Origin of the sequence: Kineococcus rhizosphaerae, assembly GCF_003002055.1 — a bacterium.
GTDB lineage: Bacteria > Actinomycetota > Actinomycetes > Actinomycetales > Kineococcaceae > Kineococcus > Kineococcus rhizosphaerae.
On the sequence record NZ_PVZF01000004.1, the window covers coordinates 283,280 to 340,950 of the forward strand.

Sequence of the window (57,671 nt, forward strand, 5' to 3'; positions counted from 1 at the left end):
CCGTCGTCGCCCCGGGCGGCACGACGAGCCTGTCCGGGACGATCATGCGCTACGAGGAGTCCACCGACGGCGACGACTCCGGTGCCCACGAGAACCTCGCCACGCTGCTGTTCAGCCCCGAGCACGGCCTGGTGCGGCTCGAAGGCGCCCAGGCCGAAGCCCTGCCGACCGACGCGCAGGTCACGGTGCAGGTCAAGAGCGCCGACCGCACCGACGCCGTCGAGGTCGTCGGTGTCCAGCTCGCGCAGGGCGCGTCCGTGGCGGCCGCCTCAGGCGCCGCGTCGGTGCAGCACGTCACGATGGCGTTCATCGCCCCCAAGGGCGCCGCGCAGAGCAGCGAGTACGGGCCCGCCGACGCCGCAGCCCTCGTCGACAAGGTCAGCACCTACTGGTCCACCCAGACCGGGAACCGCGTCAGCGTCACCCTCGACAGGACCGTCGACTGGTCGACCAGCACCGCCACCTGCGCCGCGCCGCAGGACCTGTGGAACGCCGCGGTCGCCTCGACCGGCTTCACGGCCGGCCCCGACCAGCACCTCGTCGTCGTCCTGCCGCGCGGGATCAGCGGCTGCTCCTACGGACTGGGCACCATCGGCAACGGCGTCGGCTCCGGTGGCCTGGTCTACGTCAGCGACACCTCGCAGTCGGTCCTCGCCCACGAGCTCGGCCACAACTTCGGCCTCGGACACGCCAACGCCGTGTACCCGGCCATCGGGAAGTCGACGGACGTGCAGTACAGCAGCAGCACCAAGTGGACCGCGAACGGCAGCCAGTACCAGGAGTACGGCGACGTCATGGACGTCATGGGGTACTCCGACCCCACGGACACCATCGGCACGGGCAGCCTGTCCGGCGCGCACCGCGCGGCCATGGGCGACCTGTTCGCCGACGAGGTCACCACCGTCAGCAGCACGGGCGACGTCGTCCTGCGGCCGCTGGGCGCCACGAGCGGCGCCGAGGCCAAGGTCGCGAAGATCGTCAACGGCGGCGCGGAGTACTACCTCGAGTACCGCAAGGCCGTCGGGGCCGACGCCACGACCTTCACCGACCGCCGCAACCCGGCGGAGGGCGTGCGCATCACGCGCGTCGACCCCGCCTCCGGCGGGAAGGCGTCCGTCGTCGTGGACACCAGCCCCTCCGGCACGAAGAACGACTGGGACTGGGGCCTGAAGCAGGGCCAGACGTTCTCCACCGGCGACGGGCGACTGCACTTCACCGTGTCCTCGCTGGCCGGCGGCCTCGCCACGGTCGAGGTCACGTTCGGCAACCTGCCCGGAACCGGACCCGTCGTCACCGTCCCCGGCACGCCCAAGATCACCGGTCTGACCCGCTCGGGTGCGCAGGAGATCACCGTGAAGTTCGCGGCCTCCACCGACAAGGGCGGTGCGACGTCCCTCACCGGGTTCGAGGTCGTCCCGTACGTCGACGGCGTCGCCGACCCCGGTTCCGCGGTCACCACCGCCGGGACGGCGACGACGGCGACGTTCCCGAACCTCGTGCCGGGCAAGAAGTACAGCTTCGTCGTCCGGTCGCAGAACTCCGCCGGCTGGAGCTCGGCCTCCTCCCGGACCTCCGACGTCCTCGTCCCGCTGCCGCTGACGCGACCCGGCGCGCCCACGGGCGTGACGGTCGCCGCCACCGGGTCGGACGCGAAGGTGACCTTCACCGCCCCGACGGACACCGGCAACACGGTCCTCAAGGCCTACAGGATCGTGCCCGTCGTCGACGGCGAGCAGCGCGACGCCTCCGCCCGGACCGTGGCCGGGAACGTCACCACGGCCACCTTCACGGGGCTGGTCGGCAAGGTCACCTTCCGCGTCTCGGCCCAGAACTCGGTGGGCTGGTCCGACGCCTCCGCCGATTCCGGCGAGCACGACTTCGGCACCGGTGTCCCGGGCGCCCCGGGGGTTCCGACCGTCGTCACGGGCGGCACGTCCGCCTCCGCCGCGACGATCACCGTGAAGTGGGCGGCACCGACCCTGAAGGGCGCCGCCGCGCTCAGCGGCTACGTCGTCACCCCCTCGGTCGGCGGGGTCGCCCAGACGCCAGTGAGCGTCTCGGCCTCGACGACGTCGTGGACGCAGAAGGCTCCGCGACTCGGCGAGGACTACACGTTCACCGTCGCGGCGAAGAACTCGTACGGCGTCGGCGAGGTGGCCACCACCGCGTCCGCGGCCAACGTCGCCTTCCGGCCCGCGGCCGTCACCGCGGTCGCCGTCACGGGCGTGGACAAGGGCAACCTCAAGGGCACCACCGCCACCGTGACGTGGAAGGCCCCGGCCACCGACAACGGCCGGGCCGTCACCGGCTACACCGTCACCGCGTACGCGGCGGGCAAGGTCGTCGGCACCGTCGCGGCCGCCGCGGACGCGCTCGGCGCCGACGTCACGGGTCTCACGCTGGGCACGAGCTACACGTTCGGCGTCGTCGCGACCAACACCGAGGGCGACTCGCCCGTCGCCAGGAGCGCGGCCGTCAAGGCCGTCGACGTGCCCGCCGCCCCGACGGCCGTCACGGCCACCGTCGCCGGCTCGGCCGCCGCGGGCGCCACGGTGACGGTGACGTGGAAGGCGCCGACCGTCGTCAACGGGGCCCCGGTGTCCAAGTACGTCGTCACCCCGGTGGTGGACGGGGTGGCGCAGGCCCCGGTGGAGGCCAAGGGCACGTCCCTGGTGGTGAAGAACGTCGCGCTCGGGTCGCCGGTGACCTTCACCGTCGCCGCGGTCAACGTCGCGGGGACGGGTGCCGCCTCGAGCGCCAGCGAGGCGAGGACCCCGGCCTTCGCCCCGACGGCCGTCACCGCCGTGACCACCGCCTACACCGGCTCGGGCACCACCGCCGGGGTGAGCTGGACGGCTCCCAAGACGGGGGGGTCGGACCTGCTGCCGTACACCGTGACGGCCTACCTGGGCGGCAAGGTCGCCCGGACCACCACCGTGGCCGCCGACGCCACGTCGGCCGAGTTCACCGGGCTGACGGCCGGGTCCAGCTACGTCTTCGGCGTCAAGGCCGCGAACTCGATCGGCTCGGCCGCCGAGGTGAAGTCGAAGGCGCTCGCCGTCGTCGACGTCCCCGCGCAGGTCGCGACCGTGACCGTCGTCCGCGGCGGCACCGCGGCCCGGCCGACGGTCACCGTGAGCTGGAAGGCTCCCACCACCGGCGGGTCCGCCATCACGGGCTACGAGCTGACCCCGCTCGACGGGACGTCCGGGACCGCCACGACCGTGAAGTCGACGAGCTTCACCGTGCCGGGCGTGCAGCTCGGAGGCACCTACGGCTACCGGGTCACAGCCGTCAACGCCAAGGGGAAGGCGCCGGTGTCGGACGACAGCGCGACGGTCACCGTCGCCTACCTCCCGGGGGTGGTGCTCACCCCCGCGACCGCCCTCACCGCCACGAGCGCCACCGTGACCTGGACCGCGCCTGCGGACTCCGGCTCGGCCGTCACGGGGTACGTCGTGACGCCGTACGCGAACGGCCGGGCTCAGGCGACGCTGCAGGCCACCGGCACCACCGTCACGGTCGACGACCTGACCGCAGGTTCGTGGACCTTCGGGGTCCGTGCGGTCAACGGCGTCGGGACCGGCGCCGAGGTCACGACGAAAGCCGTGGTCGTGCGCTGACGCTCACGCGCCGCAGGTCGTCCCCTCGGCGGGTTCGGTGCCGCTGACCAGGTAGGTGTCCACGGCGTCGTCGATGCACGACGACCCCGTCGCGTACGCGGTGTGGCCGTCGCCGTCGTAGGTCAGCAACCGGCCCGAGGACAGTTCCGCCGCCAGGCTCTTGGCCCACGCGTACGGCGTCGCGGGGTCGCGCGTGGTGCCGACGACGACGATCGGGCCGGCCCCCTCGGCGTGGACCTGCCGCGCCTCGCCGACGGGGGCCACGGGCCAGTTCGTGCACGCCAGACCGCCCCAGGCCAGGAACGGCCCGAACGTCGGGGAGTCCTGCGCGAACCGCGCGACGGTGGCCGCGACCTGCGGCTCGGTCTCGGCGTCGTCGCGGTCGAGGCAGTTCACGGCGTAGATGACGGTCGTGGAGTTGTCCGCGTAGGTGCCGTTCGCCGACCGGTGGGCGTAGGCGTCGGCGAGCGCCAGCATCGCCGACCCGTCCCCGGCGAAGGCCTTCGTCAGCGCCGCCGACAGCTGCGGCCACAGCTGCGTCGCGTACAGGGGGTAGGCCACCGCGAGGTACCCCAGGCCCTGCACGAGCGGGCGGGCGGTCCCCGTGGGCAGCGGGTCCGCGTCGAGGCCGGCGAGGAACCGCCGGACCTGGGCGACCCCGTCGTCGACGGTGCCGGTGAGCGGGCAGTCCTTCCCGCCCAGGCAGTCCTGCACGTACGAACGCAGCGCGACCTCGAACCCGGCGGCCTGCCCGGCGTTGACCTGCTCGCTGGACAGGGCGGGGTCGATGGCCCCGTCGAGGACGAACCGCCCGACCCGCTGCGGGAACTGCTCGGCGTACCAGGCCCCCAGGTAGGTGCCGTAGCTCTTGCCGAGGTAGCTGAGCTTGTCGTCGCCGAGCGCGGCGCGCAGCACGTCCATGTCCTTGGCCGCGGACACGGTGTCGACGTGCGCGGCCAGGGCGCCCGAGGCGGCGCACCCCTTCCCGAGCTCGGTGGTCCGCGCGCTCAGGGCCTGCACCTCGGCCGGGTCGTCGGGGGTGGGGTCGGTCGCCAGGAACTCGTCGACCTGGGCGTCGGTCAGGCACTGCAGGGGGTCGGACTCCCCCACCCCCCGCGGGTCGAAACCGACGACGTCGAAGTGGTCGCGCACGTCCTGGGCCACGACGTCCTTCGCGGCCCGCGCGTACTCCACGCCCGAGGCGCCCGGCCCGCCGGGGTTCAGGACGAGGGACCCGAGGCGGTCGGACCCCGTCGCCGCGGTGCGCAGCCGCACGACGGCCAGCGAGGCCGTCGGCCCGGACGGGTCGGCGTAGTCGACGGGCACGGTCAGCTGGGTGCACTGGAAACCGCCCGAGCAGTCGGCCCACTGCAGCCGCTGGCCGTAGAAGGCCGCGAGCGCCGGGTCCGTCGCGTTCTCGCTCGCGACGGCCCGCGCGGTGCCGACGGGCGCCGGGTCCGGGCTCGCACCGCGCAGCGCAGAGCACCCGGTCAGCGCCAGGGTCAGCACGGCGAGGGAGCTGACGACGCGGAGGGGGGTACGCATGGTGAGGCTCACGGTACGTGACGTCACTGCCCGGACTGGGCGGGGCGCAGGCTCAGCGCGAGCGCCTCGATCGCCAGCAGCGGGGCGACGTTCTGCGCGAGCCGTTCGCGGGCGAGCTGCACGGCGTCGGCGCGCCGCAGCGTCTCCTCCGGGCTCGAGGCCTCGGCCATCGCCCGCACGTCGGCGGTCATGTCGGAGTTCACGAGCTCGACGGGCGCCCCGACCTGCACGACGAGGACGTCGCGCAGCAACCCGAGGAGGTCGACGAGGGAGCGGTCCAGGACGTCCGTCTGGTGCCGGCGGGCCCGGCGCTTCTGGTCCTCCTCCAGCTGGCGGACCTGGGCGCGGACGGCGGGCGGGACCGTCGTGGACCCCTCGGCCCCCAGCGCGCGCAGCAGGTCGGCCTTCTCCCGGGCGTCGCGCTCGGTCGTGGAGGACCCGGCCTCCTCGGCGGCGACCTCGACGAGCTCACCGGCGGCGACGACCGCGTCCCCGACGCCGCGCACGCGCCGGGGCAGCCGCAGCACCTCCCGGCGGCGGATGCGGGCCCCCTCGTCGTGGGCCAGCCGCCGGGCCAGGCCGACGTGCGACTGCGCGGCGCGGGCGGCGAAGGCGGCCATCGCGGGGTCGACGCCGTCGCGGCGCACGAGCAGCTCGGCGACGGCGTCGGCCGGGGGGACGCGCAGCGGGACGTGCCGCGAGCGCGAGCGGATGGTCGGCAGGACGTCGTCGACCGCGGGTGCGCACAGCAGCCAGACGGTCTGGGCCGGCGGCTCCTCGATGGTCTTCAGCAGCACGTTCCCCGAGGTGGGGTTGAGGCGGTCGGCGTCCTCGACGACGACGACGCGCCAGCGGGCCACGGACGGACGGCGCTGGGCGGTGGCGATGAGCGGCTCGACGTCCTCGCGGCGGATCTGCATGTGCTCGGTGCTGAAGACGGTGACGTCGGCGTGCGAGCCGGCGAGCGCCGTCCGGCAGCCGCTGCACCGGCCGCAGCCGATCTCGGCCGGGTCCTCGCAGGCCAGGGCCGCGGCGAAGGCGCGGGCGGCGGTGGAGCGGCCCGAGCCGGGCGGCCCGGTGAGCAGCCACGCGTGGGTCATGCCCGTCGTGCCGTCGCGGGCGGCGCGCGCGGCGCGGGTCAGCACCGCGACGGCGGGACCCTGCCCGACGACGTCGTCCCAGACGCTCACGCTGCCTCCTGCTCGCTCGGTCGGCCCGCCCGGGTCGGCGGCTGCGCACCGACCCGCACACGACTGCGTCGCAGCGTCCCGGCGCCCCAGCCCCCGACGCGGCCCTCCTCGCTCACGCTGCCTCCTGCTCGCTCGGTCGGCCCGCCCGGGTCGTCCACGTCACGCTCACCGGGTCGTGGCCTCCGTCTTGACGGGCGCGGGGAGCAGGGGCGCGAGGTGCTCGCGCAGCTTGGCCTGCACCACCTCGGCGGTGGTCGTGGCGTCCAGGACGAGGTAGCGCTGCGGCGCGCGGGCGGCCAGCAGGAGGAACTGCTCGCGGACGCGGGCGTGGAAGGCCTGCGACTCCGCCTCCACCCGGTCGTCGGCCGCGCGGCCGGACCGGCGCCGGGCCGCGGTGACGGGGTCGACGTCGAGGACGACCGTCAGGTCCGGCAGCAGCCCCTCGGTGGCCCACCGGGACAACCGCTCGACCTCACCGGCCGGCAGGTCGCGGCCGGCGCCCTGGTAGGCCAGGGAGGAGTCGACGTACCGGTCGGTGAGGACGACGGCGCCCCGCTGCAGGCCGGGGCGGACGACCTCGGCGACGTGCTGGGCCCGGTCGGCGGCGAACAGCAGGGCCTCGGCGCGCGGGCTGAGCGCCGCGCCGTCGCGGTGCTCCAGCAGCACGGCCCGCAGCTGACGGCCGGTGGTGGTGCCGCCGGGCTCGCGGGTCACGACGGCCTCGTGGCCCAGGCCCTCCAGCCAGGCCGCCAGCAGGGTGGCCTGGGTGGTCTTGCCGGACCCGTCCCCGCCCTCCAGGGCCACGAAGAACCCGCCGGTCCCGCGCACGGCGGGTTCCTCGGCGACCTCGCCCCGGCGCCTCCAGGCCTGGGCCAGGTCGGCGCGCAGGCTCGTCCCGCGCCGGTCGTCCATCTGCCGGAAGGCCACGACGCCGGCGACGGTGGTGACGACCCCGGCCAGGACCATCGCCAGCGCCGACCCGGCGTAGGTCACCGACCAGTGGGCGCTGGGCGCGAAGGTGCGCTCACCCAGGGCGTTCGCCACCCAGGGGGCGACGAGCATGACGAGGATGATGACGACGCGGGTGCTGGACCCGACGAACGAGAACGTCCGGCCGCGGACGTCGTCGTCGACCTCCAGACCGAGCAGCGTGTACGCCGAGACGTACGCGAGCCCGGTGAACAGCCCGAGGGCCACCACGCACAGGGCCGACACGACGATCTGGTCCACGAGCGCGACGAGCACGAGGGACACCCCGGCCAGCGACAGCGCGAGCCCGAAGGTGCGGCGGCGGCTGAAGCCGGCCAGCCAGCGCGGCCCCTGCCAGACCCCGAGGGCGACGCCGGCGAACACGGCCATCACGACGACGCCGTAGCCGGGGTCCCCCGCCCCCAGGCTGGTGACGAAGGCGCGCCCGAGCCCGAGGACGACCCCGCCCGCGGCGAAGGCCGTGAGCATGCCGAGGACGAGCCCGCGCAGCAGCGGGGAGGTCCCGACGAACCGCCAGCCCTCGACGATGTCGCGGCCCAGGGTGGGCGCGAGCCCGCCCTCGCGCGGGCGCACCTCGCGCGGGGGGATGTCCAGGCGCCAGATGACGGCCGCGGCGACCAGGAACGTCAGGGCGTTGACGTACATCGCCAGGGAGGACTGCCCGCCGGCGAGGAAGGGCAGGACGTTGTCGAGGATCCCGGTCAGCAGGGTCAGGAGGATGAAGGCGAGCCCGGCGACGGGCGCCGACCCGTAGGTGGCGACCAGGCTGATCTGGTTGGCGACCTCCAGCCGGTTGCGCGGCACGAGGTTCGGGACGGTCGCGTCCTTGGCCGGCCCCCAGAAGAGGGTGACGAGCTCGATGAGCAGCGTCGCCGCGAACAGCCAGGTGAGGTTCCCGACCAGGGGGATGGAGGCGAACAGCGCGAACCGCAGCACGTCCCCGACGACCATCGTCAGCCGCCGGTCGAGCCGGTCGGCCAGGGCGCCGGCGAGCGGCCCCAGCAGGGCCGCGGGCGCCAGCTGCAGGATGAAGACGGTCGAGACGGCGACGCTCGTCTGCGTCGCGTCCCCGACCGTCAGGCTCGCCGCCGTCCCCAGCTTGGCGAGCATCCCGAGCCAGTCGCCGAAGCTGGAGAGCATGAGCGAGAGCCACATGCGCCGGAAGTCGGGGTAGTCGCGCAGCAGCGCCCTGACGTCGTGGTCGGGTGCAGCCGACCCCGGCGAGGTGGCGGAGGCGGCTGCGGGGCGGGTCACGACGTCAGGGTAGAGGCCTCGTCGGACAGCGCCGCACGCTCGGGGGCGGCCTGGGGGCGGGGTGCCGGGACGACCGGGCGGGGCGCCGCGCGCCGTTCCGCCCACCGCGTCACGGACAGCAACGGGCGCTCCACCACGGCGTGCGCCAGCAGGCCCGCGACCTGGCACGCGAGGAAGACGGCGACCACGACGACGACCTGCAGCGCCGTCCCGGCCGCGCCGCCGGGTCGCGGCAGGACCCGGCCCAGCACGATCGCGGCGACGGTGACGAGCGGCACGTGCACGAGGTACAGGGAGTAGGAGGCGTCCCCGAGGCGGCCCAGCAGCGCGGGGACCCGCAGCCGCCCCTCCTGCTCCAGGACGGCCAGGCCGCTGACGGCGAGGGCGGCCCCCGTCCCCAGCGCGAGCGCCGAGGTCAGGCCCGTGGCGGTCAGGGGCCCGCGCAGCGCCAGGTCGACCCAGCTCACGACGAGCACGGCGAGCCCGCCGCCCAGCAGCACCGCTCCGCGCCCGCCCGCCCGGCCGCTGACGAGGAACCACCCCGCCAGGACGCCGAGCCCGAACTCGAGGTTGATCGGGTTCGCGGCGACCTGCAGCCACGGGGAAGCGCCGGCCGGGACGAGGAACCCGCCGACGAGGACGGCCGCCAGCCAGCCGGCGAGCACGGCCCGGGCCGCCCACCGCCCGGCGCGCCCGGCCAGAAGGGACAGCGCGAAGACGAGGTAGAAGCCCATCTCGTGGACCAGGGTCCAGCCCACGAGCAGCAGCGCCTCACCCCGCTGCGGCAGCAGCGCGAAGCTCGCGAGCAGGCTGGTGGGTTCGCCGTTGCCGTGCACGAGGCCGGGGGCGGCCAGGACGACGGCCAGCAGGACGAGGGAGACGGCCCAGTACAGCGGGTAGACGCGGCTGGCGCGGCGCCACGCGAAGCGGGCCACCGAGGGCCGCGGGGCGCCGGCGAAGAGCGCACCGCCGGCGGTGACGGCCATGACGAAGCCGCTGAGGACGAAGAAGAGGTCGACCCCGGACTGCGCCGGCCACCAGACGGGCTGCAGGAGGGAGGTGCCGAACACCTTGTGCTCGAAGGCCGTCGGGCCGCCGAGGTGGACGAGGACGATCAGCGAGGCGGCGACGGCGCGCACGGCCTGCAGGCTCGTCAACCGGCCGACGGGGCGCGGCTGCGGGCGGCGGGTCATCTGGGTCACGAGGAGCGACCCTGGCCGGACCCACCCGACGGCCGGGGCCGATCGCGGTCACGTCACCCGGAAGCCCAGCGAGGTTCGACGCAGCGTGCGTCGAACCTCACCGGGTGTGCTTCGTCGGGGCTCAGGCCTCGGCGGCGGCCGTCTTCTTGGCCGGGGCCCGCTTCGCCGTCGTCTTCTTGGCCGTCGTCTTCTTCGCGGCGGCCTTCTTCGCGGTCTTCTTGACCGGCCCCTTCGCGCGCTTCTCGGCGAGCAGCTCGGCGGCGCGTTCCAGCGTCACCGTCTCGGGGTCGTCGTCCTTGCGCAGCGTGGCGTTGGTGGTGCCGTCGGTCGCGTACGGCCCGAACCGGCCGTCCTTGATCACGACGGGCTGGCCGGACTCGGGGTCGGGGCCGAGCTCCTTGAGCGGGGGCTTGGCCACCGCCCCGCGCCGCGTCTTGGGCTGGGCGTAGATCGCCAGCGCCTCGGGCAGCGTGATGGAGAAGATCTGGTCCTCGGACTCCAGGGAACGCGAGTCCGTGCCCTTCTTCAGGTACGGGCCGTAGCGGCCGTTCTGCGCGGTGATCTCGTCACCGGACTCGGGGTCGGCACCGACCACGCGCGGCAGCGACAGCAGCTGCAGGGCCTGCTCCAGGGTGACGGTGTCGACCGACATGTCCTTGAACAGCGAGCCCGTGCGGGGCTTGGCCTTGGCGGCCTTCTTGGCGGCGCGCTTCTTCGGCGCCCCCTCCGCGACCGGCTCGGGCGCGGGCTCGTCCTCGACGAGCTCGGTGACGTACGGGCCGTAGCGCCCGACGCGCGCCACGACCGTGCGGCCCGTCTCCGGGTCCTGGCCGAGGACGTTGTCGCCCTCGGACTGCGTCGTGAGCAGCTCGTACGCCTTGTCGACGGTCATCTCGTCGGGGGCGATGTCCTCGGGCACGCTCGCCTTGAGCAGCTCGCCGGTCTCGCGGTCCGGGCCCTCCAGGTAGGGGCCGTAGCGCCCCACGCGCAGGACGATGCCCTCCCCGATCGGGACGGTCGAGATCTCGCGGGCGTCGATCGCCCCGAGGTCGTCGGCCAGGCCCTTGATGCCGTCGAGCTCGGCCGAACCGTCCCCCGCGGGGGCGTCCGGGCCGCCGGCGACGGCGCTGGTGGTCGGCCCGTCGGCGCCGAAGTAGAACTTCGTCAGCCAGTCGACGCGTTCGGCCTCCCCGCGGCTGATCGCGTCGAGGTCGTTCTCCATCTCGGCGGTGAAGTCGTAGTCGACGAGCTTGGGGAAGTGCTCCTCCAGCAGCCGCGTCACGGCGAACGCCAGCCAGCTCGGCACCAGGGCCGAGCCCTTGTACCAGACGTACCCGCGGTCGACGATGGTCGAGATGATCGACTGGAACGTCGAGGGGCGCCCGATCCCCTTCTCCTCCAGCGTCTTGATGAGGCTGGCCTCGGTGTAGCGCGCCGGCGGCGTCGTCTCGTGCCCGTCGGCGGCCAGGTCGCGGGCCGTGAGCGCGTCGCCCGCCACCACCTGCGGCAGGCGGCGGTCCTCGTCGCCGGAGCCCTCGTCGTCGCGGGTCGCGTCGCGGCCCTCCTCGTAGGCGGCGAGGAACCCGCGGAACGTGATGATCGTGCCCGAGGCCGAGAACTCGACGTCACGGCCGTCGGCCGTCGTCGCCCCCAGCCGGACGGTGGCGGTGGTCCCGCGGGCGTCGTGCATCTGGGAGGCGACGGTCCGCTTCCAGATGAGGTCGTAGAGGCGGAACTCGTCGCCGCGCAGCTCGCCGGAGACCTGCGCCGGGGTGCGGAAGTTCTCCCCCGCCGGGCGGATCGCCTCGTGGCCCTCCTGCGCGTTCTTCGCCTTCGACGTGTAGTTGCGCGGGGCGTCCGGCACGTACTCGGGCCCGTACAGCTCACGGGCCTGCGACCGGGCCGCGGCCAGCGCCTGCGCCGACAGCTGGATCGAGTCGGTGCGCATGTAGGTGATGTAGCCGCGCTCGTACAGGCCCTGCGCGGTCCGCATGGTCTGCCGGGCGTTCAGCCGCAGCTTGCGGGAGGCCTCCTGCTGCAGCGTGGAGGTGATGAACGGCGCCGCCGGGCGCCGCGTGTACGGCTTCTCCTCGACCCCGCGGACGGCGAAGTCGGCGTCCTGCAGCCCCGCGACGATGGCCTGCGCGGCCGCGACGTCGAGGTGGGCGACGTTCTGCGTCTTCAGCGTGCCGTCGTCGTTGAAGTCGCGGCCCGAGGCCACGCGCCTGCCCTCGACCTGCGACAGCTTCGCGGCGAACGCGCTGTCGCCCTCGGGCTGGAAGGTCCCGGTGATGTCGGCGTAGCCGGCGGCGACGAACGCCATCCGCTCGCGCTCGCGCTCGACGCACAGCCGGGTCGCCACCGACTGCACGCGGCCGGCGGACAGGCCCGCGCGGACCTTGCGCCATAGCACCGGCGACAGCTCGTAGCCGTAGAGGCGGTCCAGGATGCGGCGGGTCTCCTGGGCGTCGACGAGCCGGTCGTCGATGTCGCGCAGCTCCTGCACGGCCTGCTGGATGGCCTCGCGGGTGATCTCGCCGAAGACCATGCGGCGGTAAGGGATGCGGGGTTCGAGGGCCTGCACGAGGTGCCAGGCGATGGCCTCGCCCTCGCGGTCGCGGTCGGTGGCGAGGATGAGCTCGTCGGCGTCCTTGAGGGCGCGCTTGAGCTCGGAGACCTTCTTCTTCTTGTCGTTGTCGACGACGTAGTAGGGCTCGAAGCCGTGGTCGACGTCGACCGCGAACTTGGCGAAGGGGCCCTTCTTCATGTCCTCGGGCAGCTGCGAGGGCTGCGGCAGGTCGCGGATGTGGCCGACGGAGGCCTCCACCACGTACCCGGGACCGAGGTAGTTGGAGATGTTCTTGACCTTGTTCGGCGACTCGACGATCACCAGCCGGCGCAGTCCGTCTCCGGACGACTCGGTTGCCTGGGACTTGCCCGCCACTGGTCCTGCCTCTCACCTTCGGATCGCTGCCCCGGGCGCCGCTTCCCGACCCCCCGGTCGTCACGCCCTGTCGAGCACTCTCGCACGCCGCCCCGCCACCGTGTGCACCGGCGACCGTGCTGATCGTGCGCGAACAATGTGCCACGCCGCGCCGCCCGGGACGCAACCGGCGGGGGTCGGGGCGCCGGGTCCGGACCGTTGACGCATCGGTACGAACCTTTCGCACCGATGCGTCAACGGTCCGCCAGGGACACCTCAGGGCAGCAGCAGGAACCCGTCCTCCACCAGCGAGCGCACCCGCGGGTACAGCCGCGCCCGGACGTCGCCGACGGCCTCCTCGCCCAGCACCGCGAGCCCGGCGGTGATCTGCCCCACCGTCAGCTCCCCGTCGCAGGCCCCGACGAGCCCGGCGAGGTCGCCGTCGACCTGGGCGACGCGGCGCAGGCCGCCGCCCTGGCGCAGCAGCACAATGCGCGGGTCGGGGTCGCCGGGGGTGTGGAAGCGCTCGTCGGTGACGTCGGGGGCGACCCGCAGCGTCAGCTCGCCCGGGTCGTCCACCGCCGCGAGCCGGTCGTGGGCGGCCAGCCCCGCGGCGAAGACCTCCCCGAGCGGGTCGGACAGGGCGGCGAGGTTCTCCTCGAACCGCCGCAGCGGCGCACCGTCGCGCGCCGGCCGGCGCAGGGTGACGACGCCGAAGCCGACGCCGGTGACCCCGCGCGCGGCGAAGTCGTCGAGCCAGGCGGTGTACAGCTCGTCGAAGCGCGGCCCCGGGCGCTGCCCGCCGTCGCGGATCCACGTCTCGGCGTACAGCGCGGGGTCGGCGACCTCGCGCTGGACGACCCACGCGTCCAGCCCGGTGCCCTCCAGCCAGGACTCCACCCGCTGCGACCAGCTCTGCCCGTCGTGCAGCTCCCAGTTGCCCAGCAGCTGCGCGACGCCGCCGGGTTCCAGGACCGACCCGACCGACCCGACGAGCCGCGCGACGAGGGAGTCGCCCGGCATCCCGCCGTCGCGGTACTCGTAGGTGGGGACGGCGTCGGTGCGCGGGGTGATGACGAACGGCGGGTTGGACACGACCAGCCCGAACCGCTCCCCCTCCTCGACCGGCTCGAGCAGCGAGCCGTGCCGCAGGTCGAGGGCCACCTCGTTGAGCGCGGCGTTGACGGCCGCGAGGTCCAGGGCCCGCTCGGAGGTGTCCGTCGCGGTGACGCGGCGGGCGTGCCGCGAGGCGTGCAGCGCCTGGATCCCGCAGCCGGTGCCGACGTCGAGGACCCGGTCCACGGGCGTGCGCACGGTCGCCGAGGCCAGGGTCAGCGAGGCGCCGCCGACGCCGAGGACGTGGTCGGCGGACAGCTCGTGGCCGGTGGCGAGCTCGCCGAGGTCGCTGACGAGCCACCAGTGCGCGACCCCCCCACCGTCGGACAGGGCGTCGTCCACGGAGTACGGCCGCAGGTCCACCAGGGGCCGCACCTCGTCCCCGGGGGCCGACCCGGCGGCCGCGACCAGCCCGAGGGCCGCCGCACCCGCCGTCCCCGTGCGGGGCAGCGCCGCGTCGAGCTCGGCGCGGGTGACGGCCTGCCCGAGCGTCGCGCACCGCAGCAGCACGGCGGCGGGTTCGCGCGAACCGGCCGTCGCCCGCAGCGCGGGCAACGGCTGTTCGCGGTCCAGGGCCGCCGAGGCGACGTCGCCGACGAGCTCACCGACCCCGTCGACCGTGTAGTTCGCCGCGCGCAGGTCCTCGCGCAGACCGGCGAGGAGTTCTCTGGGATCGCTCACGCGGGGCGAGTCTGCCAGTTCAGGGCAGTCGCCCGGCTCCCTGGTCGGTGCGCAGGTCCACGTTCGTGGCCGGGTCCGCCGGGCCGGTGGGGGCGGCCATGTCGACGCGGCGCACCTTGCTGGACACGACGGCCGCGACGATCACGACGACCGCCACGAGGGCGATGCCGTAGCGCAACCAGGCGTTGGCGTCCGCCCCGACGGTCAGGGTCACGACCGCGGGGGCCACCAGCAGCGCCACGAGGTTCATCACCTTGATGAGCGGGTTGATGGCCGGCCCGGCGGTGTCCTTGAACGGGTCCCCGACGGTGTCGCCGATGACGGTCGCGGCGTGCGCGTCCGACCCCTTGCCCCCGTGCAGGCCGTCCTCGACGAGCTTCTTGGCGTTGTCCCACGCGCCGCCGGCGTTGGCCAGGAACACGGCCATGAGCACCCCGGCCCCGATCGCCCCGCCGAGGAACCCGGCCAGCGGCGCGACCCCGAGGCCGAACCCGACGGCGATGGGCGAGAACGCGGCGAGCAGGCCGGGGGTGGCCAGTTCGCGCAGCGCGTCCCGGGTGCACAGGTCGACGACGCGCCCGTGGTCGGGCTGCTCGGTGCCGTCCATGATCCCGGGGTGGTCGGCGAACTGCTTGCGGACCTCCAGGACGACGGCGCCGGCCGAGCGGCCGACCGCGTTGATCGCCAGGCCGGCGAAGAGGAACACGACGGCCGCACCCAGCAGCACCCCGACCAGGGTCGTGGGGGTGGAGATCCGGAAGTCGGCCAGCGTGCTCGTCACGTACGCCGAGGGCTGAGCGATGGCGACCGCGACCTCCGAGATCCGGTTCGTCACGGCGTCCTGGTAGGAACCGAACAACGCCGTCGCCGCCAGCACGGCCGTCGCGATGGCGATGCCCTTGGTCACGGCCTTGGTGGTGTTCCCGACCGCGTCCAGCTCGGTGAGGACCGCGGCCCCCTCGCCGTCGACGTCGCCGCTCATCTCGGCGATGCCCTGCGCGTTGTCGCTGACGGGCCCGAAGGTGTCCATCGCGACGATGACGCCGACCGTGGTCAGCAACCCGCACCCGGCGAGGGCGACGAGGAACATGGCCAGCGCGAGGACGCCGCCGGCGAGCACGAACGCGAAGAACACGGCACCGGCGATGACCAGGGTCGTGTAGACGGCCGACTCCAGCCCGAGGCCGATCCCGGACAGGACGACCGTCGCGGCCCCGGTCACCGAGGACCCCGCGACGTCCCTCGTGGGTTTCCCCTCGGTGCCCGTGTAGTGGCCGGTGAGGAAGAGGATGAGCACGGCCAGCAGGATCCCGAGGAACACCGCGGCGAAGGCGATCAGCCGCGGGTCGCCGTTGAGCGAGGCGATCGTGGTCGAGGCCCCCTGCAGCTCGGAGAAGCGGCTGGGCAGGAACGCGAAGCAGGCGATCGCGGTGCCGACGAGGGCGACGACGGCCGAGAGGTAGAAGCCGTTCTGGATCGAGGTCAGGCCGCTGACCCCGGGCCGGGCCCGGACCAGCACGACCCCCAGGGCCGCGGTGATCGCCCCGATCGCGGGGACCAGCAACGGCAGGACCAGGCCGTCCTCCCCGATGGCGGCGCTGCCGAGGATGACGGCCGCGACGATCGTCACGGCGTAGGACTCGAACAGGTCGGCCGCCATCCCGGCGCAGTCGCCCACGTTGTCGCCCACGTTGTCGGCGATCGTGGCGGGGTTGCGCGGGTCGTCCTCGGGGATGCCCTGCTCGATCTTGCCGACGAGGTCGGCCCCGACGTCGGCGGCCTTGGTGAAGATGCCGCCGCCCACGCGCATGAACATGGCCAGCAGCGCCGCGCCGAAACCGAAACCCTCCAGGACCGTGGGGGCGTCGGGGCCGAAGGCGAGGACCGCGACGGAGGCCCCGAGCAGACCGAGGCCCACGGTGGTCATGCCGACGACGCCGCCGGTGCGGAACGCGATCCGCATGCCCTCCTCGCGCCCGCCGGAGGCGTTGCGCGCGGCCGCGGCGACGCGCACGTTCGCGCGCACGGCCAGCGACATCCCCAGGTAGCCGATGGCGGAGGAGAATCCGGCCCCGACGACGAAGGCGACGCTGCGCGCCGCGCGCAGGTCCCAGCCGTCCGCGGGCAGCGCCAGCAGCAGGATCAGGACGGCGACGGCGAACCAGGCCAGGGTCCGGAACTGCCGGCGCAGGTAGGCCGAGGCGCCGCTCTGGACGGCGCCCGCGATGGCCTGCATGCGTTCGGTCCCCTCGCCCGCGGCGAGGACCTGTCGTCGGAAGACGTAGGCGGCGGCCAGGGCCAGGACGGAGATGATCGCGACGGCGACAGCGATCCCCTGGGCGGAACTCGACAGGCTCTCGGGCACGGGCACACGTCCTCCTCGACGGTGATGACCTCGTCCAGCAGCGTAGGGCAGTGCCCTCGGGACTGCTACACGCCGCGATCACCCGTCCACCGGAGGTGGTGGTCGCCGGTCCGGGTCAGAAGGCCCGGGCCCCCACGGCGTCACCCGAGGAGAGTTTCCAGCTGAGCCGGAGCCCACCCGACGTACCGGCCTGACCGCTGGAATCGGCCATGCCCGCCATCAGCGCGAGCGACAGCGGGTCCTCCGTGGCCAACGGGCCGGGCCCGGCGACCAGGGGCTCGCCGTGCACGTCGCACTGCACGACGGTCACGTCGAGGCCGTCCCGGTCGTCGCACAACCTCATGTCGACGAGCCCGACCGCCGGTCCCGCCGCCGTCTGCAGGGCACCGCCGGCGACGGCGCGGGCGCACGCCTCACCGATCGCGATGCGGATCTCGTCGAGCTGGTCCTCCCCGAAACCGGCCCGCCGGGCCACCGAGACGGCGACGAGCCGCGCGGTGCGCACGTGCTCGGCCATCGGCGAGAACCGCAGGGTGACGGTGGGCACGGTCGGGGGTACCTCGTTCCGATCAGGGGTGGAGCTCAGGACGTGGCGTTGGCCTCGTCGGACGTCGCCGAGGCCGCGATGGCGTCGGCCACGGTGTCGTGGATCGGGAAGACCTTCGTCAGGCCCGTGATGCGGAAGACCTTCAGGATCTTCTCCCGCTGGCACACCAGGTGCAACGAGCCGTCGTGCGACCGGACGCGCTTGAGGCCGCCGACCAGGACGCCGAGACCGGTGGAGTCGAGGAACTCGACGCCCTCCATGTCGACGACCAGGTGGTGGTGGCCGGCCCCGACGAGTTCGTTGAGCCGCTCGCGCAGGGTGGGCGCGGTGTAGACGTCGATCTCGCCGGACACCTCGACGACGGTCCGGCCGCTCTCCTCGCGGCTGGTCACCGACAGGTCCACTGGGACCCCTCCTCGCTGCTGGTCTGCTGCTCGCGGTCGCGCGCAGGTGCGTGCGGTGGCTTGTCCACCCCGTGCGTGTGCTGTTCTCACGAGGGTCACGCGCGGTGCCCTCCCTGGCATTCAACCATTGCGCTGCGTGAGCGGCCTGTCCAGCGTCGGCGACCGGCGCCACCACCGACCCCAGGGGCGACACTGTCCGGCGTGAGTCCGCACGAGCACGAGGTGAGCCGCGACGGGGACGCGCCCCGCTGGCAGCGCCTCCTCGACGCCGGGACCCGCGGCGACCGCGTGCGCCACGTCGAGCTGCTGCCCGCGCGCTCCGGCGTGCGGCTGCCCTGGCCCGCCTGGGCCGACCCCGCCGTCGTCGAGGCCCTGCAGCGCGGCACGGGTGGTCTGCCCTGGCGCCACCAGGTGCGGGCCGCCGAGTCCGTGCGCGCCGGCCGCTCCACCGTCCTGTCCGCCGGGACGGCCTCGGGCAAGTCCCTGGGCTTCCAGCTGCCGGTCCTCACCGCCCTGCGCGAGACCGCCCGCACCTCGCCCAACGGCAAGGGCGCCACCGCCCTCTACCTGTCCCCCACCAAGGCGCTGGCGGCCGACCAGGACGCGCGGCTGCGAGCGTTGAAGCTCGACGCACCGGTCACCAGCACCTACGACGGGGACACCCCGCCGGAGGTGCGCCGGTGGATCCGCGAGCACGCGGCGCTGGTCCTGACGAACGTCGACATGCTGCACCGCTCGGTCCTGCCCGGCCACGAGCACTGGGCGAGCTTCCTGCGCCGCCTGCGGTTCGTCGTGGTCGACGAGCTGCACACCTACCGGGGCGTGTTCGGCTCGCACGCCGCCGCCGTCCTGCGCCGGTTGCGCCGCCTCGCCGCCCGCTACGGCGCCGACCCCGTCTTCGTCCTCGCCTCGGCCACCGTCGCCGAACCGGCCACGACGGCCCGCCGGCTGACGGGTCTGGACGTGCACGCCGTCACCGAGGACGCCTCCGCCCGCCCCGCCGTGTCCGTGGCCCTGTGGGAACCGCCGCTGCGCCCCGCCGGTGGCGAGCGGGGCGCGAAGGGCGAACGCCGCACGGCCACGGCCGAGGCGTCCGACCTGCTCGGCGACCTCGTGCTGGAGGGGGTGCGCACACTCGCGTTCGTCCGCAGCCGCACGGGCGCCGAGTCGGTCGCCGCGGGCGCGCGCCGCCGGCTGGCCGACGTCGACCCCGACCTCGCGGGCCGGGTCGTGGCCTACCGCGGCGGGTACCTGCCCGAGGACCGGCGCGTCCTGGAGGAGGGGCTGCGCACGGGCCGCGTCGTCGGCATGGCGACGACGAACGCCCTCGAGCTCGGCGTCGACGTCGCCGGGCTCGACGCCGTCCTGGTGGCCGGCTGGCCGGGGACCCGCGCCTCGTTCTGGCAGCAGATCGGCCGCGCGGGCCGGCGCGGGAACCCCGCCCTCGGCGTGCTCGTCTCCCGCGACGACCCGCTGGACACCTACCTGGTCCACCACCCCGAGGCGTTGTTCGGCGCCGGGGTCGAGGCCACCGTCCTGGACCCCGACAACGCCTACGTCCTGGCCCCGCACCTGGCCGCGGCGGCCCAGGAACTGCCGCTGACCGAGGCCGACCTCGACCTGTTCGGTCCCGTCGCCGGCGACGTCGTGGACCTCCTCGTCCGGCGGGACATGCTGCGCCGCAGGGCGAACGGTTGGTACTGGACGCGCCGGGACCGGGCCGTCGACCTCACCGACCTGCGCGGGGCGGGCGGCAGCGTCCGGATCGTCGAGGACGTCACGGCCCGGATCCTGGGGACGGTGGAGGCGAGTTCGGCCGACTCCGCCGTCCACGAGGGCGCGGTGCACGTCCACCAGGGCCGCACCTACCTCGTCGACCGGCTCGACCTGGACGAACTCGTCGCCGTCGTGCACCTCGAACCCGACCCGGGGTACACGACCCACGCGCGCTCGGCCTCCGAGGTGCGGGTCCTGGCCGTCGACTCCAGCCGGCGGGCGGGCCCGGTCCAGGTCGCCGCCGGGGTCGTGGAGGTGACGAGCCGGGTGACGGGCTTCCTGCGCCGCAAGGTCGGCAGCGGGACCGTGCTCGGCGAGCAGCCCCTCGACCTGCCCGAGCGCCGGCTGCGGACCCGCGCGGTGTGGTGGACCCTCGACGAGGACGCCGCCGAGGCGGTGCTGGGCGACGTGACGCGACTGCCCGGCGCGCTGCACGCCGCCGAGCACGCCGCCATCGGGTTGCTGCCCCTGCTCGCGACGTGCGACCGCTGGGACCTCGGCGGGCTGTCGACGGCCCTGCACCCCGACACCGGGCTGCCCACGGTGTTCGTCCACGACGCCGTCCCCGGCGGGGCCGGTTTCGCCGACCGCGGCCACGAGCGGGTCGCCGACTGGCTGCGCGCCACCCGCGACGCGGTGCGGGCCTGCGCGTGCGAGGACGGCTGCCCCGCATGCGTGCAGTCGCCCAAGTGCGGCAACGGGAACGAACCCCTCGACAAGGCCGGGGCGCTGGGGCTGCTCGACGTGCTCGTGACCGCCGTCGAGACCCCCGACCGGACCACCGACCGCTCCACCGACCGGACGACCGACCCGCGACCGGCTCACCCCGCCTCCCCCGAGGTGGCCTGACCGGCGCGCGCCGACGCCCGCGCGGCCCCGAACCGCCCGGCCACCCCGGCCGGGCGGACGAGCGCGGTCACCGCGACCGTCCCGTCGCCGGCGACCGCGCACGCGCTCAGCTCGGCCCCCTGCGCCGCCGCCACCGTCGCGGCCCGGGCGCACGGTCGCCCCGCCGCCCGGCCCACGACGACGTCCGCGGCCGCGAGGGCCGCGAGGTCGGCGGCCGCCTCCGCCCGGTGGCGGGCGACGACCGCCGAGGCCAGCGCGAGGACGAGCAGCAGGGCCGACAGCAGGGCGGCGCAGGTCCCCACGGCGAGCACGCTGCCGCTGCCCTCCTCCCCGCCACCGGGCACGGCGGTCACGACGGTCACGACTCGGCCGCCGCCGTGGCCGACCCCCGGGCGAGCACGGTGCCCCCGACCGGTCCGGCGATGCGCTGGCGGGAACTGACCTCGACGGTCACGGAGGACCCCGCGACCCGCACGGAGACCTCCGCGCCGCGGGGCCCGGCCGCACGCGCCGCCCACCGGACGACGTCGGGACCCTCCCCGCGGGCCGCGGCCCGGGCCCCGGCCCGGGCCGCGTCGACGCACTGGACCTGGGCCACGACGACCCGCACCGCCCCGGTCCCCAGGGCGAGGAGGACGACGACGGTGGGCAGCAGCAGCGCGAACTCCGCCGTCACCGAGCCCCCGTCGCGCGGACGCCGGCTCACCCCAGCGACAGGCCCTGGCGGACGATCCCCAGGAGCATCTCCCGGACCTCGTCGCTGCGCAGGATGACGATGAGCAGTCCCGCGAAACCGCACGCGGCCAGGGTGGCCATCGCGTACTCCGCGGTCGCCATCCCGGCGTCGGGACCCGGTTCCGGCACGACCGGCGGCTCCTGCGGAACCCCTTCGCGAACCCGTCCGGGAACCTGCCCGGGAACCTGCCCGGGAACCTGCCCGGGAACCTCGTCCTGCATCGTTCCTCCTCCTCGTCGACGACCCGGGAACCCCCGGCCCGCAAGCACTCTCACCGTCCTGGACCGTCACCGGGCGACGTCGCGCCCCGCCTGTGGACGACACGCCGCCGGCGGGGTCCTGTGGATGCGGCGACGTCACGACGGGCGTCACGACAGCACCTGCCCCGCGAGCGTCAGCACCACCGGGACCACACCCAGCAGCAGGAACGCGGGCAGCGTGCACAACCCCAGGGGCAGCACGAGCCGCGCGGCGAGCCGGCCGGCCGCGGCCTCGGCCTCCCAGCGGCGCCGGGCCCGGCGCGACGTCGCCGCCGACGCCAGCAGGGTCGCGGCGGGAGCCCCCGTCCGCGCCGACAGCAGGAGGGGTTCGGCCAGGTCGTCCCAGGTGCCGTGCCCGGCCAGGACCTCGGCGAACTCGGCCGGGTCCGCGCCCCAGGACAACCGCACCGCGGCCCGGCGCAGCACGGCGTCCTCGGCGAACCCCTCGGCGGCCAGGGCGTCCAGGGCCGCTTCCAGGGCCCGCCCGGGCGGCAGCCCGGCGCCCACGGCCGCCGCGACGAGGTCGCACACGAGCGCGACGTCGGGTGCAGGCGGTCCCCCCGGGTCCCGACGGCGCAGCCGCACCCGGCGCCGTGCCGGACGAGCCGACCGCGCCCGCACGCCCCCCGCGACCAGGACGGCCGCCCCGAGCAGCACCCCGACCCCCACCCCGGCGCCCACCCCGGCGCTCACCCCGCGGCCCGCTCGGCCGCGGCCACCAGCCGAGCGCTCCACCACCGGCCCGCGCACAGCAGCACGCCCCCGGCCACGGCGCACAGCCGGCCCGGCGCCGAGCCGAGCAGCGCCACCCACGGCGGGGCTCCCAGCGCCGCGCCCAGGACGAGCCCGAGCAGCGGCAGCGCGGAGACCGTGCGGGCGCTGACCCGGGCCCCGGCCAGGGCCGTGCGGACGGCGGCCCGGGCCGCGGCGTCGGCGCGCACCCCGCCCGCGCAGGCGTCGAGCGCCTCGGCGGCCGGCGCGCCCGTCACCGTCACGAGCCGCCACACGGCACGGACGTCCGCCGGGGCGTCCGCCCCGCCACCGGCGTGCTGCCAGGCGCTCGCGGGGGCCACCCCCGCCCGCAGCAGGGCGGCGGCGCGTTCGGCCGTGCGCGCCCCGGCCGTCCCGTCGTCCCGCGTGTCCCGCCGACCCGCCCGGGGCCGCGGCCGGGTCCACCGGGACCGGGCGCGGCGCAGCCCGGGACCGGGCCGGACCAGCGCCGCGGCCAGCAGCAGCGCGGCCACCGGCAGCCCCTCCGCCGGGCTCACGGGGCGCACCGGCCCGCTCGCGACGGCCCGGTCCGGGCCACGAGCCGGTTCAGCCCGGGCCCGGCGCGGACCCCGGAGGAGGTCCGCACGAGCGCGGGCAGGACGACCGCCCGGCCGCGGTCGGCGGTGACCACGCCCACCTCGCCGACCCCGCGCCGGCCGTCGACGCGGTCGACGTGGACGACGACGTCGACCCCGGCCAGCACCTGCGCGTCGACGACGGCCGGCCCCACGCCCGCGGTGGCGGCCAGGGCGTGCAGCCGCACGGGCACGTCGGCGGCCGCGTTGGCGTGCAGCGTGCCCGCCCCGCCGGAGTGCCCGGTGTTCAGGGCGGCGAGCAGGTCGCGGACCTCCGCTCCGCGGCACTCGCCCACGACGAGCCGGTCGGGCCGCATCCGCAGCGCCTGCCGCACGAGGTCGTCGAGCCCCACGGTGCCGCGACCCTCGACGTTGCCGTGCCGCGCCTCCAGCCGCACGACGTGGGGGTGGTCGGGCCGCAGCTCCCCCGAGTCCTCCACCACGACGATCCGCTCGTCCGCCGGGACCAGCCCCAGCAGGGCCTGCAGCAGCGTCGTCTTGCCGCTGCCCGTGCCGCCGCTGACGAGGAAGGACAGCCGCCGGGCGACGACGGCGCGCAGCACCTCGCCCAGCTCGGCGGGCACCGCTCCTGAGGACTCGAGCTCCTCGAGGCCGAGGCGCCGCACGGCCGGCACCCGCAGGCTCAGGTGCGTGCCGTCGGGGGCCAGCGGGGGCAGCACGGCGTGCAGCCGGGTCCCGTCGGGCAGCCGGGCGTCGACGAACGGGCTGGCCTCGTCGAGGCGCCGTCCGGCACCGGCGGCGAGCCGGACCGCGAGCGCCCGCACCTCGCTCTCGCCGTCCAGGACGAGGTCGTGGCGACGCAGCCCGTGGCCGTCGTCGACCCAGACCTGCCCGCCGCCGTTGACGAGGACGTCGGTCGTCCCGGCGACGTCGAGCAGGGGTTGCAGCCGTCCGGCTCCGGCCAGGGCGGCCCCGACGGCGTCGAGCAGCCGCAGCAGGTCGGCCGCGCCGAGCACGACCCCCTCGACGCGGGCCGCCGCGGCCACGGCCTGCGGGTCGGGGACGCGGGCCTCCAGCGCGAGCCGGTCGCGGACGCGGCCGACGATGCCGGCGAACTCCTCCTCGGCCAGCCTCACGCCGGGGTCCAGTCGCGGGCGCAGGACATCGCGAACACCCGCAGGCTGCTGCGGCGGCCACCGGGGACCCCCTCACCGAGTTCGAGGCGGGTGTCGAGGTCGCGGTCGGGGCGCAGGACCCCGGCCAGCGGGGCTCCGGCGACGTCGGCGACGTCCTCGGGGTCCGGTCCGGCCCCGACGTCGCGCACGACGAGCCGCACCGGGGTCGCGGTGGTCCGGCGCAGGTCGTCGAGGACGGCGCTGGCGGCCGCGGCCCCGCGGGTGGTGCCGGGGGTGACGAGGAGGACCTCGTCGCAGGCGCCGAGCACGGGCCCGAGCCCGTCGAGGACGCCGCGGGGCAGGTCGAGGACGGTCGCGGCGAAGGTGCGGCGGGCGGCGTCGACGACGGTCCACAGCTGGGCGGGGTCGGGTCCGGACGCCGCGCGGCGGTCGGTCGCCAGGAGCCTGAGCCCCGCGCCGAGGTCGACGGCCGAGCGCAGCGCCCGGGGTCCCAGCCGTCCCTCGACGCCGGCGAGGTCGCCCCAGCGCAGTCCCGGCAGGGCGTCGGCCCCCACGAGGAGGTCCAGCCCGCCCGAGCGCGGGTCGGCGTCGAGCAGGAGGCAGTCGCCGGTGGTCTCGGCGAGCGCCCGGGCGAGCCCGGCGGCCAGGACGCTGGCCCCCGCCCCTCCCGTGCCGCCCACGACGGCGACGGTCCGGCCGCGGCCCCCGGGCCCGTCGGCGACGTCGGAGAGGCGCTCCAGCAGCCACTCCTGCGCCTCGGGCAGGACGACGGCGTGGTCGGGGCGGGCGGTGGACGCCCGCTGCCACCAGGGCGCGGGCACGGGGGCCCGGCCCACGACGACGTACTGGGCTCCGCCGCGGCGGGCGGCGTCGGCGTCGGCGGGGTCCGCGTCGACGCCGGCGAGGACGAGCCGGACCTCGTCCCCGTCCGTGGCGCCGGTCCGCCGCAGGACGCACCCGGCGGCGGCGGCCAGCCGGGTGACGGCGGTGGCGAGCTCCTCGTCGCCGGTGAGCAGCACGACGACGCCGGGGGCGTCGGCACGGCCGGGGGCGGGCACGGGACGTCGGGCGCGGCGGGTCTGGTCCTGGTGGCGCACGGGCACGGTCGGCTCCTCACGGGGTCGGGGAGGACCACCGTGGGGGCGGTGCGGGGGCCGGCGTCGCGCCGTGGTGAGCACCTGTGGACGACACGCCGTGGCCGGCGTCTGTGGACACCGCGGCGTCACGGGGACGCGGGCCGACGGGGGGTGTGGACGACGTCCGGAGGGGAAAGGAGGACGGCCCCCGCTGGGGGGGAGCGGGGGCCGTCCACGGTCCGGCTCGGGGGGGATGAGCCGGGTCCGCATGTAGCCCACAGGGCGTACTGCAACATCCTCACCCCTGGTGGGGTGCGTTGGCAATTCCTTCGAGGGATCGAGCGGAGATTTCGTGCCCGTGCGCGCCCGCGTCGCAGGGTTCCTGCACGGGACCTGCACAGGGAAGACCCCGGGTCGGCTCAGCCGGGGGCGTCGGGGCCTCCGGCGTACCCGCCGGCGGCGGCCAGGCGCCGCAGGAAGTCCGCCGCGATCGGTGCGGCGACGGTCCCCCCGCTCACGCCGTCGGTGACGAACACCGCGAACGCCAGCCCGTCCTGGTAGCCGATCGTCCACGCGTGCGTGGCCGGGGGGACGGCCGTGCCGTACTCGGCGGTCCCCGTCTTGGCGTGCACGGGCCCACCGGGGACGGCGGCGAGCACGGTCGCCGTCCCCGCGGTGACGACGTCGCGCATCAGCCCGTCGAGCGTCGTCAGCAGGGCCGGGTCGGCGGCCGTCGCCGGGGCCGACGGTTCGGCCTGCGCGGGGTCCAGGACGACCGTGGGCCGGCGCAACCCGCCCGCGGCGACCGACGCCGCGGCGACGGCCATCGCCAGCGGCGAGACGAGGGTGCGCCCCTGCCCGAAGCTCGCCGCCGCCAGGTCGACCTTCGACTCGGCGGGCGGGACGTCACCGGCGAACGCGTCCACGCCGGGGGCCCACTCGGCCCCCACGCCCAGTTCCGCCGCCGCCCGGGGCAGGTCGTCGTCGCCCAGCCGGGGGCTGAGGCTCGCGAACGCGGTGTTGCAGGACCGGGCGAAGTCCGTGCGGAACGGCACGTCGCCGAACGCCTCGTCCTCGAAGTTGGAGAACGACCTCCCGTCGACGGTGTACGTCGGGGTGCAGGGCACGTCCTCCCCCACGTCCAGCCCGTTCGCCAGCAGGGCCAGCGTCGTGACGACCTTGAACGTCGACCCCGGAGGGAACCGGCCCGTGAGCGCGCGGTCCCCGCCGTCGACGGGGAAGTTGGAGACCGCGACGACGTCTCCCGTCGCGACGTCGACGGCGACGAGGGCGGCCGGCGCCGGACTGGCCGCGAGGGCGTCGTCGGCGCTCGTCTGGACACCTGCGTCGAGCGTCGTCGTCACGGTCCGCCCGGGTGCGGGCGCGACGCGGAACAGTTCCGCGGAGGTGGCGGCCGTTCCGCCCTGGGCGCGCACGACGATCCCGACCCGGCCCGCGAGCCGGTCGTCGAAGGTCTTCTGCAGACCCGACAACCCCGCCAGGTCGCCCGCCGCGTACCGGCCCGCCGAGCCCTGCACGACCTCGGCGGTGACCTGTCCCACGCTCCCGAGCAGGGCGCGGGCGAAACCCCGGGTCGGCGCCAGCGGCAGGGTGGATTCGGCGAAGACCGCACCGGGGACGGGCTGCAGCTGACTGCGCTGGGCGTCGTAGTCGCTGCGCCGCAACGTGATGACTTCGACGAAGGCGTCGGGTGAGGCCTGCTGGATCCGGGTTGCCAGCGCAGCCGGGTCCAGCCCTAGGAGCGCGCCGAGGGAGTTCGCCGTCGCGACGGGGTCGGTGGTGCGCGAGGGCTGGACACCCACCCGGACGACGGGGGTCGCGGTCACGACGGGGGATCCGTCCCGCCCCAGCACGTCGGCGCGCGGGGGCGCGTCGCGCTCCAGGGCGAAGGTGGCCCCGGACGCCAGCGCGGGGTGCACGAGCGCGGGTTCCCACACCGGGCGCCAGGACCCGTCCTGCTGCCGCCGCAGACCGGCCGTCGTGGTGTACCGGAACAGGGCGCCGTCCGGGGCGCCGAGGTGGGCGCCGAGGTCGAACGCGACCTCCAGCACGGCGCTCGCCCGTCCGCGGTCGGCGGCCGCGGTGTCCACGGACACGACGCGCACGGTCGGCGTCACGGCCGACAGGCCCGCGGTCAGCCGGGCGTACTCGCCGGGCAGGTCGGCGGGCAGGGCCCCGGTGGCGGCGACGAAGGCGACGTCGCCCGGCGTCCCGGCGGACCAGGCCGCGGCCAGGGCCCGTGCGGCGGCGTCCGCACCGTCGGCGGGGTCCGGGCGGGAGAGCCACCACCAGGCGCTGCCGCCCAGACCGGCCGCCACGACCGCCGAGCTGGCCACCAGGGCCCGGCGGCGCAGACGTCCGCGCTGGTCAGGGGACCGGGACGGGTCGGGCGGCCCCGGGGTGGAGGACGGGTTCGACGGCTCGTCGGCGTTGTCACTCATCGTGAGTGATGCTCGCACGCGGCGGGCTGCTAACCTGCAGTGCGTTGGAGGCGTCGCATAGTGGCCTAGTGCGCCCGCCTGCTAAGCGGGTTGGGGGTTAACACCCCCTCGCGGGTTCAAATCCCGCCGCCTCCGCCGGACGAGGGCCCCGGTCGCACACCGCGACCGGGGCCCTCTGTCGTTCCCCGGGCAGGGCAGAGGCGTTGCGCCGCAATCGATTGGTGACGACGGCCGAAGCCCGCTACAGTAGTCGTCAACGGCGCACCGCGGTGCGCCGGACGCGCCCGTAGCTCAACGGATAGAGCATCTGACTACGGATCAGAAGGTTAGGGGTTCGAATCCCTTCGGGCGCACACCGCACGACGAGAGGCCCCCGGTTCGCCGGGGGCCTCTTCTCGTTCCGCCCCCGCCCCCGCCGACGGCCGGGCGGCCCGGACGACGCCCCGGGCGAGCCGGCCACCCGTGGCGCGGGGCACCCCCTCCCGGACCCCGCCACCGGACCCCGCCGCCGGAGCGGGACCTCGGGCGCCCGGCGCGGACGCCCACCAGGGGGCCCGGTCGGGGAGCCGATCCGGAAGCAGACAGCAGGCCCACCCGGAAGCCGACGGGAGGCCCACCCGGAAGCCGACGGGAGGCCGCCCCGGAATGCCGGACGGCGAGAACGCACCACCGGACCGGGCCGCGGAGAATGCCGGCGGAACCCGCGCTCGGCACCGCCCCGAACTCCCGCCGCGAGTTCGTCGTGAACTCCTGCGCGAACCCCTCGCGGACCCGCGCGGTGGAGTTCACCGGGAACGCGTCCCGCGCCCCGGGAGCGGAGAGGACGCTGGAGCCCCGAAGCCGCCGCGACCCGCACCGGAGCCCGCAACCGCACCGTGAACCAGCGTGAACCGCCGCCGTGAACCGCCTCCGGGGAGGGCGCCCGGAGAACCGCGTTCCCGGGCAGTTCCCACCGGTTCCGCACACTGTTCTCGGACGGTGATAGCGCGAGAACAGCGTGAACAGGTGAACTCGTCAGAGAATCCATGGTTCGATGCGCGAACTCTCACGGAACTGTGGTTTCATTGCTTCAGCATTGTCCAGCCACTTCCCCGGGAGCCCAGCATGGCAAGTCACGACGTTGCACTGAAGGTGGCCACCGAACTGCCCGTCGGTGCCGTCGACCTCGAGATCCCCGTCAAGCGGAACGGTCGCAAGATCGGCACCTTCACGGTGAACGCGAACGGTGTCTCGTGGAACCCGGCGACCGCGAAGGCCGCCACCAACGTGTCGTGGGAGGACCTCCCCGCCGCGCTGGCCTCGACCACCGCCGCCGCTCCGGCCGCCGCCGCTGCTCCGGCCAAGAAGGCCGCCCCGGCCAAGAAGGCCGCTCCGGCCAAGAAGGCCGCCGCCAAGAAGGCCGCTCCGGCCCCGGCTCCCGCCCCGGTCGAGGAAACCCCCGCGCCCGTCGAGGCTCCGGCCCCGGCTGCTGCCGCTCCGGCCAAGAAGACCACCGCGAAGAGCGCGGCGAAGAGCACCGCGAAGAAGGCCACGACCAAGAAGGCCGCCGCCTCCTCTTCCTCCTCCTCCGCCGTGGACGCCCGCGCCGTGCGCGAGTGGGCCGCCGCCAACGGGATCGCCGTCGCCCCGCGCGGCCCGATCTCCTCCTCGATCATCGACGCGTTCAAGGCTGCTCAGTGAGCTGACGTCCCCTGGACGCCTCAGGGGGCGCGGTCCGCACGGACCGCGCCCCCTGTTGCACGTCCCGGCCCGTTCGCCCCGCCCCGGTGCCGTGTTCCCCGGGTCAGCTCAGCGGAAGCGCTGAGGGAGTGCCCGGCGTGCCATCCGACGCACGCGAGCGCCCATCCGCCGCGAGGTGTCGGCCCCGCCGACCTCCCCGAACAACTGCTCGCAGATGCGGACGTAGACCTGGTCCGGCATCGGCAGACGGTCGATGTTGCTGAGCGCCTGGTCCTGGCCGGCGGATTCCATGACCAGTTCCCCGTAGCCCAGGAACCGCCCGGGCAGGGACCGGTTGTAGCTCATGTCGGTCACCTTCGTCAGCGGCATCATCGCCACCTGGCGCCGCACGACGCCGTACGTCAGCAGCAACCGCTTGTCGGTGGCGATGAACCAGTCCCCGCGCCACTGCTGCCACTTCCACCAGGCCCGCCCGAGCAGCACGAGCCAGGCCCCGAACAGCACGTTGGGCAGCTGCTGGACGTCGCCGAGCCGGTCGGCCAGGTAGTTGACGAGCACGAGGCCGGCGATGCAGGTCAGGAAGGGTTCGGCGAGGACGACGAGGTGCCGGCGCAGGCACACCAGCCGCTTCTCCGTGTCGAGGACGTAGCGCTCGACCCGCGGCGGGGGCTGTTCCCACAGCGGGTCGTCCACGACGACCTCGTCGACCTCCTCGACCTCCTCGACCTCCTCGACCACGAGCTTCTCGAGCGGGTCGGACTCGTCGTCGGGCCCGGGGGCCGCCTGGTCGCGCTCGGGGTCCACGACCCGCCAGGTGCCGTCGCTGCGCGACTTCCGCAGCCGGGTACCGGAGAACATGACGAGGTCCCGGCCCTCGTCGTCGGGGACCGGGTCCTCGGGAGGGGGCTTGCGGCTCAGCGCAGCAGCCCGTCGAAGAAGTCCTTGATGCTGTTCACGGCCGTGCTCAGCCATTCACCGACGGTGCGGACGAAGTTCGCGGCCTGGTCCGGGGACCGGTACACCGCGTAGAGGGCGAAGACGACCACGACCCACCACAGAACTCGGCGCCACTTCACGGGCCGACCTCCTTCCCGGCGTTCTCCGAACGCCCTTGGTCACCACGGACCGTGAACGGAATTGATCTGATCGGGGGCCATCCTGCCGGAAGTCGTGCTCAGCACGAAGCCCCGCGCCGCAGGAGTCGCGGCACGGGGCTCGGCGGGCGGTCCGTCCCCGGACCGCGGTCGACCTCAGACGACGCCGTACAACCGGTCACCCGCGTCACCGAGGCCGGGGACGATGTACCCGTTCTCGTCGAGCCGCTCGTCGATGGCGGCCGTCACCACGGTGACCTGGGCGTGCTCGTCGAACGCCGTGCGGACGACCTCCAGGCCCTCCGGGGCGGCCAGCAGGCACAGCGCGGTGACGTCCTGGGCCCCCCGCTCGAGCAGGTAGGTGATGGAGGACACGAGGGTTCCCCCCGTCGCCAGCATCGGGTCGAGCACGAAGCAGTGCCGGCCCGTGAGGTCGTCCGGCAGCCGGTTCGCGTACGTCTTGGCCTGGAGGGTCTCCTCGTCGCGCAGCATGCCGAGGAAGCCGACCTCGGCGGTCGGCAGCAGCCGGACCATGCCGTCGAGCATGCCGAGCCCCGCGCGCAGGATCGGGACGACGATGGGTTTGGGGGAACGGATCCGCACCCCGGTGGTGGGCCCCACCGGGGTGGTGATGGGGTGCGGTTCGACCGCGACGTCACGGGTGGCCTCGTACGCCAGCAGCGTGACCAGTTCGTCGGCGAGGCGCCGGAACGTCGGGGAGTCGGTGCCCCGGTCGCGCAGGGCGGTCAGTTTGTGGGCGACGAGCGGGTGGTCGATGACGGACAGGCGCATGGGCCCAAGTGTGAAGGGTCCACCCGGGTGCGAGGGAACGGCGGGCCCGGACGGGCGCGCCGCCGACCTGCCGTGGACGGGCCGGACCTGACACCATGGAGCCGTGGCGTACTTCACCGCAGTCCTGTCCCCCGACGGTTCCGGCGACGACCGTGAGTGGCGTTCCGTCGAGATCGACCTCGAGGCGGGGTCCCCCGACGAACTCGGCGACGCCCTGCGCGGTGCCGTGGACGACGACTCCCCCGTGCTCGCGGTCCTCGAGCGCGAGGACGAGTGGTTCGCCCTCGTGCGCACCGACGGCCCGATCGACGTGAAGGTCTTCGTGTCCGACGCGGTCGCCGCCGCCGACAGCGCCTACGCGCCGCTGTTCGCCGAACTGCCCACGGCCGGCGAGAACGCCCGCGCCGACGACGCCGAGGACTCCGACGACGACCCGGAGGAGGAGTCCGACGAGGAGGCGCGTCCCGACCCCGCGGTCGCCGAGGACGTCTGGGCCGGTGACCCGGAACTGCTGACCGACCTCGGGTGCCCTGCGGAGGTGCTGCTGCGGCTGTCGGGCTCGGGGACGGACCCGGCGGCCGCGACGGTCGAGATCGGGGAACTGCTCGGGTTCGCCGACGTCCTGGAATCGCTGCGCTGAGGGGACTGCTCGTCCCGGCGCGGTGGGCGGCCTGGATGGCCACGGCCCTCGACGAGGCGCGGCAGTGCCTGCTCACGGGTGACGTCCCCGTGGGGGCCCTGGTCATCGACGGTTCCGGCGCGGTGCTCGGCGTCGGGCGCAACGAGCGCGAGGCCGCGAACGACCCGACCGCGCACGCCGAGGTCCTGGCGCTGCGGGCCGCCGCCCGGGCCCGCGGCGAGTGGCGGCTGAGCGGCTGCACCCTCGTCGTGACCCTCGAACCCTGCGTCATGTGCGCGGGGGCGACGGTCCTGTCCCGGGTCGACCGACTGGTGTTCGGCGCCTGGGACGAGCGGTTCGGCGCCGCGGGTTCCCTGCGGGACGTGGTGCGCGACTCGCGGCTCAACCACGTCGTGGAGGTGGCGGGGGGTGTGCGGGAGGCCGAGTGCCGCGCCCTGCTGGACGACTTCTTCGCCGCCCGGCGGGCGTGACGGAGCACCGTCGGCGCCGTGTAGTCTGGACGGGCACCAAGGTGATGTGTCCGAGCGGCCTAAGGAGCACGCCTCGAAAGCGTGTGAGGGGGCAACTCCTCCGTGGGTTCAAATCCCACCGTCACCGCCGTGGAGAAGGGCCCCGGGACCTCAGGTCCCGGGGCCCTTCGTCATCTCGTGCTCACCGTGCGCTGCGGGGGCGGCCGAACAACCGCGCCGCACCCCAGACCCCCAGCACCGTCAGCCCGGCGCACCAGGCGACCGCCACCAGCACCTGCCCGCGGTCGGCCGGTGTGCCCGCCAGCAGGGCGCGCAGGACGTCCATGACCGGCGTCACCGGCTGGTGCCGGGCGAAGGCGGCCAGGGGGCCGGGCAGCGAGTCGACCGGGACGAACCCGCTGCCGAGGAACGGCAGGAGCATCAGCGGCAGCGCGTAGTTGCTGGCCACCTCCACCGAGCGGGCCAGCAGACCCGCGGCGACCGCCAGCCACGACACCGCCAGCGACGACCCGGTCGCCAGCGCCGCGGCGCCCAGCCAGCCCAGCGGTGCGGCACCGGGCCGGAACCCCAGCGCCACCGCGGCCAGCACGACCAGGGCCATGGCCACGACCGTCTGCGCGGTGGCCGCGAGGGCGTGCCCGGCCAGCACGGCGCTGCGGGAGACCGAGACGGTCCGCAGGCGGGCGAGGACCCCGCCGGAGGCGTCCATCGCGATGGTCGTCGAGGTGCCCTGCGCGGTGCCGAACGCCGTCAGCGCCAGCACCCCCGGCAGGACGTACCCGGCGTAGTCGCCGCGGGAACCGCCCACCCCCGGGCCCAGCGCCCCGCCGAAGACGAGGACGAACAGCAGGAGCAGGACCACGGGCACGCCGACGGTGAGGACGGTCAGCTCGGGGTAGCGCACCGTGTGCCGGACCTGCCGCCCGAACAGCACCCCGGCGTCGCGCCCGAGGGTCGCGACGGCGCTCACGAGCGCACCTCCTCGGCGTGGTGGGACCGTCCGGTGAGGGCGAGGAAGACGTCGTCGAGGTCGGGTTCGCGGGTGGCGATGCGTTCCACCGCGACGCCGGCGGCGTCCAGGCGCTGCAGGACGTCGCGCACGGCCCGGCCGTCGCCGGGGACGTCACCGCTGAGGGCGTCCGGGTCCACGACGAACCCGGGGAGCAGGTCCTGCGCCCGGTCCAGGGCCGGCCGGTCGGCGAACCCCAGCGTGATCCGGCCGCCGGGGACCCGGGCCTTCAGCTGCGAGGGGGTCCCCTCGGCCACGACGCGACCGCTGTCGAGCAGGGTGACCCGGTCGGCGAGCCGGTCGGCCTCCTCCAGGTACTGCGTCGTCAGGACGAGCGTCGCGCCCTCGTCCACGAGTTCGCGCGCGAGGTCCCACACCTCCCGGCGGCTGCGCGGGTCCAGTCCCGTCGTGGGCTCGTCGAGCACCACGACGGAGGGGCGGCCCACCAGCCCCATGGCGAGGTCGAGCCGACGGCGCATCCCGCCCGAGTACGTCGAGGGCCGTCGCCCCCCGACCGCCGTCAGGTCGAACCGTTCGAGCAGCTCGGCCGTGCGGGAGGCGACCTGCTCCTTCGGCAGGTGCTGCAGGCGGGCCATCAGCCGCAGGTTCTCCGCCCCCGTCAGCAGGTCGTCGACGGCGGCGAACTGCCCCGTCAGGCCGATCGCGGCCCGCACCCGCGCGGGGTCGCGCCGGACGTCGTGCCCGGCCACCCTGACCTGCCCGGCGTCGGGTTCGACGAGGGTGGCCAGGACGTTGACGAGCGTGGTCTTGCCGGCCCCGTTCGGGCCGAGCAGCGCCAGGACGGTGCCGGGGTCGACGTCCAGGTCGACCCCGTCGAGGACGCGGTGCGTCCCGAAGCTCTTGCTCAGGCCGCGGACCACCACGGCCGGTTCTGCGTGCGACACGTTCCCTCCCGATCACTGGGGTGGTGCAGGGCTTCAGACGCGGTGCAGGACGACGTCGCCGTACCCGGCGACGGCGCGGACCTCGACGGTGCGCGCGGCGTCGCCGGGCCCGTCGGTGGGGGTCAGGTCGCTGTGGACCGTCCCGTGCCGGGCCTGGACGTCGAGCCAGGCGGCGGTCCCCGCGGCGACGCCGACGGAGAGGCGGCCGTAGCTGGACTCCAGGTCGAGCGACCCGGCGCTGACCCGTTCGAGGCGCACGTCGCCGGCGGACGTGCGGGCGTGCACCGACCCCTGCGCGTCGGCGACCCGGACGTCACCGGCCGACGTCGCCAGCCGCAACGCCCCCAGGGCCCGGTCCACGACGACGTCGCCCGCGGACGTCCGGGCGCTGAGCGCCTCGTGCACGGTCCCGAGGCGGATCGCCCCCGCGGAGCTGCGGACGTCGCCGGGACCGGTGACCTCGCGGACCCGGACCTCCCCGGCGGACAGCGCGACCCGCAGCGGGCCGGTCTCGTCGAGGTCGACCTCCCCCGCCGCGGAGTCGACGTCCACCGCGCCGAGCGCACCCGTGGCCCGGACGTCGCCCCAGCCCCTGACCTCCAGGCCCGAGCCCGTGGGCAGGGTGATCCGGACGTCGACCCGCGGTCCGCCGCCGAACAGGGTGCGCAGCCGGGCGAGGGAGAACGGTCCGCGTTCGGAGCGCACGACGAGCCGGTCGCCGGCGAAGGCGACCTCGGTCCGCTCGAGCAGGTCGAGGTCGGAGTCGCGGTCGCGGTGGGCCTGCACCTCCACCGTCACCTCCGGGGTGTCGCCGGCCCGGACGCTCAGGGCGAAGCCGGGGACGTCGACGAGGCAGCGGACCGGGCCGGCGGCGGTGAAATCGTGCCGGAACTCGTGGGTGTTCACCGTGCCCACCCCGTCCGGCGGTCGCCCCCGGGAGCCGGGGGCTGCGCCCACCCGCCCGGGTTCCAGCCCGCGGCCGGCGGGGTGCGGGGCACGGCCCCGTCGAGCACCTCGCCGATCGAGCGCACCAGCCACGCGTTGACGGAGACGCCGTCGGCGTCCGCGGCCCGTTCGATGCGGCTCTTGAGGCGGTCGGGGACCCGCAGGCTCAGCCGCGAGGTGCCACCGTCGACGTCACCGTCATCACCGGCGACATCACCCGTGACGTCACCATTGACGCCACCGGGCACCCCGGGCGTCGCCACGGGGGCCCCGTCGGACGTGGTGAGGACGAACTCCACCTCACGACCGCGCAGCCGGACCTCCACCCCGCTCGGCGGCTGCGGCGAGCGGGCGATCCCGCTGGTCAGCTCACCGGCGGCCTCGACGAGGGCGTCGAGCAGGAGGAGCCGCACGGAAGGGTCGAGCGTCGCCACGAGCCGCTCGGCGGCGGCGGCGACCTCCTCGGAACCGGACTCAGCCGTGGTGGCCAGGTCCTGGCGCAGTCTGACGACGTACGGGAGCAGATCCATGACGCCATGGTAGCGCCATACATGGCGTCACGCTAGAGGTCGAGTGACGTCAGCACGCCCCGGGCTGCCCCGTGGGCACCGGAGCCACCAGCGCCTGCTCGGCCAGCAGCTGCTGGTACCCGTCCCCCAGGCTCACCGAGATCCCCTTCGCCGCGTCGTCCTGCACGAGCTGGGCCTCCGGGAACCGCGCCGCCACCGTGACCGCCTGCTGCACCGACGCCGCCGGGTACGTGACGACCGCCGTCGCCGGCCCCGTCGCCTGCGGCGCGTTCGCCACCCGCGTCACCACGAACCCCCGGGTGCGCAGCTCCGCCGCCACCGCACCCGCCAGCCCCTTGCGCGACGTCCCGTTCAGCACGTCGACCGTCACGTCCTTCGGCGCCAGCAGCGCCGGCGCCGCCGCCGGCGTGCACGTCGGGCTCGCCGCCACCGACGGGCGCGCCGCACCGCGCGGGTGCCAGCGGTCGCTCCACACCAGGTAGGCCCCACCACCGACGGCCAGCACGACCACCACCACCACGGCGAACGCGATGCGCTGGCGCACCAGCCGCGCCCGCCGCTTGCCCGTCAAGCGCTGGTAGGACTCCTCGTCGAGGTCGTCCTCGACGTCGGGCAGGACGTGCTCCTCACCCGTCGGACCCTCGTCTGCTCGTCGTGCCACCGCTCCCCCTCGCTCCCCCTCGGTACCGCGCGTCGCCCCCGCGGGGCTCAGTCCGGGAGCGTCAGCACCCTCGCGTGCAGGACCTGGCGCTGGTGCAGCGCCGCCCGCACCGCGCGGTGCAACCCGTCCTCGAGGTACAGCCGCCCCCGCCAGGCCACCACGTGCGCGAACAGGTCACCGAAGAACGTCGAGTCCTCGGCGAGCAGCGCGTCCAGGTCGAGGGTGCGCTTCGTCGTCGTCAGCTCGTCGAGCCGGACCTGCCGCGGCGGCACCTCGGACCACTGGCCGACCGTCTCGTACCCGTGGTCGGGGTACGGGCGTCCCTCACCCACGGCCTGGAAGATCACAGCGCGAGAGTCTAGGCCGCGCACGGCGTCACGGGGCGACCCCGCGCCGCAACCCGACGCGCGAGAACGACGAAGGCCCGCCCCGGAACGTGTCCGGGACGGGCCTCGTGCGGCGGAGGATAGGGGATTTGAACCCCTGAGGGCGTTAACCCAACACGCTTTCCAAGCGTGCGCCATAGGCCACTAGGCGAATCCTCCAGTGCCACCAGCGTAGCGCGCCGTGACCGGTGCTCCGCACCACGGGCCCCGACGGGACGCCCCCGGCGCAGGACGGGCGGGCGGTTGGACCCGGGCCCCGGACGTGTCGTACGGTGACGGCAGACCCCTCGTGCGGCGTCACCCCGTCAAACCCCCCCAGGGCCGGAAGGCAGCAAGGGTAGATGGGCTCTGGCGGGTGTGCGGGGGGTCCCTTTCTTCCTGGCTGCGCAGGGCGAACGAGGCCCCTGGGTTCGTTCTTCCTGCTTCGCCGTCGTGGGTGGTCACCCTCCGTGGGCGTCCTCACCGCTCCTCCCGGCGGTGGTGAGACAGGGGTGCTCGTGGGGGTCGGTCGTGTCCGGGGAGCGGGTTAGCCTCGGACCCGTGACGACCGCGCTGTACCGCCGCTACCGGCCCGAGGCCTTCGCCGAGGTCATCGGCCAGGAACACGTCACGGCCCCGCTGGTGCAGGCGCTGTCCAAGGGGCGCGTCACGCACGCCTACCTGTTCTCCGGCCCGCGCGGCTGCGGCAAGACGACGAGCGCGCGCATCCTGGCGCGCTGCCTGAACTGCGCCCAGGGGCCCACGCCGACGCCGTGCGGGGTGTGCGACTCGTGCACCGACCTCGCCAACGGCGGCCCCGGCAGCATCGACGTCGTCGAGATCGACGCCGCCAGCCACAACGGCGTCGACGACGCCCGCGACCTGCGCGAACGCGTCTCCTTCGCCCCCGCGCGCGACCGCTTCAAGGTCTACATCCTCGACGAGGCCCACATGGTCACGCCCGCGGGCTTCAACGCGCTGCTCAAGACGGTCGAGGAACCGCCGCCGCACGTGAAGTTCGTCTTCGCCACGACCGAACCGGACAAGGTCCTGACGACCATCCGCTCGCGCACCCACCACTACCCCTTCCGGCTCGTGCCGCCGGCGCAGCTCACGACGTACCTCGGCGAGCTCGCCGAGAAGGAGGGCGTGCAGATCGGCAAGGGCGTCCTGCCGCTCGTCGTGCGGGCCGGCGGCGGGTCCGTGCGCGACACCCTGTCCGTCCTCGACCAGCTCATCGCCGGGGCCGGCGACGACGGCGTCACGTACGACATCGCCGTCGCGCTGCTCGGGTACACGCACGCCTCGCTGCTCGACGACGTCGTGGAGGCCCTCGCCGCCGGTGACGCGGCGACCGTCTTCCGGGCCGTCGAGCGCGTCGTCGACACCGGGCAGGAACCGCGCCGGTTCGCCGACGACCTGCTGCAGCGGCTGCGGGACCTGGTGATCGTCGCCGCGGTCGGGGACGCGGCGGGCGACGCGCTCGCCGTCCCCGAGGACGCCCTCGAACGCCTGCGGACGCAGGCCGCCCACCTCGGCCGCGCCGAGCTGTCTCGCGCTGCGGACGTCGTGGCCGCCGGGCTGGAGCAGATGACGGGGGCCACCTCCCCGCGACTGCAGCTGGAGCTGCTGTGCGCCCGCCTCCTGCTGCCCGCCGCCGACGGCGACGGGGGCCTGGGGACCCGGCTGGACCGGATCGAGCGGCGGATCAACGCGGGCGGGCTGCCCGCGGCGACGGCCCTGCCGCCCGCGTCCGCTTCCCCCGCCACCGCACCCGCCACCGCACCCGTCGGCGCTCCTGCGCCCGCCACCGCACCCGATGAGGCGGTCGGCGCCCCGGCCCCCCGCGCGGACGCCGCCCCCGCCCCCCGGGCCGAACCCGCCGGGGGCGGCTGGCCCGCCGCCCGCAGCCACGGCCAGGAGGCGGCTCCCGCCCCTGCCCCCGCCCCGGAGGTCGCGGCCGGGCCGGTCCACGTCGACGCCCCGCCGCCGGCGGCCCCGGCCCCCGGCGGCGACGCCGAGACGGTCCGGCGGTTGTGGACGAACGTGCTCGACGCCCTCAAGACCGTCAAGCGCCTCACGTGGTCGCTCGTCGCCGAGAACGCCCAGGTGGCCGACTTCCGGGGCGGCGTCCTCCTGCTGCAGTTCAAGACCCCGGGGCTGGCGAACACCTTCGGCAGCGGCAACCACGCGGCCTTCGTGGCCGAGGCGCTCATCCAGGTCGCCGGCATCGAGGCCAGGGTGCAGGCCGTCGGCGGGGACTCCGGCGGCGCACCCGCGCGGGGCAACCCCTCGCGCCCCTCCCGGGGCGGCTGGTCCCAGCCCGCCCCCCAGCAGGCGGCGCCCGCGCAGGCCCCCGCGCAGGCCCCCGCGGCGCGGCAGGCACCCCAGCAGCAGGCCCGGCCGCAGACCGGGCAGCGCCCCGCCGAGCAGCGCCCGGCCCCGCAGGCGCCCGTGACCCGGGCGGCCCCCGCGTCCCCGCAGCCGACGAACGACTACTACGCCGACGTCCCCCCGCCCGAGGAGCCCATCGAGGACCCGGGTGAGGAGCAGCTGTCCCGGCCCAGCCGGCAGCCGCGTCCCGCGCAGACCCCCGGCACCCCGTCGCCGGCCCCCGCGCCCGTCGCCGCTCCCGTCGCGGCGCCGGCCCCGCCCGAGGAGGACACCCCCAGCCTCGACGACGAGGACGCCGAGGAGTCGGCCCTGTCCGGCATCGCGGTCGTCGAGCAGATCCTCGGCGGCAAGGTCCTGTCCACCGAGGAGTAGCCCGCCGCCCGCGCGGGCGGCGGGTCGTGTCGGTGGAGGCACGTAGTCTCGGAGCGTGTACGAAGGAGTCGTCCAGGACCTGATCGACGAGCTCGGTCGGCTGCCCGGCGTCGGGCCGAAGAGCGCGCAGCGCATCGCCTTCCACCTGCTCGCCGCCGACGCCGCGGACGTCAAGCGGCTCGCCGACGTCCTCACCGAGGTCAAGAGCCGCGTCCGGTTCTGCCGGATCTGCGGCAACGTCGCGCAGGAGGAGCTGTGCCGGGTCTGCCGCGACCCGCGCCGCGACCCGAGCGTCATCTGCGTCGTGGAGGAGTCCAAGGACGTCGTCGCGATCGAGAAGACGCGCGAGTTCCGCGGCCGGTACCACGTCCTGGGCGGGGCGATCAGCCCCATGGAGGGCATCGGGCCGGACGACCTGCGGATGCGCGAGCTGCTGTCCCGGTTGTCCGACGGCCAGGTGACCGAGACGATCATCGCGACGGACCCGAACCTCGAAGGCGAGGCGACCGCGACGTACCTGGCGCGGCTGCTGAAGCCGATGGGGCTGAAGGTGACCCGCCTGGCCTCCGGCCTCCCGGTCGGCGGCGACCTGGAGTACGCCGACGAGGTGACGCTCGGACGGGCGTTCGCCGGACGGAGGTCCCTCGATGGCTGAGCACCGCGGAGCGCCGGGCGTGGAGCCCGTGGGCGAGGAGTTCGCCGAGCTGGCCGCCACGACGGCCGCCGAGGTCCGCGCCTACCTCGCGACCGTCACCGAGGTCGCGACGGGCCGGATGGACTCCACGGCCCTGTCCGTCCTGCTGCTGGCCGTCAGCCAGACCCTCGTCACCGGCGCCCGGCTGGGGGCGGTCGACGACGTCGTGCCCGCGCGCCGCTTCGAGCCGGACGCGGGCCCGGACCCGGACGTCGACGCGGTCCGCGCGTCGCTGGCCAACGTGCTGGAGGGCCTGGACGACTACGCCGACGTCGTCGACCCCCTGACCGACGCGAAGCTCGTGCGCGGCGCGCTCTCGGACGACCTGACGTCGGTGGCGGCCGACCTCGAGCACGGCCTGCGCCACCACGACCGCGGCGACCTCACCGAGGCCCTGTGGTGGTGGCAGTTCTCCTACCTGTCCTCCTGGGGCCCGCGGGCCACCGCGGCCCTGCGCGTGCTGCAGTCGCTGCTGGCCCACCTGCGCCTCGACGTGGACGCCGAGACGGCCTCCGACGCCGAGTTCGACGCACTGCACCCCTGATCGGGCGCCCCGGCCGGGCAGTCTGACCAGCGGACCGGCCGGTGCCTGAGCACGGCCGGGAGCACGGTCAACGTTCCGTAGAATCGCTCGTCGTGGCTCTCGTGGTGCAGAAGTTCGGCGGTTCCTCGGTCGCTGACGCCAACGGCGTCAAGCGCGTGGCGAAGCGCATCGCCGCGACCAAGCGCGCCGGCCACGAGGTCGTCGTCGTGGTCTCGGCGATGGGCGACACCACCGACGAGCTCATCGACCTCGCCGAGCAGGTCAGCCCCCGTCCGCCCGCGCGCGAGCTGGACATGCTGCTGACCTCCGGCGAGCGGATCTCGATGGCGGTCCTGGCCATGGCGATCTCGAACCTGGGCCTGGAGGCGCGGTCCTTCACCGGTTCCCAGGCCGGGGTCATCACCGACTCCTCCCACGGCCGCGCGCGCATCATCGACGTCACCCCGGGCCGGATCCGCTCCGCGCTCGACGAGGGCGCGATCGCGATCGTCGCCGGGTTCCAGGGCGTCAGCCAGGACACGAAGGACATCACGACCCTCGGCCGCGGCGGTTCGGACACCACGGCCGTCGCCCTCGCGGCGGCGCTGAAGGCCGACGTCTGCGAGATCTACACCGACGTCGACGGCGTGTTCACCGCGGACCCGCGCATCGTGCCGGCGGCCCGCAAGATCAACCGGATCGCCACCGAGGAGATGCTGGAGATGGCCGCCAACGGCGCCAAGATCCTCATGCTCCGCTGCGTGGAGTACGCCCGGAACTACGACCTGCCGATCCACGTGCGCAGCTCCTTCAGCCCGCACGAGGGGACCTGGGTGACCGACTCCCCCATCCCCGCCGCCTTCGCCAGCACCCAGACCGGGGAGGAACCCGTGGAACAGCCGATCATCTCCGGTGTCGCGCACGACCGCAGCGAGGCCAAGATCACCGTCGTCGGCGTGCCCGACAACCCCGGCACGGCGGCCGCCATCTTCACGGCCGTCGCCGAGGCCGAGATCAACATCGACATGATCGTCCAGAACGTCTCGGTGGGGGCCTCGGGCCGCACCGACGTCTCCTTCACCCTGCCCAAGGCCGAGGGCACGACGGCGATCAACGCGCTGGAGAAGGTCAAGCCGGCGATCGGTTTCGAGCGCACCGAGTACGACGACCAGATCGGCAAGATCTCGCTCATCGGCGTCGGGATGCGCTCGCACCCGGGCGTCTCGGCGACGTTCTTCCACGCCCTGGCCGGCAAGCAGATCAACCTGGAGATGATCTCCACCTCGGAGATCCGCATCTCGGTCGTGACGCGCGCCGACCAGCTCGACGACGCGGTGCGCGCCGTGCACACCGCCTTCGGTCTCGACGCCGAAGCTGAAGCCGTGGTCTACGGAGGGACCGGACGATGACTGAGAACCGCAAGCCCACCCTCGCGGTCGTCGGGGCCACCGGCGCCGTCGGCACCGTCATGCTCGGGATCCTCACCGAGCGCCCCGACGTGTGGGGCGAGATCCGCCTCGTCGCCTCGGCCCGCTCGGCCGGCAAGGTCCTGCGCGTGCGCGGCGAGGACGTCGTCGTGCGCGAGCTGACGCCCGAGGTCTTCGACGGCGTCGACGTCGCCATGTTCGACGTGCCCGACGAGGTCTCCGCCGTGTGGGCGCCGATCGCCGCCGAGCGCGGCGCCGTGGCCGTCGACAACTCCGGCGCGTTCCGCCTCGACGACGAGGTCCCCCTCGTCGTCCCCGAGGTCAACGGCGCGGCCGCCCGCAACCGCCCCAAGGGCATCATCGCGAACCCGAACTGCACGACGCTGACGATGATGGACGCCCTCGGCGCCCTGCACGAGCAGTGGCAGCTCACCGAGCTCGTCGTCGCCAGCTACCAGGCCGCCTCCGGCGCCGGCCAGCCCGGCGTGGACCGGCTGTACGACGAGATCGCGGTCGTCGCGGGCGACCGCACCCTCGGCTCGGCGGCCGGGGACACCGCGAAGGTCGTCTCCGAGAAGCTGGGCGACGACTCCCCGTTCCCGGCGCACCTCGTCCTCAACGTCATCCCCGTCGCGGGGTCGCTGAAGGACGACGGCTGGACGAGCGAGGAGCTGAAGGTCCGCAACGAGTCCCGCAAGATCCTGGGCATCCCGGACCTGAAGGTCTCCGCGACCTGCGTCCGCGTCCCCGTGCAGACGACGCACTCCCTCGCGGTGCACGCGACGTTCGCCCGGCCCGTGTCCGTGACCGAGGCCACCGCGGCGCTCGAGGCCGCCCCGAGCGTCGAGGTCCGCGACGACCTGGCCAACGGCGTGTTCCCGACCCCGGCGACCACCGTCGGTGGCGACCCGACCGTCGTGGGGCGGATCCGCCAGGCGCTGGACTTCCCGAACACCCTCGACCTGTTCGTCACCGGCGACAACCTCCGCAAGGGGGCGGCGCTGAACACCGCGCAGATCGCCGAGCTCGTCGCGGCCGAGCTCACCGCCTGAGCCCGCGCGTCCGAAGGCCCCGTCCGCAGTCCCGGGCGGGGCCTTCGTCGTGCCCGGGCCACTCGCCGGTCAGTAGTACGGCAGGCCGAGCGTGCGGTTGTGCTCCTTGCAGGCGTTGTACCCCGTGACCGCGGACACGACGAAGGCCGCGAGCCAGATCGGGCCCGTGACGACGAGGGACAACCCGAGCGTCACGGAGGCGAGGAACGCGGCGATCGGCGCGCAGACGACCTGGGCGACGACGAGGCAGACCCCCAGCGCGGTCTGCCCGGCGTAGCAGTTGCCCGCGCCGAGCCACAGGAACGAGAACAGCACGGCCAGCCCGGGGGTCTTGACCGGGACGACGACCACGGGCCGGGGCGGGTACGGCTGCGGGTACGGCTGGTACTGCTGGTACTGCTGCCGGGGGTCCTGCGGCGGGTACGGCTGCACCGGACCGGGCGGGGGCTGAGGGGTCGCGTCGCGCCAGGGCTGGGGCCGGTCCTGCCACGCCCGCCCGTCGTCCGGTCCCGGTCGGTACCCGCTCACGTCGCCCCCCCTCGTCCTCGGGGACATCGTGGCACCCGGTGACGGTCCGTGTCGCGGGTGCGGGGGACGGTGGTGCAGCAGACTGCGGGGGTGGTCGATCGCGACGCGCGCCTGCGCCTGCCCGCCGGGCGACCGGTCTCGCCCCTGCGCGCCATCGCGCTGCGGCTCGGGCTCGCCCTGCTGCTCGTGGTGGTCTGCTGGGCCGTCGTCGTCCTCGAGCGCGACGGGTACCGCGACGGGGCCGACGGGACGCTGTCGGTGCTGGACGCGCTCTACTACACGACGGTGACGCTCTCCACGACCGGCTACGGCGACATCGTCCCCGTCACCGACGGCGCGCGGCTCGTCAACGCCCTGTTCGTCACGCCGGTGCGGATCCTCTTCGTCGTGATCCTCGTCGGCACCACCATCCAGGCGCTCACCGAGCGCTCCCGCAAGGAGTTCCGCCTCGCGCGCTGGAGGGCCCGCATGCACGACCACGTCCTGGTCCTGGGGTACGGCACGAAGGGCCGCAACGCGGTCCGGGAGCTGCGCCTGAAGGGGACCCCGCCCGACCGGATCCTCGTCGTGGACCGCAACCCCGGGGCGACCGCCGACGCCTCCCGCGACGGCTACCTGTGCGTGACGGGCGACGTGACGCGCTCGGACACGTTCGTCACGGCGCTGGCCGAGCGGGCGCGCACGGTCGTCGTGGCCGTCGACCGCGACGACACGGCCATCCTGGCCACCCTCGCCCTGCGCCGCCTCAACCCGCGCGCCACGGTCGTGGCCACGGCCCGCGAGGTCGAGCACGCGGACCTGCTGCGCCAGTCCGGGGCGGACTCGGTGGTGGTGACCTCGGAGACGACGGGACGGCTGCTGGGCCTGGCCGCGGGCAGCCCGGCGTCCGTGGAGGTCGTCGAGGACCTCGTGTCCTTCGGCACCGGCCTGGACCTGACCGAGCGGGTGGTCGAGGCCGGGGAGGTGGGGGCGGCGCCGGGGTCTCTGGGCTTCCCCGTGCTGGCGGTCGTGCGGGAGGGTCGGACCCTGCTGTTCCACGAGGTCGCGGCGCTGCAGCACGGGGACCGGCTGCTGCTCGTCACCGGCCGGAGCTGACCTGCCAGGACACCACCGAGGAGGAACCGTGCGCGCCGTGACCTGTTCCCTGGCCGTCTCGATCGACGGCTTCGTCGCCGGCCCGGACGGCGACTTCGACTGGGCCGACCCGGACGAGGAGTTGTTCCGCTTCGCCACCGACGAGGTGCGGGGCCTGGGCGTCCACCTGCTCGGCCGCCGCCTGCACGAGGCGATGCTCTACTGGCAGGACCCGCCCGAGCCGCTGGGCGCGCTGGAGCAGGAGTTCGCCCGGGTCTGGAACGCGCTGCCGAAGGTGGTGTTCTCCTCCACGCTCACGCACGTCGACGCCCCCGCCCGGCTGGCCACCGGCTCCCTGGCCGAGGAGGTCGCCGGGCTGCGGGAGCAGGACGGCCCCGGGAACGTCGGGATCGGCGGCGCCACCCTCGCGGTCGCCGCGGCCGAGGCGGACCTGATCGACGAGTACCGGCTGCGTGTCTACCCGGTGCTCACCGGCGGGGGAACGCCCTTGTTCCCCGCCGACGGCCGGCGCCGGGACTTCACGCTCAGGCAGGCGCGCACGTTCGCCTCGGGCGTGCAGTTCCTGCACTACGTCAGACGTTGATCACGTCAGACGCTGATCGCGTCAGACGCTGACGGTCCCCCGCGCCCGGCCCACGACCCGCATGAGGTGGTAGGTGACGATCGCCGCGACCGTCCCGAGCGCGATGCCGGCGAACGTCAGCCCGCCCGAGGTGGTGAACGTGTAGTTCGCGATGCCCACGATGAGCGCGACGGCGGCCGTCGTGAGGTTCACCGGGTCGGAGAAGTCGACCTTGTTCTGCACCCAGATCCGGGCGCCGAGGACGCCGATCATCCCGTAGAGCAGGGTCGCGGCGCCGCCGAGCACGCCCGGGGGGATGGACCCGACGAGCGCGCCGAACTTGGGCGAGAAGGACAGGACGAGCGCCGCGGCGGCGGCCACCCAGTAGGCGGCCGTCGAGTAGACCTTCGTCGCGGCCATGACGCCGATGTTCTCGGCGTAGGTCGTGGTCCCCGAGCCCCCGCCGAGACCGGCGAGGGTCGTGGCCAGGCCGTCGGCCAGCAGCGCCCGGCCGGCGAGCGGGTCCATGTCCCGGCCCGTCATGGCCGCGACCGACTTCACGTGCCCGACGTTCTCGGCGACGAGGACGAACACGACGGGCAGGAAGAGCGCGAGGTCGGAGACGTCCACGCGGGGCGCGGTGAACGTCGGCAGCCCGACCCACGAGGCCTGCTCCACGGCGTCGAAGGACACCAGCCCCCGCACCGCGGCGAAGGCGTACCCCACGACGACGCCGACGAGGATCGCGAGCCGGCCCAGCAGCCCCCGGAACAGCACGCTGGTGAGCGCGATGGCGAGCAGGGTGACGACGGCCGTGACCGGGTCGGCCCGGAAGCCGGAGGTCTCGGTCGTCCCCCACGCCGCGGGTGCCAGGTTGAGCCCGATGAGCGCGACGATGGTGCCGGTCACGACGGGCGGCATGACGAGGTCGATCCACCGCGACCCGGCGAGGTGGACGACGAGCCCGACGACCGCCAGCAGCAGACCGGTGACGAGGATCCCGCCCGTGGCCGACCCGGCGGAGCTGGCCAGGATCGGCGCGATGAACGCGAACGAGGACCCGAGGTAGCTCGGCAGCCGGTTGCGGGTGATGAGCAGGAACAGCGCGGTGCCGACCGCGGAGAAGAACAGCGTCGTGGCGACGGGGAAACCCGTCAGCGCCGGGACGAGGACCGTCGAGCCGAACATGGCGACGACGTGCTGCAGCCCGATGCCCACCGTGCGCGGCCACGCGAGCCGCTCGTCGGGGGCGACCACCTCGCCCGGCGAGACCGCCCGTCCGTCACCGTGCACTCGCCAACCCGAACCCGCCACGGACGTTCCCCTCTGCTGCGCGACGTCCGGCGACCACCGGACCGTCGGGAAGGGTAGCCGTCGGGAGGAGGGCTCCACTGCGCGACGGGTGACGGACAACTGCTGCGTCCGGGTGGAGGTTCCCGGTCGCAGGTCACAACCGGGTCACGAACCTCCCGGACCGGGGGGAACAGGTATATGTTTTGGGGCACAACTTACCCCCGGCGCCATCGGACGACCCCGGGGGACCACGATGCGAAGGGGCATCCATGCGCGTTCGATCCTCCGTCCTGCTCGCGTCCGGCGTCGCCGGCCTGCTCCTCGTGTCGGCCTGCGGCAGCGGCGGCGACACGGGAACCTCCAGCGACGGCGCCAGCAGCGGCAGCAAGGGGGGTGCCGCCGAGGTCGGCGTCATCCTGCCCGACACGAAGTCCTCGGCCCGGTGGGAGTCCTTCGACCGCCCGCTCCTGCAGAAGGCGTTCGAGGCGGCCGGCGTGAAGGCCGACATCCAGAACGCCCAGGGCGACGCGTCGAACATGCAGACCATCGCCGACCAGATGCTCACCGAGGGCGTCAAGGTCCTGGCCATCGTCAACCTCGACTCCGACTCCGGCGCCGCGATCGAGGCCAAGGCCAAGAAGCAGGGCGTCCAGACCATCGACTACGACCGCCTCACCCTGGGCGGTTCGGCCGACTACTACGTCTCCTTCGACAACACCAAGGTCGGCCAGGAGCAGGGCCAGGGCCTGGCCGGGTGCCTGGGCGGGGGCGACAAGAACATCGTCTACCTCAACGGCTCCCCCACCGACAACAACGCCACCCAGTTCTCCAAGGGCGCCCACAGCGTCCTGGACCCGATGACCAACTACAAGGTCGTCGCCGAGCAGTCCGTGCCCGACTGGGACAACCAGCAGGCCGCCACCATCTTCGAGCAGATGCTGACCCAGCAGGGCGGCAAGATCGACGGCGTCCTCGCCGCCAACGACGGCCTCGGCAACGCCGCGATCTCCATCCTCGCCAAGAACGGTCTGGCCGGGAAGGTCCCGGTGACCGGCCAGGACGCCACCACCCAGGGTCTGCAGAACATCCTCGCCAAGACCCAGTGCATGACCGTCTACAAGCCCGTCGACCAGGAGGCCAAGGCCCTGTCCGACATCGCGATCGCGCTCATCAAGGGCGACACGCCCAAGACGACCGGGACCGTCGAGGACACCACCGGCAAGCGCGACGTGAAGTCCATCCTGCTCGACCCGCAGCTCATCACCCGCGACAAGGTCAAGAGCGTCGTCGACGCCGGTTTCGTCAAGGCGAGCGACGTGTGCACCGGAGACTTCGCCGCCGACTGCACCGAACTCGGCATCTCCTGACCCGACCCCGAACCACCGGGAACCCCGCCCCAGGGGTTCCCGGTGCTCGGCACGTCCAGAACCCCGACGTCCCCGAGGAAGATGATGACTGACGCAACCGGTCCCGGCGCAGCCCCCCTGCTGTCGCTGCGCGGGATCGACAAGAGCTTCGGCGCGGTCCAGGTCCTGCACGGCGTCGACCTCGACGTCCGCGCCGGCGAGGTCACCGCGCTCGTCGGCGACAACGGCGCCGGCAAGTCCACGCTCGTGAAGTGCATCGCGGGCATCTACACCATCGACGCCGGCGAGTACCGGTTCGAGGGCCGCGACGTGCACATCACCGGCCCGCGCGACACCGCGGAACTGGGCATCGAGGTCGTGTACCAGGACCTCGCGCTGTGCGACAACCTCGACATCGTCCAGAACATGTTCCTGGGCCGCGAGAAGCGCCGCGGCATCCTGCTCGACGAACCCACGATGGAGGAACTGGCCCGCCAGACCCTGGCGAGCCTGTCCGTCCGCACGGTGCGCTCGGTGCGTCAGCAGGTCTCCAGCCTGTCCGGCGGTCAGCGCCAGACCGTCGCCATCGCCAAGGCCGTCCTGTGGAACTCCCGGGTGGTCCTGCTCGACGAACCCACCGCCGCCCTCGGCGTGGCCCAGACCCGTCAGGTCCTCGACCTCGTGCGCCGCCTCGCCGACAACGGCCTGGGCGTCGTCCTCATCTCGCACAACCTCAGCGACGTCTTCGAGGTCGCCGACAACATCACCGCCCTGTACCTGGGCCGCTCCGCCGCGACGGTGAGGACCCGCGACGTCACGAGCAGCCAGGTCGTCGAACTCATCACCACGGGACGCTCGGGCGACCTCGGCCTGGCCCCGGCCACCGCGTCGGCCCCGGTCTGACCGACCCGGTCCACGAAGGAGAAACCATGTCGACCACTCCCGGAGACGGTTCGGGAACGACCCAGTTCACCCAGCCCGAGACCAGCGAGGCCGAGCGCATCCGCGAACTCGCCCGCGCCACCGCGCAGGGCGGCAGCCCCCTGGAGCACGCCGCCCCCGAACCCACGTTCCGCGAGGGCGTCCAGGCCTACGTCGCCCGCCTGCGCGGCGGCGACATCGGGTCCCTGCCGGCCATCGCCGGTCTCGTCGTGCTGTTCGTGCTGTTCTCCGCGCTGCGGCCGGACACCTTCCCCACCCCCGGGAACATCGCCAACCTGCTCGTCCAGGCGTCCTCGATCATCGTGCTCGCGATGGGCCTGACGTTCGTCCTGCTGCTCGGCGACATCGACCTGTCCGCCGGTGTCGCGGGCGCCGCCTCGGCGGCCGTCATGGCCATCGCGCTGCGCGACGGCGGCGTCAACTGGCTCGTCGGCCTGCTCGCCGCGCTGCTCACGGGCCTGGTGCTCGGGACCCTCATCGGGTTGCTCGTCTCCCGGGTGGGGATCCCCTCGTTCGTCGTGACCCTGGCGTTCTTCCTCGGCATCCAGGGCATCACGCTGCGCCTCATCGGCGAGGGCGGCACCATCGCCGTCCGCAACGAGACCATCGTCGCGATCGCGAACTCGAACATGCCCGTCGGGCTGGGCTGGGCCCTGACGATCCTGGCCGTCGTGGCCTTCGCGGCCGTCAGCCTGGGCCGCTGGGCCGGTCAGCGCCGCCGCGGGCTGTCCCGCGACAACCTCGGCGTCGTCGTCGCGCGGCTCGTCGTCGTCGCCGTGCTGCTGGTCGTCGTGACGGCGATCCTCAGCCAGAACCGCGCCCGCGTGGCCAGCATCCACCTGGCCGGGATCCCCTACTCGGTGCCGATCATCGCCGTGCTGCTCGTCCTGCTGACGATCGTCCTGGGCCGCACCACGTACGGCCGGCACGTGTACGCCGTCGGCGGCAACCCCGAAGCCGCGCGCCGCGCGGGCATCTCGGTCCGCGGGATCCGCATCTCGGTGTTCATGATCGGCTCGACGCTGGCCGCGCTGTCCGGCGTCATCGACGCCTCGCGGCTGAACTCCGTCGCCCCCGGGTCCGGTGGCGCGAACACGCTGCTGCTCGGCGTGGGCGCCGCGGTCATCGGCGGCACCAGCCTCTTCGGCGGCAAGGGGCGCGTCTCGAACGCCGTCATCGGTGGTCTGGTCATCGCCGCCATCGCCAACGGCCTGGGCCTGCTCAACCAGGCCCAGTACGTGAACTACCTCGTCACGGGCGCGGTGCTGCTGCTGGCCGCCACCGTCGACGCCGTCTCGCGCCGTCGCCGGGCGTCCTCGGCGGTCTGAGCACCGCACGGGCACCGGTTTCGGCACGAGAGGATCACGGGCGTGGGCGAGGTGGTGGCGGGCGCGCGGGGACGCGGGACGGAGGACGTGCGGCGGCACAACCTCGCCGCCCTCCTCGGCCTCGTCCACGCCGGCGGCGCCACCACCCGCGCCGAGGTGACCCGGCAGCTGGAGCTGAACCGCTCGACGATCGGCGGCCTCGTCGGGACCCTCGTCGAGGCCGGCCTCGTCGTCGAGCGGCTGCCGGCCGCCGACGCCACCTCCGGCCGGGTGGGACGGCCGTCGCTGGAGGTCCGGGCCCGCGAGGGCGGGGCGGAGGTGCTCGCGGGGTACGTCGACGTCCACGAGCTGCAAGTGCTGCGCGTGGGCCTGGGCGGCACCGTCGCGGGCCGGCGCACGATCGCCCTGGCCTCGCCGCCGGACCCCGAGACGGCGGCCGACCTGTTCGCCGACACCGCCGCGGACCTGCTCGCCGTCGGGCCCCCCGACGTCGTCGTGGGGGTCGGGCTGGCGGTGCCCGGCACCGTCCGCACCGAGGACGGCAGCGTCGCCTACGCCCCGAACCTCGGCTGGGACGACGCCCCGTTCGGCGACCGCGCGGCGAAGTCGCTGACCGAGCGGACCGGCCGCCGGGTGCGCGTCGACGTCGCCAACGACGCCGACCTCGGGCTGCTCGCCGAACACCGGCGGGGCGCGGCGGTGGGGCTGACCGACGTCGTCTACCTCTGCGGCACCTACGGCCTCGGCGGCGGCGTCCTCACCGGCGGCCACCCGCTGACGGGCAAGCGGGGTTTCGCGGGCGAGGTCGGGCACATGGGCGTCGACCCCGACGGCCGTCCCTGCCGCTGCGGCAGCCGGGGGTGCTGGGAGAGCGAGACCCTGGCCTCGGCGTGGGCCCAGCCCTTCGACCTCGACGAGAACGCGGCCGACATCGTCGACCTCGTGCTGCAGCGGCTGGGCTCGGGCGGGGTCGTCTCGCGCCGCACGCGCGACAAGCTGTCCCGCGCCTTCGCGCGGGGGCTGGCGAACATGGTCCACCTGTTCGACCCGCAGGCCATCGTCCTCGGCGACGGGTTGTGGCGGGACCTGTGGCCCGCGCTGGCCGACGACGTGCTGCCGTGGGTGGACCGGTTCGTGATGCCCGCCATGCGGGCCGGGGTCGAGGTGCGCGGTTCGGCGCTGGGCCGCGACTCGACGGTCCTGGGCGCGGCGGAACTGGCGTTCGCGCCGCTGCTGGACGACCCGCTGGGAGTGCTCGCCGGTCAGGCGTCCTCTCAGTCGCCCGCCCGGTCGTCGTGAGACCCGCCGCGGAACTCGTCCCGCAGCGTGCGGGGGTCGGCGTCGCGCAGCGCGGACCCCGAACCCCGGATCCGGCGGTAGGCCAGGAAGGCCACGACCGCGAGCACGACGACGATCAGCAGGTACTTCACCCCTCGACCCTACGCACCGTCGCGGCGAAAGCCCACCCGCGCAGCGCGCCCACGGCCATGCTGGGACGGTGCGCACCCCCCGCTGGACCCCCGCCGCCCTCGTGCTGATCGCGACGGTCGCCCAACTGCTCGTGGCGACGTTCGCCCGGGACCTGCCGCAGTTCGCGGGCAAGGCGTTCGGGGCGCGGCTGGTGTTCTACCCGCTGCTGATGCTGTTCGTCCCGGTCGTGTGGTTCGTGGTCCACCGGCGACGACGGGACGCCCCCTGGGCCGGTCTCACCCTCGTGATGACGCCGTTCCTGGTCGACGTCACGGGGAACACCCTGGACCTGTACGACACCGTCGTCTGGTGGGACGACCTGCTGCACTTCACCAACTGGTGCCTGCTCACGCTGGGCCTGGGCCTCGTCCTGGGCGTCGCGCGGGTGCGTCCCCGGTGGGCGCGGGCCGTCGCGACGATCGGGGGCGGGGCGCTGCTGGCGCTGCTGTGGGAGATCGGCGAGTGGTGGACGTTCATCCGGCACGGCACCGAGCTCGCCACCGCCTACGAGGACACCCTCGGCGACATGGTCCTGGGCACGGCCGGTTCCACCGTCGCCCTCGCCGTCCTCGTCCTGCTCGCCCGCCGCGCCCCCACCGCGCGCGAGGCACACCTCGCGCCCTGAACCCCGGCGTGGCGAGGGCGCGAGGTGTGCCTTCGGCCTAGTGCAGCAGGCGCGTCCAGTTCGCGGGCACGCGACCGGCGGGGCCGGGGGCCGGCTGGTCCTCGGGGTGGTGCAGCGGCGGGGCGAGGTCGGGGCCGCCCGCGTACGTCTCGTCGGACGCGAAGTCGTAGAACCACTCCTCCCCCGGCTCGTAGCTGCGCACGACGCCGTGACCGGAACTCGCGGCGTGGGCCCGGGCGTGCTGGCCGGGCGAGGAGTCGCAGCAGCCGACGTGCCCGCACGCGGCGCAACGGCGCAGGTGGAACCACCAGCCCTGCGGCTGCGCCGCGTCGCAGTCGGCGCAGCCGGGGCCGCTCGGGGCGGCGCTCGGCTCGATCTGGTCCACCATCAGTCCTCCTGGGGTTCTACGGGCAACCACACCCGGAACACGGTGTTCCCGGGCACGCTGTCGACGCTGAGCCGGCCGCGGTGGCGGTGCACGACGACGCGCCAGGCGATGTCGAGCCCCAGCCCCGTGCCCTGCCCGACGTCCTTGGTCGTGACGAACGGCTCGAAGATGCGCGGCAGGACCTCGGGCGGGACGCCGGGGCCGTCGTCGGCGACCTCGACGCACACCCCGTCGGCGTCCGGGTGGACCCGGACGGTCACGGTGCCGCCCTCCTCCCCCAGGGCGTCGAGCGCGTTGTCGAGCAGGTTCGTCCACACCTGGACCAGTTCGCCCGTGTGCCCCAGGACCTGCGGCACGTCGGCGTACTCGGTGGCGACGCGGGAGTTGCCGACGGCGCGCCCGGCGCCCGCGCCGAGCATCGAGATCGCGGCGTCCAGCAGTTCGCGGACGTCGACCCACCGTTCGGGCGCCCGGTCCAGCTGGGCGTAGTTCCCGGCCGAGGCCAGCAGCGCGCTGATCCGCCCCGACGCGGCCGCCGCCTCGGCGACGAGCGAGCGGACGGCGACGGTCCGCGCGAACCACGTCACGGTGCCGGGATCGGTGGGCAGGTCCGCGGCGGCCAGCCCGTGCTCGACGAGGACGGGGGCGAGGTCCTCCGGGTCCTCGACGCCCAGCTCGTCGAGGGCGTCGACCAGGGCGTCCTCGGCCTCGTTGCGGCGCAACGGGTCACCAGGAACGACAGCCGACCCCGCGGCGGGCACCTCGGGCAGCCCGGGGGCCAGCCGCGCCACGGAACCCTCCAGCGAGCGCAGTTCCTCCTGCAGCTGCGCGAGCGTGCGGGCCAGGGCCGCGGCCGGGTTCCCCAGCTCGTGGGTGAGTCCCGCGGTCAGCGACCCCAGGGCCAGCAGGCGTTCACGTTCGCTGGTGAGCTTCTGGGCCTGCGTCAGCCCGATGCGGGTGCCCTCGAGCAGGTGCACGGCCATCGGGAACCACTCGCGGACGACCCGCCCGAACGTCGCCGCCGGCAGGACGAAGAACTCCGACGGTTCCAGGACGCGCAGCGAGGAGGTGTACCCGGCGGGGGCGCCGTCGCCCAGGTACGCCTCCCACGCGCCGGCGTAGACGCCGCGCTGGCGCGTGCGGCCGATCTCCAGGTCGTCCCCGCCGCCCTGGTGGTGCAGGCTCACGTGCCCGTCGAGCAGCACGTAGAAGCACGTCGCGGCGTCACCCTCGCGGTAGAGCCAGCCGGGTTCGGCGTGGACCACGTCGCCGCTGTCGGCGAGCTTGCGCACCTGGGCGTCCGACAGCCCCTCGAAGAGGAACAGGGTGCGCAGTTCGTCGGGGGTCACGGACGGGCTCACTGCTGCGCGAGGTAGCGGTGGACGAGCATGACGGCCATCGCGCCCTCCCCCACGGCGGAGGCGACCCGCTTGACCGAGTCCGCGCGGGCGTCCCCGGCGACGAACACCCCGGGCATCGACGTCTCCAGGTGGTAGGGGTCGCGCGCGGGCGTCCACCCCGGCGGCCGCTCGCCGTCGACGACGAGGTCGGGACCGGCCAGGACGAAGCCGTGGTCGTCGCGGCGCACGGACCCGTCGAGCCACGCCGTGCGGGGGGCGGCGCCGATGAACACGAAGACGTGGTGGGCGTCCACCGTGGTCTCCAGACCGGACTCCTTGTCCCGCAGCGTGATGCACTCCAGCCGGTCGGAACCGCGCGCCGCGGTCACCTCGGTGCACAGGCGCACGCGGATGTTCGGCAGGGCGGCGATCTGGTCGACGAGGTACGCCGACATCGAGGCTTCCAGCGAGGTGCCCCGCACCAGCATCGTGACGGTGCGCGCGGACCGCGCGAGGTTCACGGCCGACTGCCCGGCGGAGTTCGCGGCCCCGACGACGAACACGTCCTCGTCGGCGCAGGCGGAGACCTCGCTGAGGGCGGCGCCGTAGTAGACGCCGCGGCCCGTGAACTCGGCCAGGCCCGGCCCCTCCAGCGTGCGGTAGGAGACGCCCGTGGCCAGCAGCACGGTGTGCGCGGCGACGCTGGTCCCGTCGGAGAACCGGACGACCCGCGCGCCCCCGGCGGCCTCCAGCCCCGTCACCGTGCGCGCGGTGAGCGTCTCGGCGCCGAACTTGGCGACCTGGCGCCGGGCCCGGTCGGCCAGCTGCGCCCCGGACAGCCCGTCGGGGAACCCCAGGTAGTTCTCGATGCGCGAGCTCTGGCCCGCTTGCCCGCCCGTCGCGTGCTGCTCGACCAGGACGGTCCGCAGCCCCTCCGAGGCGCCGTAGACCGCGGCGCCGAGCCCGGCCGGGCCGCCGCCGACGATGGTGAGGTCGTAGAACTCCCGCTGCGGGCGCGTCCTGAGCCCGACGTGGTCGGCGAGCGTGACGTCGTCGGGGTCGACGAGCACCTCCGGGCAGGCCCCGTCGACCGGGGCCAGGACGACGGGCAGCTGCGTGGACCCCGCGGCGCTCAGCAGGCGGTCGGCCTCGGGCTGCCCGGCGAGCAACCAGCGGTAGGGGACCTCGTTGCGGGCCAGGAAGTCGCGCACCGCGAACGAGCGCGCCGACCACCGGTCCCCGATGACGACGACCTCGTCCGGCGCACGGACCGGTTCGGCGTTCCAGCGTTCGAGGAGGCCGTCGAGGACGGGGTAGAGCTTCTCCTCCGGCGGGTTCCAGGGTTTGAGGAGGTAGTGGTCGAGGTCGACGTCGTTGATGGCGCGGATCGCGGCGGACGTGTCGGCGTAGGCCGTCAGCAGGACCCGGCGCGCGGACGGGAACAGGTCCATCGCGGCCTCGAGGAGCTCGACCCCGTCCATCTGCGGCATGCGGTAGTCGGCGAGGACGGCCGCGACGGCCTCCCCGCGCAGCTTCACCTCGCGCAGCGCCCCCAGGGCGTCCGGACCGGACTCGGCGCGCAGGACGCGGTAGTCCTTGCCGTAGCGGCGACGCAGGTCCCGGGCCACAGCACGGGACACGGCCGGGTCGTCGTCGACCGTCAGCAGGACCGGTCGCTGTTCCTCACCTGGAGCCGCCACAGGTCGGACGGTAAGCGGTCACGGCCCGCCCCGGCCAGACCCTGCCGGGGTCAGGTTCGGGCGGCGGGTCGGGCGGGGGCACCCGCGCGCCACGCGGTGACGGCCGCGACGACGAGCAGGGCGCCCCACGCGGGCGCGGTGAACCGCCACGCCCCCGGCAGCACGGTGAGGACCACGAGCGTCACCATCGCGGCTGCGAGGCCCACGGCGGACGCGGTGCGGCCCAGGTACGCGTGCCCGAACCCCGGCCACAGCACCGACAGCGCGGCCGCGGCGAGCGGTCTGCGCGGCACCCGGACGCTGACCCGCCCGGTCTCGAGGACCTCGAGGTCCTCCCACTTCACGACGGTCACGTCACAGCCCCCCGGCTCGTCCGACCAGTGTCCGGCGCCCCCGCGCCAGGGGGCAGTCTGCCGCCACGGGAGGGTCGTCGGTGACCATTCGCCCCGTCCCGAGCATGTCGTCACCCAGCGTTCACCCGCCCCGACTCCCCGTGCCCGACTCCCGCGCGAGGCACACCTCGAGCCCTCAGGAGGCGCTCTCGCGGGCGCGAGGTGTGCCTCGCGCGGGAGCGGGCAGGGCGGGAGCGGGCGGGGCGCCGGCGCGGAACGAGCGGCGGTGGGCGGCGGGACCGACGCCGCGGCGGGCGGTGAACTGGCGGCGCAGCGCGTCCGCGGTCCCCATCCCGCACCGCTGGGCGACGGCGTCGACCGTCAGGTCGGTGCGCTCGAGCAGCTCCTCGGCCCGGCGCAGCCGCTCGGCCACCAGCCACCGGTGCGGCGTCGTGCCCGTCGCGGCGCGGAACCGGCGCGCGAACGTCCGGGGCGACAGCAGCGCCCGACGGGCCAGCTCCTCGACGGGCAGGTCCTGCTCGAGGTGCCCGCGCGCCCAGTCCAGCACCGCGGCGAGGTCGTCGCCGGCCGCCGGGACGGGGTGGTCGACGAACTGCGCCTGCCCGCCCTCACGGTGGGCCGCCGTCACCGTGCGCCGGGCCAGCGCGTTCGCGACCGCCGCCCCGCGGTCGCGGCGCACGACGTGCAGGCACGCGTCCAGCCCGGCCGCGGGCCGCAGAGCAGGAACCCGGTGGCGGCGAACCCCTCGTCGGAGCGGTCGAGGCCGAAGACCTGGGCGGCGATCCCGAGTTCGAAGGCGGCGACGCGCTCACCGACGAGGGCCGCGACGACGTGCGCTGGACGCATGCGGACAGGGTGGCAGGAACGTCGGGTCCCACGACAGTCCTGCCACTGGTCCCGCACCCTGCGGCGGCCCACCCTCGACGGGTGCTGACGATCCCCGCGACCTCCTCGATCCTCGTCCCGGCCCCGCTCACGGGGGCCCAGCGGTGGGCCGGTGCGCCCTCGGCGGCGCTCGACCACGACGGTTCGCTCGTCCTCGCGCACCGCGAGCGCGCCGGGTCCGACGCGATGGTCCTGTCCCGTTCCGACGACGGCGGCGCCACCGTCCGCGAGGTCGCGCGGTTCGGGCCCGAGGTCGCCGGGGCGGCGATGCTGGAACGTCCCGCCCTGGTGCGCGACGACGACGGGTGGTGGCTGTTCGCCGGGTTCGCGAGCCCGGACAGCCCGCACTGGTGGGTGGGCCTCCTGCGCGCGCCGCGGTTGGAGGACCTGGCCCGGGCCACCGTCGTCCCCGTCCTGCCCGGGGACGCGACCGTGGGGTTCAAGGACCCCGTCGTGCACCGCGCCGCCGACGGCTCGTGGCGGCTGTGGGTCTGCGCCCACGACCTGTCCGAGCCCGGCCAGGAGGACCGCATGTCCACGCTGTCCTGCACCAGCTCCGACGGGACCTCCTGGTCCGAGCCGACGACGGTGCTGACGGGCCGGCCGGGGACGTGGGACGCGCGCGGGGCCCGCGTCAGCGCCGTCGTCGACGGGTTCCTCGCCTACGACGGACGGGCCAGCGCGGCGGAGAACTGGTTCGAGCGCACCGGCTGGGCCACCCTCGACGGCCACCGCGTCCCGGACGCCCCCGTCACCGACGTCCGCTACCTCGACGTCCTCGACCTGCCCGACGGGTCACGTCGGCTGTTCTTCGAGGCCCG

The 57,671-nt window shown here is 74.8% G+C and carries 53 protein-coding genes, 4 tRNA genes and 1 other RNA gene (2 of these 58 running past the window's edge); 22 read left to right on the plus strand and 36 right to left on the minus strand.

The genetic code is table 11. The features are described from left to right. Window positions 1-3,623: the 3' portion of a fibronectin type III domain-containing protein gene (locus CLV37_RS27520; RefSeq protein ID WP_170127171.1), read on the plus strand. The gene continues 226 nt to the left of window position 1, outside the view; only the last 3,623 of its 3,849 coding nucleotides appear in the window; the start codon falls outside the window, past its left edge; the stop codon is at window positions 3,621-3,623. Between the two features lie 3 nt (window positions 3,624-3,626). Here CLV37_RS27520 and CLV37_RS10525 read toward each other — a convergent pair whose 3' ends face one another. The 9 genes from CLV37_RS10525 to CLV37_RS10565 all read right to left on the minus strand — a co-directional run bounded on the left by CLV37_RS10525 (window position 3,627) and on the right by CLV37_RS10565 (window position 17,840). Continuing rightward, window positions 3,627-5,168: an alpha/beta hydrolase gene (locus tag CLV37_RS10525; protein ID WP_106210190.1), complete on the minus strand. Its 1,542-nt coding sequence runs from the start codon at window positions 5,166-5,168 to the stop codon at window positions 3,627-3,629. Window positions 5,169-5,191: 23 nt separating this feature from the next. Beyond that, on the minus strand, window positions 5,192-6,358 hold the full coding sequence (locus CLV37_RS10530) for a DNA polymerase III subunit delta' (protein WP_106209960.1): 1,167 nt from the start codon (window positions 6,356-6,358) through the stop codon (window positions 5,192-5,194). Window positions 6,359-6,523: 165 nt separating this feature from the next. Continuing rightward, entirely contained in the window at window positions 6,524-8,602 is a 2,079-nt protein-coding gene (gene tmk / locus CLV37_RS10535) for a dTMP kinase (RefSeq protein ID WP_245885345.1), read from the minus strand. Beyond that, window positions 8,599-9,795: an acyltransferase family protein gene (locus CLV37_RS10540; RefSeq protein WP_245885354.1), complete on the minus strand. Its 1,197-nt coding sequence runs from the start codon at window positions 9,793-9,795 to the stop codon at window positions 8,599-8,601. Before CLV37_RS10540 ends, tmk begins: the two co-directional genes overlap by 4 nt. A 130-nt stretch (window positions 9,796-9,925) precedes the next feature. Then, window positions 9,926-12,694 (minus strand): type I DNA topoisomerase, encoded by a 2,769-nt coding sequence (gene topA, locus CLV37_RS10545; RefSeq protein WP_245885346.1) that lies wholly within the window; start codon window positions 12,692-12,694, stop codon window positions 9,926-9,928. Between the two features lie 309 nt (window positions 12,695-13,003). After that, entirely contained in the window at window positions 13,004-14,524 is a 1,521-nt protein-coding gene (locus tag CLV37_RS10550) for a DUF7059 domain-containing protein (protein ID WP_170127172.1), read from the minus strand. Window positions 14,525-14,543: 19 nt separating this feature from the next. Next, complete coding sequence (locus CLV37_RS10555) at window positions 14,544-16,895, minus strand: sodium-translocating pyrophosphatase (protein WP_106209968.1); 2,352 nt, start codon at window positions 16,893-16,895, stop codon at window positions 14,544-14,546. A 109-nt stretch (window positions 16,896-17,004) separates the two neighbouring features. Continuing rightward, a complete protein-coding gene (locus CLV37_RS10560; protein ID WP_106209970.1) occupies window positions 17,005-17,436 on the minus strand; it encodes an ATP-binding protein in 432 nt (143 codons plus the stop codon). Between the two features lie 35 nt (window positions 17,437-17,471). Continuing rightward, on the minus strand, window positions 17,472-17,840 hold the full coding sequence (locus tag CLV37_RS10565) for an STAS domain-containing protein (RefSeq protein WP_106209972.1): 369 nt from the start codon (window positions 17,838-17,840) through the stop codon (window positions 17,472-17,474). A gap of 201 nt (window positions 17,841-18,041) precedes the next feature. Between CLV37_RS10565 and CLV37_RS10570 the strand changes: the two genes are divergently transcribed. Then, window positions 18,042-20,465 (plus strand): DEAD/DEAH box helicase, encoded by a 2,424-nt coding sequence (locus CLV37_RS10570; protein ID WP_245885347.1) that lies wholly within the window; start codon window positions 18,042-18,044, stop codon window positions 20,463-20,465. Here CLV37_RS10570 and CLV37_RS27525 read toward each other — a convergent pair. The 8 genes from CLV37_RS27525 to CLV37_RS10605 form a co-directional block, all read right to left on the minus strand. Further along, a complete protein-coding gene (locus tag CLV37_RS27525) occupies window positions 20,438-20,827 on the minus strand; it encodes an Rv3654c family TadE-like protein (RefSeq protein WP_211298542.1) in 390 nt (129 codons plus the stop codon). The genes CLV37_RS10570 and CLV37_RS27525 overlap by 28 nt on opposite strands. Further along, window positions 20,824-21,171, minus strand: a complete 348-nt coding sequence (locus CLV37_RS10580; protein ID WP_170127173.1) for a TadE family type IV pilus minor pilin — start codon at window positions 21,169-21,171, stop codon at window positions 20,824-20,826. The genes CLV37_RS27525 and CLV37_RS10580 overlap by 4 nt, the downstream gene beginning before the upstream one ends. Further along, entirely contained in the window at window positions 21,168-21,329 is a 162-nt protein-coding gene (locus CLV37_RS10585) for a DUF4244 domain-containing protein (RefSeq protein WP_211298543.1), read from the minus strand. Before CLV37_RS10585 ends, CLV37_RS10580 begins: the two co-directional genes overlap by 4 nt. 240 nt (window positions 21,330-21,569) lie before the next feature. After that, a complete protein-coding gene (locus CLV37_RS27530) occupies window positions 21,570-22,154 on the minus strand; it encodes a type II secretion system F family protein (protein WP_170127174.1) in 585 nt (194 codons plus the stop codon). Next, complete coding sequence (locus tag CLV37_RS27535; protein ID WP_170127175.1) at window positions 22,151-22,729, minus strand: hypothetical protein; 579 nt, start codon at window positions 22,727-22,729, stop codon at window positions 22,151-22,153. The genes CLV37_RS27530 and CLV37_RS27535 overlap by 4 nt, the downstream gene beginning before the upstream one ends. Beyond that, on the minus strand, window positions 22,726-23,904 hold the full coding sequence (locus tag CLV37_RS10595) for a TadA family conjugal transfer-associated ATPase (RefSeq protein ID WP_211298544.1): 1,179 nt from the start codon (window positions 23,902-23,904) through the stop codon (window positions 22,726-22,728). The genes CLV37_RS27535 and CLV37_RS10595 overlap by 4 nt, the downstream gene beginning before the upstream one ends. Next, window positions 23,901-25,007: a septum site-determining protein Ssd gene (ssd, locus tag CLV37_RS10600; RefSeq protein WP_170127176.1), complete on the minus strand. Its 1,107-nt coding sequence runs from the start codon at window positions 25,005-25,007 to the stop codon at window positions 23,901-23,903. Before ssd ends, CLV37_RS10595 begins: the two co-directional genes overlap by 4 nt. 392 nt (window positions 25,008-25,399) lie before the next feature. Next, window positions 25,400-27,442: a penicillin-binding transpeptidase domain-containing protein gene (locus CLV37_RS10605; protein WP_106209985.1), complete on the minus strand. Its 2,043-nt coding sequence runs from the start codon at window positions 27,440-27,442 to the stop codon at window positions 25,400-25,402. A gap of 46 nt (window positions 27,443-27,488) precedes the next feature. On the opposite strand from CLV37_RS10605, the gene CLV37_RS10610 reads away from it, so the two are divergent. The 3 genes from CLV37_RS10610 to CLV37_RS28075 all read left to right on the plus strand — a co-directional run bounded on the left by CLV37_RS10610 (window position 27,489) and on the right by CLV37_RS28075 (window position 29,122). After that, window positions 27,489-27,577 (plus strand) — tRNA-Ser (locus CLV37_RS10610). A gap of 145 nt (window positions 27,578-27,722) precedes the next feature. Beyond that, a tRNA-Arg gene (locus CLV37_RS10615) sits at window positions 27,723-27,795 on the plus strand. A 778-nt stretch (window positions 27,796-28,573) separates the two neighbouring features. Further along, window positions 28,574-29,122, plus strand: a complete 549-nt coding sequence (locus CLV37_RS28075; RefSeq protein WP_211298545.1) for an Lsr2 family DNA-binding protein — start codon at window positions 28,574-28,576, stop codon at window positions 29,120-29,122. Between the two features lie 108 nt (window positions 29,123-29,230). Here CLV37_RS28075 and CLV37_RS10625 read toward each other — a convergent pair whose 3' ends face one another. The 3 genes from CLV37_RS10625 to upp form a co-directional block, all read right to left on the minus strand. Next, complete coding sequence (locus CLV37_RS10625; protein WP_211298546.1) at window positions 29,231-30,094, minus strand: PH domain-containing protein; 864 nt, start codon at window positions 30,092-30,094, stop codon at window positions 29,231-29,233. Continuing rightward, window positions 30,037-30,198: a hypothetical protein gene (locus CLV37_RS27540; RefSeq protein ID WP_170127177.1), complete on the minus strand. Its 162-nt coding sequence runs from the start codon at window positions 30,196-30,198 to the stop codon at window positions 30,037-30,039. The genes CLV37_RS10625 and CLV37_RS27540 overlap by 58 nt, the downstream gene beginning before the upstream one ends. Window positions 30,199-30,372: 174 nt before the next feature. Continuing rightward, a complete protein-coding gene (gene upp, locus CLV37_RS10630; RefSeq protein ID WP_106209989.1) occupies window positions 30,373-31,008 on the minus strand; it encodes a uracil phosphoribosyltransferase in 636 nt (211 codons plus the stop codon). Between the two features lie 103 nt (window positions 31,009-31,111). Here upp and CLV37_RS10635 point away from each other — a divergent pair, with 103 nt between their 5' ends. The 3 genes from CLV37_RS10635 (at window position 31,112) to CLV37_RS10645 (ending at window position 32,245) form a co-directional block, all read left to right on the plus strand. Beyond that, on the plus strand, window positions 31,112-31,648 hold the full coding sequence (locus tag CLV37_RS10635; protein WP_106209991.1) for a tRNA adenosine deaminase-associated protein: 537 nt from the start codon (window positions 31,112-31,114) through the stop codon (window positions 31,646-31,648). 35 nt (window positions 31,649-31,683) lie between these two features. After that, window positions 31,684-32,118, plus strand: coding sequence for a nucleoside deaminase (locus CLV37_RS10640; protein WP_106209993.1), 435 nt, complete (start codon window positions 31,684-31,686; stop codon window positions 32,116-32,118). A gap of 40 nt (window positions 32,119-32,158) precedes the next feature. Beyond that, window positions 32,159-32,245: transfer RNA gene (locus tag CLV37_RS10645), tRNA-Ser, on the plus strand. Window positions 32,246-32,299: 54 nt separating this feature from the next. Here CLV37_RS10645 and CLV37_RS10650 read toward each other — a convergent pair. The 7 genes from CLV37_RS10650 to CLV37_RS10680 all read right to left on the minus strand — a co-directional run bounded on the left by CLV37_RS10650 (window position 32,300) and on the right by CLV37_RS10680 (window position 36,713). Beyond that, entirely contained in the window at window positions 32,300-33,088 is a 789-nt protein-coding gene (locus CLV37_RS10650; RefSeq protein WP_106209995.1) for an ABC transporter permease, read from the minus strand. Further along, window positions 33,085-34,032 carry an ATP-binding cassette domain-containing protein gene (locus CLV37_RS10655; RefSeq protein ID WP_106209997.1) on the minus strand — a complete coding sequence of 316 codons (948 nt, stop codon included), beginning with the start codon at window positions 34,030-34,032 and terminating at the stop codon, window positions 33,085-33,087. The genes CLV37_RS10650 and CLV37_RS10655 overlap by 4 nt, the downstream gene beginning before the upstream one ends. 33 nt (window positions 34,033-34,065) lie before the next feature. Further along, window positions 34,066-34,938 carry a DUF4097 family beta strand repeat-containing protein gene (locus CLV37_RS10660; RefSeq protein ID WP_170127178.1) on the minus strand — a complete coding sequence of 291 codons (873 nt, stop codon included), beginning with the start codon at window positions 34,936-34,938 and terminating at the stop codon, window positions 34,066-34,068. Continuing rightward, window positions 34,935-35,507: a hypothetical protein gene (locus tag CLV37_RS10665; protein WP_106210001.1), complete on the minus strand. Its 573-nt coding sequence runs from the start codon at window positions 35,505-35,507 to the stop codon at window positions 34,935-34,937. Before CLV37_RS10665 ends, CLV37_RS10660 begins: the two co-directional genes overlap by 4 nt. 49 nt (window positions 35,508-35,556) lie before the next feature. Continuing rightward, window positions 35,557-36,168, minus strand: a complete 612-nt coding sequence (locus tag CLV37_RS10670; RefSeq protein ID WP_106210003.1) for a LytR C-terminal domain-containing protein — start codon at window positions 36,166-36,168, stop codon at window positions 35,557-35,559. Window positions 36,169-36,215: 47 nt separating this feature from the next. Then, a complete protein-coding gene (locus tag CLV37_RS10675) occupies window positions 36,216-36,515 on the minus strand; it encodes a type II toxin-antitoxin system VapB family antitoxin (RefSeq protein WP_106210005.1) in 300 nt (99 codons plus the stop codon). Between the two features lie 113 nt (window positions 36,516-36,628). After that, window positions 36,629-36,713 (minus strand) — tRNA-Ser (locus CLV37_RS10680). A gap of 119 nt (window positions 36,714-36,832) precedes the next feature. Here CLV37_RS10680 and ffs point away from each other — a divergent pair. From ffs to CLV37_RS10710, 6 genes are all read left to right on the plus strand, one after another. After that, an RNA gene (gene ffs, locus CLV37_RS10685) (signal recognition particle sRNA small type) lies at window positions 36,833-36,929 on the plus strand. 165 nt (window positions 36,930-37,094) lie between these two features. After that, entirely contained in the window at window positions 37,095-39,299 is a 2,205-nt protein-coding gene (locus tag CLV37_RS10690) for a DNA polymerase III subunit gamma and tau (RefSeq protein ID WP_106210007.1), read from the plus strand. 55 nt (window positions 39,300-39,354) lie between these two features. Then, window positions 39,355-39,954 carry a recombination mediator RecR gene (gene recR, locus CLV37_RS10695; protein ID WP_106210009.1) on the plus strand — a complete coding sequence of 200 codons (600 nt, stop codon included), beginning with the start codon at window positions 39,355-39,357 and terminating at the stop codon, window positions 39,952-39,954. Continuing rightward, the gene (locus tag CLV37_RS10700) at window positions 39,947-40,537 is read left to right on the plus strand and encodes a DUF5063 domain-containing protein (RefSeq protein ID WP_106210011.1); all 591 of its coding nucleotides are present in this window, start codon (window positions 39,947-39,949) and stop codon (window positions 40,535-40,537) included. Before recR ends, CLV37_RS10700 begins: the two co-directional genes overlap by 8 nt. A 92-nt stretch (window positions 40,538-40,629) precedes the next feature. Then, entirely contained in the window at window positions 40,630-41,925 is a 1,296-nt protein-coding gene (locus CLV37_RS10705; RefSeq protein ID WP_106210013.1) for an aspartate kinase, read from the plus strand. Beyond that, entirely contained in the window at window positions 41,922-42,995 is a 1,074-nt protein-coding gene (locus CLV37_RS10710; RefSeq protein WP_106210015.1) for an aspartate-semialdehyde dehydrogenase, read from the plus strand. Before CLV37_RS10705 ends, CLV37_RS10710 begins: the two co-directional genes overlap by 4 nt. Window positions 42,996-43,064: 69 nt before the next feature. Here CLV37_RS10710 and CLV37_RS10715 read toward each other — a convergent pair whose 3' ends face one another. After that, a complete protein-coding gene (locus CLV37_RS10715) occupies window positions 43,065-43,523 on the minus strand; it encodes a hypothetical protein (protein ID WP_106210017.1) in 459 nt (152 codons plus the stop codon). Between the two features lie 90 nt (window positions 43,524-43,613). Here CLV37_RS10715 and CLV37_RS10720 point away from each other — a divergent pair, with 90 nt between their 5' ends. Both CLV37_RS10720 and CLV37_RS10725 read left to right on the plus strand, forming a co-directional pair. Then, window positions 43,614-44,618, plus strand: a complete 1,005-nt coding sequence (locus tag CLV37_RS10720) for a potassium channel family protein (protein ID WP_106210019.1) — start codon at window positions 43,614-43,616, stop codon at window positions 44,616-44,618. A 28-nt stretch (window positions 44,619-44,646) separates the two neighbouring features. Continuing rightward, entirely contained in the window at window positions 44,647-45,201 is a 555-nt protein-coding gene (locus CLV37_RS10725; protein ID WP_106210022.1) for a dihydrofolate reductase family protein, read from the plus strand. A 21-nt stretch (window positions 45,202-45,222) separates the two neighbouring features. Here CLV37_RS10725 and CLV37_RS10730 read toward each other — a convergent pair whose 3' ends face one another. Further along, window positions 45,223-46,494, minus strand: coding sequence for a uracil-xanthine permease family protein (locus CLV37_RS10730; RefSeq protein WP_106210024.1), 1,272 nt, complete (start codon window positions 46,492-46,494; stop codon window positions 45,223-45,225). 248 nt (window positions 46,495-46,742) lie between these two features. On the opposite strand from CLV37_RS10730, the gene CLV37_RS10735 reads away from it, so the two are divergent. The 4 genes from CLV37_RS10735 to CLV37_RS10750 all read left to right on the plus strand — a co-directional run bounded on the left by CLV37_RS10735 (window position 46,743) and on the right by CLV37_RS10750 (window position 51,388). After that, window positions 46,743-47,840: a sugar ABC transporter substrate-binding protein gene (locus CLV37_RS10735; protein WP_106210026.1), complete on the plus strand. Its 1,098-nt coding sequence runs from the start codon at window positions 46,743-46,745 to the stop codon at window positions 47,838-47,840. Between the two features lie 84 nt (window positions 47,841-47,924). Beyond that, complete coding sequence (locus CLV37_RS10740) at window positions 47,925-48,722, plus strand: ATP-binding cassette domain-containing protein (RefSeq protein ID WP_106210028.1); 798 nt, start codon at window positions 47,925-47,927, stop codon at window positions 48,720-48,722. 26 nt (window positions 48,723-48,748) lie between these two features. Further along, window positions 48,749-50,089: a sugar ABC transporter permease gene (locus CLV37_RS10745; protein ID WP_106210030.1), complete on the plus strand. Its 1,341-nt coding sequence runs from the start codon at window positions 48,749-48,751 to the stop codon at window positions 50,087-50,089. A gap of 42 nt (window positions 50,090-50,131) precedes the next feature. Continuing rightward, complete coding sequence (locus CLV37_RS10750) at window positions 50,132-51,388, plus strand: ROK family transcriptional regulator (protein WP_106210031.1); 1,257 nt, start codon at window positions 50,132-50,134, stop codon at window positions 51,386-51,388. Here CLV37_RS10750 and CLV37_RS27545 read toward each other — a convergent pair. Next, window positions 51,364-51,519, minus strand: coding sequence for a hypothetical protein (locus CLV37_RS27545; protein WP_170127179.1), 156 nt, complete (start codon window positions 51,517-51,519; stop codon window positions 51,364-51,366). The two genes, CLV37_RS10750 and CLV37_RS27545, sit on opposite strands and share 25 nt — an antisense overlap. 68 nt (window positions 51,520-51,587) lie before the next feature. On the opposite strand from CLV37_RS27545, the gene CLV37_RS10755 reads away from it, so the two are divergent. After that, entirely contained in the window at window positions 51,588-52,184 is a 597-nt protein-coding gene (locus tag CLV37_RS10755) for a DUF2238 domain-containing protein (protein WP_106210033.1), read from the plus strand. Window positions 52,185-52,221: 37 nt separating this feature from the next. Here the strand turns inward: CLV37_RS10755 and CLV37_RS10760 are convergent, their stop codons facing one another. The 6 genes from CLV37_RS10760 to CLV37_RS10785 form a co-directional block, all read right to left on the minus strand. Further along, window positions 52,222-52,572: a UBP-type zinc finger domain-containing protein gene (locus CLV37_RS10760; RefSeq protein ID WP_106210035.1), complete on the minus strand. Its 351-nt coding sequence runs from the start codon at window positions 52,570-52,572 to the stop codon at window positions 52,222-52,224. Next, on the minus strand, window positions 52,572-53,933 hold the full coding sequence (locus tag CLV37_RS10765; protein WP_106210036.1) for a sensor histidine kinase: 1,362 nt from the start codon (window positions 53,931-53,933) through the stop codon (window positions 52,572-52,574). The genes CLV37_RS10760 and CLV37_RS10765 overlap by 1 nt, the downstream gene beginning before the upstream one ends. Beyond that, the gene (locus CLV37_RS10770; protein ID WP_106210038.1) at window positions 53,930-55,612 is read right to left on the minus strand and encodes an NAD(P)/FAD-dependent oxidoreductase; all 1,683 of its coding nucleotides are present in this window, start codon (window positions 55,610-55,612) and stop codon (window positions 53,930-53,932) included. Before CLV37_RS10770 ends, CLV37_RS10765 begins: the two co-directional genes overlap by 4 nt. A gap of 50 nt (window positions 55,613-55,662) precedes the next feature. Then, window positions 55,663-55,965 (minus strand): hypothetical protein, encoded by a 303-nt coding sequence (locus tag CLV37_RS10775; protein WP_106210040.1) that lies wholly within the window; start codon window positions 55,963-55,965, stop codon window positions 55,663-55,665. Between the two features lie 175 nt (window positions 55,966-56,140). Beyond that, window positions 56,141-56,644, minus strand: a complete 504-nt coding sequence (locus CLV37_RS10780) for a helix-turn-helix domain-containing protein (protein WP_211298548.1) — start codon at window positions 56,642-56,644, stop codon at window positions 56,141-56,143. Further along, window positions 56,590-56,811 (minus strand): hypothetical protein, encoded by a 222-nt coding sequence (locus tag CLV37_RS10785; protein WP_106210044.1) that lies wholly within the window; start codon window positions 56,809-56,811, stop codon window positions 56,590-56,592. Before CLV37_RS10785 ends, CLV37_RS10780 begins: the two co-directional genes overlap by 55 nt. A gap of 81 nt (window positions 56,812-56,892) precedes the next feature. Here CLV37_RS10785 and CLV37_RS10790 point away from each other — a divergent pair, with 81 nt between their 5' ends. After that, window positions 56,893-57,671 carry the 5' portion of a glycoside hydrolase family protein gene (locus tag CLV37_RS10790; protein WP_106210046.1) on the plus strand. Its footprint extends 67 nt past the window's final position, so only the first 779 of its 846 coding nucleotides appear in the window; it begins with the start codon at window positions 56,893-56,895; its stop codon lies off the right edge, out of view.

Bases quoted from the DNA above. Each gene is read 5' to 3' on its own strand.
- CLV37_RS10525 (WP_106210190.1), bottom strand. From the start codon at position 5,168: ATGCGTACCCCCCTCCGCGTCGTCAGCTCCCTCGCCGTGCTGACCCTG.
- CLV37_RS10540 (WP_245885354.1), bottom strand. From the start codon at position 9,795: ATGACCCGCCGCCCGCAGCCGCGCCCCGTCGGCCGGTTGACGAGCCTG.
- CLV37_RS10605 (WP_106209985.1), bottom strand. From the start codon at position 27,442: ATGAGTGACAACGCCGACGAGCCGTCGAACCCGTCCTCCACCCCGGGG.
- CLV37_RS10625 (WP_211298546.1), bottom strand. From the start codon at position 30,094: ATGGCTGAGCACGGCCGTGAACAGCATCAAGGACTTCTTCGACGGGCT.
- upp (WP_106209989.1), bottom strand. From the start codon at position 31,008: ATGCGCCTGTCCGTCATCGACCACCCGCTCGTCGCCCACAAACTGACC.
- CLV37_RS10640 (WP_106209993.1), top strand. From the start codon at position 31,684: ATGGCCACGGCCCTCGACGAGGCGCGGCAGTGCCTGCTCACGGGTGAC.
- CLV37_RS10665 (WP_106210001.1), bottom strand. From the start codon at position 35,507: ATGGATCTGCTCCCGTACGTCGTCAGACTGCGCCAGGACCTGGCCACC.
- CLV37_RS10700 (WP_106210011.1), top strand. From the start codon at position 39,947: ATGGCTGAGCACCGCGGAGCGCCGGGCGTGGAGCCCGTGGGCGAGGAG.
- CLV37_RS10710 (WP_106210015.1), top strand. From the start codon at position 41,922: ATGACTGAGAACCGCAAGCCCACCCTCGCGGTCGTCGGGGCCACCGGC.
- CLV37_RS10735 (WP_106210026.1), top strand. From the start codon at position 46,743: ATGCGCGTTCGATCCTCCGTCCTGCTCGCGTCCGGCGTCGCCGGCCTG.
- CLV37_RS10740 (WP_106210028.1), top strand. From the start codon at position 47,925: ATGACTGACGCAACCGGTCCCGGCGCAGCCCCCCTGCTGTCGCTGCGC.
- CLV37_RS10745 (WP_106210030.1), top strand. From the start codon at position 48,749: ATGTCGACCACTCCCGGAGACGGTTCGGGAACGACCCAGTTCACCCAG.
- CLV37_RS10760 (WP_106210035.1), bottom strand. From the start codon at position 52,572: ATGGTGGACCAGATCGAGCCGAGCGCCGCCCCGAGCGGCCCCGGCTGC.
- CLV37_RS10785 (WP_106210044.1), bottom strand. From the start codon at position 56,811: ATGCGTCCAGCGCACGTCGTCGCGGCCCTCGTCGGTGAGCGCGTCGCC.